Origin of the sequence: Lysinibacillus sp. CNPSo 3705, from assembly GCF_028674935.1 — a bacterium.
Taxonomy (GTDB): Bacteria; Bacillota; Bacilli; order Bacillales_A; family Planococcaceae; genus Lysinibacillus.
This window is the reverse complement of record NZ_JAQZSD010000016.1, coordinates 1-57,671: the sequence shown is the minus strand read 5'-3', so window position 1 is coordinate 57,671 and position 57,671 is coordinate 1. Positions and strand designations below refer to the sequence as shown.

The following is a 57,671-nucleotide window of genomic DNA, read 5'->3' as shown; positions in this document are numbered from 1 at the left end:
TCATCGCATCCATGCGATAACGGCTAACTGACCTGCATCACGCAGGCCTAAGCACAAAGCTGATTCCGGACGCAACTATGTCCGAGGCATATTTGATAACACGAAATTAACCATACTTGCACATGAAACAAAGGGGGATTAATACATGCGTGAAGCCGTTATTGTAGCAGGAGCACGAACTCCGATTGGAAAAGCGAAGAAGGGTTCTTTAGCAACAGTTAGACCAGATGATTTTGGAGCGGTTGTTGTCAAAGAAACATTAAAAAGAGCGGGCTATGAAGGTCCGATTGACGATTTAATTTTAGGGTGTGCAATGCCTGAAGCTGAGCAAGGCATGAACGTAGCACGTAATATAGGAGCGCTTGCAGGGTTACCAGATACAACACCAGCGCTGACGATTAATAGATTCTGTTCATCAGGTTTACAAGCAATCGCTTTTGCAGCAGAGCGTATTATGCTAGGACATTCTAAGGCGATTCTTGCTGGTGGAGTCGAGTCTATGAGTATGGTGCCAATGGTAGGTAATACACCTCGCTTAAATCCAACACTAGCAGAAACTGCTCCCCAATATTATATGGGGATGGGGCACACAGCGGAGGAAGTGGCACGTCAATACAATGTAAGTAGAGAAGATCAAGATGCATTTGCTGTTCGTTCACATGAGCTTGCAGAAAAAGCGATTAAAGAAGGTAAGTTCAATGATGAAATCGTACCAATCGAAGTAGAGCAGCATTATGTAGATGACAACAACAAGCCACAGGTGAAAAAATTCACGTTTAGCATGGATGAAGGTGTACGTCCAGGTACATCTGTAGAAGGTTTAGCGAAGCTTCGTCCAGCCTTCCATGTTAAGGGCAGTGTTACAGCTGGTAATGCCTCTCAAACTTCGGACGGTGCAGCAGCAGTACTTGTAATGGATCGTGAGGAAGCAGAAAAGCAAGGGCTGACACCAATGGCGAAGTTTTTAGGCTTTGCAGTTGGCGGTGTACCTCCTGAGGTGATGGGTATTGGACCAATCGTGGCAGTACCAAAAGCACTTGAAATTGCAGGGCTAGCAATTGATGACATTGATTTATGGGAAATTAACGAAGCATTTGCGTCACAATCCTTACAGGTCGTACGTCATTTAGGCATCGACCAAAATAAAGTAAATGTCAATGGTGGAGCAATTGCCGTAGGTCACCCACTTGGTGCAACTGGAGCCATTCTAACATTAAAGCTTATTCATGAATTGAAGCGTCAAGGTAAGAAGTATGGCGTCGTGACAATGTGTATTGGTGGCGGAATGGGTGCTGCTGGGGTATTTGAAATTTTATAATTCAACGTTCAAAGAAATAGAGATAGTTGCTAGATCAGCTTGGAGTGCAGCGTTTCCGGTTGCCTCCGAACACAGTGCTTCAAGCTTTTCTATATATTGGGGATTAAAGCTACTAATAATAGATAAATAGGGAGGAATTTAACATGACAGAAAAAACAACGGATTTCATTAAAGGCGGCGGGTTTATTATTGAAGATGTGGAATTAGATCGTGTATTTACACCAGAAGATTTCACAGATGAGCATAAAATGATTGCTAAAACAACTGAAGAGTATGTAGCAAATGAAGTGTTACCAGTCGTTGAAAATTTAGAACACCATGAATTTGAGCATTCAGTTCGTCTACTAAAAAGTGCAGGTGAACTCGGCTTATTAAGCGCAGATGTACCTGAAGAATATGAGGGTCTAGGATTAGACAAAGTTTCTTCTGCATTAATCGCAGAAAAAATGTCTGTTGCTGGCGGCTTTTCTATTACACATGGTGCACACGTAGGTATTGGTTCTTTACCAATCGTACTTTTCGGAAATGAAGAGCAAAAGCAAAAGTATTTACCGAAGCTTGCGTCAGGTGAATTAATTGCTGCTTACGCATTAACTGAGCCAGGTTCAGGTTCAGATGCACTAGGTGCAAAAACTACTGCGAAGTTAAATGAAGCAGGGACACATTATATTTTAAATGGTGAAAAGCAATGGATTACAAATGCAGGCTTTGCGGATGTATTTGTTGTCTATGCAAAAATCGACGGTGATAAATTCACGGCATTTATCGTAGAGCGTGCTTACAATGGCGTTTCAGTTGGACCAGAAGAGAAAAAAATGGGTATCAAATCTTCTTCAACTCGTACATTAGTGCTTGAAGATGCAGAAGTACCTGTGGAAAATCTACTAGGTGAAGTGGGCCGCGGACACGTAATTGCCTTCAATATTTTAAATATCGGGCGCTATAAATTAGGTGTTGGAACAATTGGTGGCTCGAAGCGTGCGTTAGAGCTTGCCATTCAATATACAAACCAACGTCAGCAATTTAAAACGAAGCTGTCTGATTTCAATTTAACAAAAGAAAAACTATCAACAATGGCATCGCAATTATATGCATCTGAGTCATTAAACTATCGTACAGTAGGTTTATTTGAGGATCGTTTAAGTCAGCTAAGCCCAGATGAGCAAAAGCAAGGGAAAGTGATTGCTGGCGCAATTGCTGAATATGCTATTGAATGTTCTATTGCTAAAGTATTTGGTTCTGAGACGTTAGATTACATTGCAGATGAAGCGGTTCAATTACACGGTGGTTACGGCTTTATGGCTGAATACGAAGTAGAGCGTATTTATCGTGATTCTCGTATTAATCGTATTTTTGAAGGTACAAATGAAATTAACCGTATGATTGTACCAGGTACATTTATGAAGAAAGCATTAAAAGGTGAATTGCCATTGCTACAAGTTGCTCAAAACTTACAACAAGAGCTTCTTATGCTAATGCCAGAAGATGTAGGCACAGAGCCACTAGCACAGGAAAAATATCTTGTGAAAAATGCGAAGAAAATTGCTGTATTAGCAGCAGGCTTAGCAGCACAACGCTACGGCGCGAAGCTTGATCAAGAACAAGAAATATTAGTGAATATCGCTAATATTGCAAACCAATTATTCGCGATGGAATCTACTGTATTACGTACAGAAAAAGCGATTGCTCGTGACGGTGCTGAAAAAGCGCATCAAAAATTACTGTACACGCAAATCTTCTGCCAAGAAGCATTTGCAGAAATTGAAAAAGAGGCAAAAGATACGATTCTTGCTTCAGCAGACGGCGACGCTGCACGCATGACATTGTCTGCACTCCGTAAATTAACTCGTAACAACCCATACAACTTAATCGCGAAGAAACGCGAAGCTTCTGTTAAATTAATTGAAGCAGAAAAATTTGTAGTTTAATATAGCATGCCTAACCTAGCTATCCGATAGATGAGATAGCTAGGTTTTTTTGAAAATAAAGTAAAGCAAAACGAGGGTTTTCCATTCCGGCTGTGCGCTTGGTGCGATTGTAGGCATTTTATCAGCGATTCTGAGTATCTTATCAGCGCTAGCATTTGGGGCGTCTAGCCACTCTTCGCTTTTGTTGCGACTCATCGGATGCTAGTGGCCGGGAACTCCGATTAACCCACGCTTAGCATGAGGAGTTTCATTTTGGTTCGTAACAGTTATGATGGTATACTACAGAAAATGAGGGATACACTGAAAATGTAGTTCCTAAAAATGATAGTAGAGGAGCCTTTAAATGACGATTCAATTTATTCAATATCCGAAATGTACTACTTGCAAAAAAGCTCAAAAATGGCTAAATGACAATGGGGTTTCATACGAAGAGGTACACATTGTCGAACAACCACCTACAAAGGACGAATTATCAAAATTATGGCAAGCTAGTGGACAACCTTTAAAGAAATTTTTTAATACTTCTGGTATGAAATATCGAGAGCTTGGCTTGAAAGATAAACTCGCTACAATGACTGAAGAAGAGCAGCTTGAACTGCTGGCATCAGATGGTATGTTGATTAAACGTCCGATAGTAACTAATGGAAAAAAAGTTACTTTAGGGTTTAAAGAATCAGATTTTGAGCAAGCTTGGAAATGACGTTTTTAACTTGTTTCAGTAAAGGTTGTATGTAGTGCAAGCGAAGCGTCAGGTTAGAAGTCTTCACCTCTATAGGTTTGAGATGAATGAGCATAATTGATTCTTGTTTTTATGGTAGAAGTATGGCACACTGAAAATGAATATATTACATATTTATGGAGGGGTTTTTGCATGAGCACACCTAAAGACTTACGTTACTCTGAAGAGCACGAATGGGTAAAAGTAGAAGATGGTAAAGTACGTATCGGTATTTCTCATTTCGCACAAGCTGAACTTGGAGATATCGTTTTCGTTGAACTTCCACAAGTTGGCGACGAAATCAAAACTGATGATCCATTCGGTAGCGTAGAATCTGTTAAAACAGTTTCTGAATTATACGCACCAATCTCAGGTACAGTAGTTGAAGTAAATGCAGATTTAGAAGATAGCCCAGAATTCGTTAATGAATCACCATATGAAAAAGCATGGATGATCGTTGTAGAGCCTGCTGATGCTTCAGAAATTGACAAGCTTATGACAGCTGAGCAATACGAAGAAATGATTGCAGAATAAGACAAGCCTTTAGCTTCTTACAGCAGGTACCTAAACATTAGCAACAAGAAGTTACAGCCTCCGGCGAATGTCACAGAATCGGAAAGGAGTGCTTAAAGGATGTTAGCCTAAGATCATCGCATCCATGCGATAATGGCTAACTGGCCTGCGTCGGTAAAAATACCACGACCTGTGGTATTACCGAAATGACCGACATCGTGTCGGCCATCGTGCAGGCCTAAGCCCAAAGCCGATTTTGGACGCAATTATGCCGAGGCATAGTTAATCAGAAAAACGTCGGAAACTACCGACGTTTTTTATTATCCTCATGCATTCTTCCACTATAGTTGGTGAAGTAAATGCAAGTATATTCCTTTATTAATAGGTATCTAACTGTATCAACGACAAGGTTTATTGATATAATGAATTATAAGGGCTATGTTTAAATGGGGGTGGCGTGATGTTCGAGGGAAAATGCTTAATTGTCGAAGGCCGATCGGATAAACTTCAAATCGAACCTATTTTAAATGAAGACGTAAAAATACTTTGTACAAATGGTACAATTGGTGTGCATCAATTAGAAGAGCTACTCGATCCATATGAGGGTTGTGAGCTTTATACATTTTTTGATGCAGATACATCAGGTAATAAGCTACGGGCATTAATGGACAGACATTATCCAGAGGCTGAGCATTTACGGACGATGCCAACATATAAGGAAGTTGAGACAACTCCGAGGAAAGTGTTAGCGGCGATATTGCTTCGTGCACATTTCTCAATCCATAATGAGTATATTTTGTAAGGTTGCGTGAAAAAGATGGAAGAATGGTCAACAGAGCAGTGGAACGCGGCTATCCAGTCCGGTGAAAAGGCTGCCTTTTATTTATATACGCCAATGTGTGGAACGTGCGCAGTTGCATCGAAAATGATGATGGTTGTTGAACAATTGTTGCCACAACTACAGATTGGTAAAGCGAATATAAATTTTATAGAGCAAATAGCTTATGATAATAAAATCGAAAGTGTACCATGTTTACTCGTATATGAAGGCGGAGAAATGACAGCAAAGGTTTATGCCTTTCAATCTGTACCGTATTTATACGAATTGTTAAAAAATTAATTGACGGAATATTAATCGCGTGGTAAAGTAACAAATATATTAAAAAAACAATAAATATATCGAACTCTTATAAAGAGCGGCGGAGGGAAGTGCCCTATGAAGCCCGGCAACCATCACAAACGTGAAAAGGTGCCAAATCACCCAAAGATTTATCTTTGAAAGATGAGAGAACGGTTTAGCGTATAAGTTACGTGACCCCTTCTACTTGTCTATAAGTGAAGGGGTTTTTTTAATAGAGGAACTCAGTTCTAAGAATGTCATGTCCTGTGGCGATCAAGCGAAGCGACAGCAACACGGTTTTATCTGTGCGAAAGCGAAGCGACAGCAACAACAACAACAACAACGACTGAGTGACCTTAACGAGGCATAATTGATATGAGAAAAGGAGAATTCGCTATGATTAATCTTCAAAATATTACGAAGAAATACAAAACTTCGAATGGCGAATTAACAGCAGTTAAAGACGTCAACCTTTCTATTAAAAAAGGTGAAATTTTCGGCATTATCGGCTATAGTGGCGCTGGTAAAAGTACAATGATTCGCTTGTTAAATGGGTTAGAAAAGCCTACATCTGGTACGGTGACGGTTAACAATCAAGAGTTTTCATCCATAAAGGGGCAAAAGCTTAGGGATGCTAGACAAAAGGTAAGTATGATTTTCCAGCATTTCAATTTACTTTGGTCTAGAACTGTTGCAGAAAACATCGCTTTCCCACTCGAAATCGCAGGTGTGCCAAAGGCAAAACGTGAAGCACGTGTGAAAGAATTGATTACACTAGTTGGCTTGGATGGGCGCGAAAAAGCATATCCATCACAACTATCGGGGGGACAAAAACAACGGGTAGGTATCGCTCGTGCACTTGCTAATAATCCAGAGGTATTGTTATGTGATGAGGCAACATCCGCACTCGATCCAGAGACGACAGATGCTATTCTTGATCTACTTGTCGATATTAACGAACGATTAGGTTTAACGATTGTGTTAATCACACATGAGATGCACGTTATTCGTAAGATTTGTCATCGTGTAGCGGTTATGGAAGCTGGAGAAATTGTAGAACGTGGTGAAGTATTACAAGTATTCCAAGCTCCACAAGCTGCCATTACGAAAAAATTCGTTTCTCAAATTACAGATACGAAGGAAACACAGGAAACTGTGGCACAAATTAAAGCAAATTATCCTAATGGACAACTTGTTAAGCTAATCTTTGTAGGAGAAAAAACAGAGCAGCCTGTCATTTCACATCTTGTGAAACAGTTTGATGTAGAAGTAAGTATTGTACATGGTAATATTTCGCAAACGAAAAATGGAGCGTACGGTACACTCATTGTGCAAATTGATGGCTTAGTGGACAATGTTGCTGCTGCACTTAGCTACTTAAATACAGTCGAAGTACAAACGGAGGTGATTGCAAATGCTAACTAGTCTTTTTCCGAATGTCGACTGGGAAAAAATGTGGGACGCTACGTATGAAACATTGTACATGACAACAATTTCTACGGTTATCACATTTATACTTGGATTAGTAATTGGAATCTTATTATTTTTATCAAGTCCCAACCAACTATGGGCCAATAAAATTGTGAATTTTTTAACAGGATCAATCGTTAATATTTTCCGTTCGATTCCATTTATCGTCTTGATTATTTTATTAATTCCATTTACGAAATTTTTACTTGGCACAATTCGTGGCGCAGATGCGGCTTTACCAGCATTAATTATTGGGGCTGCACCATTTTATGCTCGTATGGTATTAATTGCTTTACGCGAAATTGATAAAGGTGTTATTGAAGCGGCTCGTTCAATGGGTGCCAAAACGTCAACGATTATTTGGAAAGTATTAATTCCCGAATCGTTACCAGCGCTTATGTCTGGTCTTACTGTAACGGCTGTAGCGCTTGTTGGTTATACTGCGATGGCCGGTATTATTGGTGCAGGTGGTCTAGGAAACTTAGCATTCTTAGATGGCTTCCAACGTAATCGCTCCGATGTAACTTTAATGGCGACTATATTAATCTTAATAGTAGTATTTGTTATTCAATGGATTGGCGACTTCATTACAGCGAAAACAGATAAACGCTAAAAAGAGCATCACACTACTAACATTTGGTTATCTCGGTTTAATACCGCTAACATATTTAATATAAGTAAAAAGGGAGAGTAATAAAATGAAGAAGTTATTAACAGGATTATTTTTATCTGTATTAGTACTAGCTCTAGCCGCTTGTGGGGCTGGTAAAAAAGAAGAAACAGGCTCAAGCTCAGCATCTAGTGATAGTGACAGTAAAGAAAGTGTAACATTAACAGTAGGTGCTTCTAATACACCACATGCTATTATTTTGGAAAAAGCAAAACCAATTTTAGCTAAAGAAGGTATCGATCTTAAAATTGAAAAATATCAAGACTATGTATTACCAAACCAACATTTAGAATCTGGCGAACTTGATGCGAACTACTTCCAACATTTACCTTACTTAGAACTTAGCATGAAAGAAAATGGCTATGACTTTGTAAATGCTGGTGCTATTCATATTGAACCAATCGGAATTTACTCTAAAAAATATAAATCTCTTGAGGATCTTCCAAAGGGGGCAACAATTTTACTTTCTAGCTCAGTATCAGACCACGGTCGTATGCTGTCATTGTTAGAAGCTAAGGGCTTAATTAAATTAAAAGATGGTGTTGATAAAACAGCAGCAGAAATAAAAGATATTGCAGAAAACCCTAAAAACTTTAAATTCGATGCAAATACAGCGCCTGAAATGCTTGTACAAATGTACGAAAATAATGAAGGTGATGCGGTTCTAATCAACTCGAACTTTGCAATCGATAATGGCTTAAATCCATTGAAAGATGCAATTTCTCTTGAAGATAAAGAATCTCCATATGTAAATATAGTCGCTGTGCGTGCAGGTGATGAAACAAAACCTGAAATTAAAAAATTAATAGAAGTATTAAAATCTAAAGAAATCCAAGACTTCATTATTGAAGAATGGAAAGGCTCAGTTGTACCAGTTAAATAAATAGAATTTACCGAAAAGGGTATGTAAGTATGAAAAGCTTACTATCCTTTTTGCTTATCGGAAAAGAATAAATCCGTATAGATTAACAAAGTTTGATGTTCACTCCGGGTTCGTTTCCATGGCCATTTGCTGCAATATCCTCTATACAATGGGTGAAAAAACAAATTTAAATTGAAGTTCAGCTAAAGATAGGGCGCAATGGTCTTACCCATGTCATACTAATCAGACTTAATGATATTCCTTATTAACATCTTTGTAGAAGCAAATTAAATGCTGAAAAATCTTAACGTATTCGATTTTCTTCAAAAATCAAAGGGGACAAGCTCCCATAGAAAAACACCTTCTCATTGATTATTTCAGGTTTCAATACCCGTTATTCAATGAAAGGTGTTTTTCTTTATCTCATGGTTAGACAAGCAATTTCCTACTCTCAACGCTATTGTTTTAACCGAGGTATGTCCATGCATCTATAATACATCTAGTAGTTTTTATTTATCAAAAGAATGGATTTTGTTCTGACTGAACAACTGCATGCTTTAATATGTAACCGTCATATCCGTAATAAAAGCTGGTTTTTTATACTCATATACTTTTGTTATTTCTTTATTATCCAAGTCATACTTATATATATACTGTATTTTAGAAATTATTCCGTCAAAACTAACCTCTGCTGCATTTTTAGGTATACCCGAAAAATAAATAAATCGCTCATTTTTTGACAATACCGCTAGCCTTCTTTGACCAATCTCTGATAATAGGGGATTCTTACTTTTTTTAATCATTTGATCTGTTAATATGGTAGTTAATGTTTTGTCTGTAAGAGATAACTGATAAATGCCGCTTCCTTCATCTTCATTTATATTTTCCCCTCCAAGAATAACAGAATCCCCATTAGGTCCATATGCCATCGAATCAATATTGACGGCTTTTATATTCGTTACCAAATTCATGGCAGAGCCATTTAAATTCATTTCATATATTGAATAGACAATTTGCCCTAAAGGTTCACCAGCCTCATTTGCAGCCTTCCTTCTTGCTGTATTCTCTTCTTCAGAGACAAATGCACCAATAATTTTGTCTTTAGAAGTATCATACATTTCTACAGCACGGTCAGGTTGTTTTGTATCAAATACAATAGAATTCTTCTTTTTCACATCTATTTTTGAAATCTTAGATACAGGGAATGTTGCCCCTAATATTTCACTGTAGATGGTGTTGTTATCACCAAATCTAGGAATAAGTTGTCCTAAAGTATCATTTGTAACTTGATAAGTTTTTTTATCGTTTCTGTCTAATAAATAAATCTCCCAAGGTCCGTCACCTTTTGCACTTGTATAGGCAAGATATTGTTTATTGTCTGAAAGTGATGCATGTAACCAAACCTCTTCATTATTAACTAATTCGTTTTCTACATTTTTTTCAGCATTTATCTCCACTACACTACTTTTGCCTTCCTTATCAAATACAGAAACAATGAGTTCTTCACTATCATCAACATGCGGAGCACTAACTGGTGGATCACCAACAGGTTGGCTGGTATCTTCTTTCTTTTGACATCCAAACAAAACTAATACTAACGATAAAAAAATGATAACAGAAGTACTCATTGTTTTTTGCCTGTATTTACAAACAGATCTATACATTATGCACTTCATCCTTTGCGAATTTTTTTAGAAATTCATTATCACATACCAATAACCATCAAAATACTACATACAGTGTTTGTAACCGGAGACAGCAGAACAGGCAAAACGGTATTAGCAAATGAAACAGCTTCTTATGGCTTCTCTGATGTAACTTATTTAAAAAACTCGATAGAAGTTAAAGTTACCCAGTAAATGGAAGAGTGGTTTGCGAATGCTATCCTAAACCACAAATCCCTGTATCAATTACTGGTAATTGATGAATACCAACGTTTTAAAGGTACAAACCTTGAGGTTACAGGGGACTTCTTATCTCAATATACTGGTTCACAAATTGTAGTTAGACAAATCCTTAAACAATTTACCATCTTTTTAAATTTTTTTCAGAGTTTTATATGGTCAATTTAGTAGATAACTATAACAACTTCGATTATACAATCCAGTATTTCAAGAAGAATGTTCGTTTAGAAAAAAATCAGGTGACATAACCACTGAGGAAGTAGGGAGTAATGATAAAGGTCAAACCCTGTCATTACTCCTTTTTTGATTGAATGACTTTTAATATGCATACAAAATTTTATATATTGTTGATTTGACAGTGTTTTTCAATTCAACTTTTTATATTATTAGCTTTTATTTTTTGTCTTTCTAATTCGACTTTCTCCAGTTCCACTTCTAGTTCCCTATGCTTAATCAAATACTCTTTTTTTATTTGATAAATCTTAATGAAGCTTAAAATCACAATAATAAAAGCAAATATCAACATTAAAAATTGCATATTCGAGAAATACAAACAATACACCTCACTTTCTATATTATATAGTATACGTTATTTTGGGTATTGTGTATAAAATAGGGAATAATTCATTTTATTATCCGTAAATATATTATTTTACAGTCGGAACGGAAATCAACCACACGTTTTGGTGAAGATCTACTTTTCGTAATGTTTGTCAAAAAAATACTATATTATTACAAGTCTTAAAGGGGTCTTTTTTCTTGTTTGAAGAAAGGTCCCTTTTGTCAGAAAAATATAACTTTTTATCAAAAGAAGTCTTCTTTTGTATTTTATAACAAAAATATAATATATTTTAAAAGTGACTGATTTACCAATAATTTTGTATAGATATTGTTGAGTAATATTTATTACTATAGTTGATGTGTATATAGATCAAAAGAATGATAGAAAAATAATGGAGGAGAATAAATATTTCTTACATCACTGGAGTGGACATAAATGAATAAATTAATCATTGCAGAAGACATCATGCAGGAGCATGAGGTGAAGGGTTATTTTGAAATTTTGCGTGAGAGTGTTATTCGCTCGCGTTTAACAATGACGGTAGTCTTTTTTAAATTAGCTAGTTCCCCACAAGGAACTGATATAGAACGTAATCAAGTGAATCACCAAATTTCAGCTTTTCTAACATCCAAAATACGAAAAACAGATTTACTTTTCCAATTAGCGGATGGCGTACATTGGGGAATATTTTTTCTGCAAAGTAGTGAAGTCGAGGTAAAGGCGTTTTTAAAGCGGATTTTTGCAATTCTTAAGCAAGAAAGGGAATATCAGCAAATAGCTTTAAAAGCCTCGATTACTGAAATAAGAAATAATAGCGTTAACTTTGAAACGTTGTTAGACAAGAATAAGCAAAAACTAGCAAATGACGAACAGCCGATTTGGTCGATACAACAGGTTACAGATTATCGTGTACAACCGATGGAACAAGTAAAGGTTAGTATTATTGAACAAAATGCAATCTTTAGAAAAGTGCTAGAAACAACGTTCACTCACTTAGACATCCCTCATTTTACGCTAGACGTTGCTACTTATGAAGATGGCTATAGTTTTTTACAGTCTGAAACTTATAAAACAGGCCATATGCATTTAGTTATCATGAACGATATTTTACCACGTAAAAATGGCTTAGAAATTTTGCACATTTTACGAGAAATGCCGAATGAGAAAAAGTTCATCATTTATATGATGTCGGAACGAAACTCAGAAGGGGCGACACTTAATGCTTATGAAGGTGGAGTCGATGAATTTATCGTAAAACCATTTAATTTACGTTTGTTAGAAGCAAAAATCAGGAGAACATTTGCGAGGTTTTGGCTATGATCGAGCTATCGATTTCTTTTCTTTTAACGGTCATCGTTGTTTTATTAGTTATGTTATTTTTATTTACCATATATCTACTTTTGCAACATGAGCGGGAGATTTGCTTTGCAAAAACACGTGATACTTATTTACAAAACTATTCACAGCACTGGTACAACTATTTGTTCAATGATGGAAATCTCTCTATGGTGCTTGTACCCCGTGGAAGAGCTCAAGTAGCAGCTATCGAAATAATCTTTTCATCGTATTTGAAAAATATAACGAATGAAAAAGTTGAACATAAAATCAAAGAGTTTTCTAATCACTATTTAAAAAAGTTTTATGACAAGGATTTAGCAAGTAAACGTTGGAGCATTAGGATGAATGCTTTATATCGTATTGCTGATTTACAGATAGATGAATTATTAGATACTTGTCAACAATTCGAGAAAACCAAAATTTCGGAGGAAGAATATTTTCAGTTGTTAAAAATATACTCTCTTTTCCGACAAGAATTGTTTATCGAAAAAATTAAAGAATCGAGCATTCATTATTCTGAAAGCGAATATAGAAGATTATTTGTATTGTTAGAGGATTCCGTATTTATTCGATTATTTGAAGACTTTAATAGCTGGACGAAAAATATTCAATTCGCTGCAATTGATACTGCAGCTGTCAAAAGACATATGCAATATATTGAGAAATTAAAACAGCTATTAACATACGAGGAACCAGAAATAAAAATAAGAGCATTAAAAGGTCTTTACGAAATTGGTGTCATTGATGAAATCGATCCTTACGTGCCATTTGTGGCATCAGATATGTGGGAAGTAAGATTAATGATTGCAAAAATCTTTAAGCATGTGCCGCTAGAATATAGCTATGCTTATTTAGAACAGCTTCTTGAAGATGACAATTGGTGGGTACGATCACAGGCAGCCAAAACAATTGCGGAAAATAGAGAAGGAATTGCGAAATTACAGCAATTTATGGAGTCTTCAAACGACCAATATGCAATTGAAATGGCACAGGAAACAGTAGTCAGAAGGCAGGGGATCAAATGAAAGTAATGATAGATTATTGTATGTGGTTTTTTGGCGGCATTATTATGTTTTATATGTTATTTGTTATTGTTTCCTATTGCGCAATGTTTGTCATTGCCATGCTAGATTTACGCAAACGCTATAAATTAGATCCCTCAGAATATGATGATGCGCATATCGATGCCTTCTACTCAAAACCAGTATCCTTATTAGTCCCTGCTTACAACGAAGAGGTTGGCGTTGTAGATACAGTCTATTCATTGTTGAATTTACGATATCCGCAAACAGAAATTATCATTATTAACGATGGTTCTACCGACACAACACTGCAAACTGTCATCGAGCATTTCCGAATGAAACCCGTTGATAAAATTATTCGTACAAATATCCCTACAAAAGAAGTTAAACAAATTTATGAATCGGAAATCTATAAAAATTGTATTCTAGTAGATAAAGAAAATGGCGGTAAGGCAGATGCATTAAATGTAGGTATCAATGTTTCGCAATATCCTTATTTTTGCTCTATTGATGGGGATTCAATTTTAGATGAAAAATCTTTACTTCGTGTAATGAAGCCGATTATTTTATCTGATGGTGAAGTGATTGCGGCAGGAGGAAATATTCGAATTGCCAATGGAGCGACAATGCACCTTGGTTCTGTTACTGAAACCCACTTACCGAATAACTACTTAGTCATCATGCAAATAATAGAATATTTGCGAGCTTTTTTAATGGGGCGAATCGCTTTAAGTAAATTCAATCTTGTGCTTATTATTTCCGGAGCATTTAGTGTCTTTTCGAAGGAATGGGCTGTGAAAGCGGGCGGTTATTCAACGAATATTATTGGAGAAGACATGGAGCTTGTCGTGAATATTCACCGTTTGATAAGAAAGAAAAAAGAAAAGAAACGTATTGAATTTGTACCAGATCCTGTGTGCTGGACGGAAGCACCTCAGACATTAGGGGTTTTGCGAAATCAACGTAGACGTTGGCATCAAGGATTATTTGAAAGTCTTTGGAAACATAAAACGATGACATTCAACCCAAAATATGGCTTGTTAGGGTTTATTGCATTGCCTTATTTTTGGCTTGTAGAATGCCTAGGTCCAATTGTTGAGCTAGGTGGTTATATTTATATCGTAGTAGCATTTTTCTTAGGGAAAATCTATTATGAAGTAGCGGTAATACTGTTGCTGCTCTTCGTTATTTATGGAGTTATTTTTTCAATTGCATCTATACTATTCGAGGCATGGACAATGAACACGTACCCGAGAAAGAAAGAGCTATTACGAATGATACTTTTAGCATTTACTGAAATTTTTTGGTATCGACCACTCACTCTTTTATGGCGCTGTGAAGGATTAGTTCGGTTTATGCTAAGAAAAAGCGATTGGGGCAATATGAAGCGTGTCGGCATTGCTGAAAAGGAGAAAAGTGTATGAAGCGAATATATATAGGGGTCATAGCTACTCTAATCCTCATTGTTACACCTATAGCATGGTGGTATTTGAGCGATGAAAAACCGCTGAACGTCGCGATCCTAGATAAAACGGTTCCGAACGAAACCTATCGAGAGCATTTAGGTGTGAACTGGTTTTTAAACCATTATAAATACACAATTGATCATCAACCATATGATGCACAAAAAAATTACTATGGTACGATTCCGAATGATAAAACGAAAAGAGTATCAGAAAAAAAGTTTCCGACCGACTATAGCAATTATGATGTTATTTATTTGGCAGATACGTATGGTGTTTATAAGGATGATTTAAATGAAAAAAAACGTCTAGGTAAACGCTCAGAAAAAATTGTTGGTGGCTTAGAAATGGAAGAATGGCAATCAATAGTAGGTCGTTTAGCAAGCAACAAGAAAAGTATGCTTATAGCTGAATACAATACATTTGCGTCACCAACATCAGAGGCAGTTATAAAAGAGCTACAGGACTATTTAGGCATATCATGGTCTGGATGGATTGGGCGTTATTTTGATGAGCTTGATTATCATAAAAACTCAGAAATCCCACAATGGGTCATAGATGAACATGGTGATAATTGGCCATATAAGGGCGGTGGCTTTCTTCTATTTAATGAAATTACAGAAAAGCTCATTGTGCTGGAACTGGACAAGCATGTAAAAACAGAAGGTATTCAGGTGCAATTTACGGAAGAAGGGCAAAAATTCTTTAATACTTCCGCTAGTGCAGAATATGGCTATTGGTTTGATATTATCACGCCTAAATATGCGGAGGATGCTCTTGCTAATTATAAATGGGACTTAACAAAAGATGGAGAAAAACTATTAAAGGACAACGATATTCCGCAGCAATTTGCGGCTATCGTTTCACAGGATAAACGTTACACGACAAGCTATTACTTTGCTGGAGATTTCAACGATATGTCACGGGTACCGAACCTTTATAAAATAAAGGGATTACCGACTATTTATAAATATGCTGAGAAGTATGCAGATAGTTCATTTTACTGGTCGATTTATATACCAGTCATGCATAAAATTTTTGAAACGTTTGAGCAAAAAGAGGTTAAGGAAAACGTTAATCATGAAAAACAAAATTATAATGCACGTATTAAAGGTGAATCATTTGAAGTCTTACACGATGGAAAATGGGAGCCGCTAGTCTTTAAGGGCGTTAATATCGGTATGGGGAAACCAGGAGCATTCCCTGGCGAGGCGGCAATTACGGAAGAAGAGTACTATCGCTGGTTCCGTCAAATTGCTGAGATGAATGCCAATACGATTCGCGTCTATACATTACACCCACCAGGTTTTTATCGGGCACTTGCTAAATACAATGAGGAAAACCCAGATAAACCATTGTATGTATTGCATGGTGTGTGGATTAATGAGGAAGGCTTGTCAGATTCACTAGATGCCTATGATGAAACTACCTTAAAGGATTTCCAAGTAGAAATGAAGCGCATGGTAGATGTTATCCACGGTAATACTTATGTGAAGCCAGTAGCAGGACATGCTTCAGGCTTATACGATGTTGACGTTTCAAAATATGTTATTGGCTGGGTGCTAGGAATCGAATGGTATCCGCACATGGTAGTCGGTACGAACGAAAAACACGCTAATATAGGCGAATACAATGGGACGTATTTTGAAACGAAAAATGCTGCACCATTTGAGCATTGGTTAGCGGAGCAAATGGATCTTATTACTACTTATGAAAAGGATAAATACAATTGGATTCGCCCAATGAGCTTCACAAACTGGGTAACAACCGACTTGCTAGACCATCCTTCTGAACCTTCTGAGGATGAAGATTTGGTTGGAGTCAATCCAAATGTCATTTATACGAAGGGTGAAATGCAGGCGCCAGGACAATTTGCTTCTTATCATGTGTATCCATATTACCCTGACTTCTTTAACTTCGACCAAAAATATTTAAATTATAAAGATTTCCGGGGCAATAACAATAGTTATGCAGGATATTTAAAAGACTTACATCAAGCTCATCGTATGCCTGTCCTTATTGCGGAATTTGGAATCCCAGCAGCTCGCGGGATGACACATGAAAATGTTTATGGCTGGAATCAGGGGCATATGTCCGAACAGCAGCAGGGTGAAACACTTCAACATTTATATGAAGATATTATGCATGAAGGCTTGCTAGGAGGTCTTATCTTTACATGGCAGGACGAGTGGTTTAAGCGAACTTGGAATACGATGGATTATGATGACCCGAATCGTCGACCATTTTGGTCCAATGCACAAACGAATGAACAGCAATTTGGCGTACTAAGCTTTGATAGATTTAAAGTAAAAGTAGACGGCAATACAACAGAATGGAAAGGTACACAACTGTACAATACCTCACCTTCAGATACAACAGATTTTGCTGTCGATTATGATGAAAGATATTTGTATTTCAAATTAAAAAGTGATGTTTTAGAAAAAGCTTCACCTCGTATTTTACTTGATGTAGTACCAAATCAAGGGAATACTTCGGCGACATCAATAAAAGATATGACGTTTTCAAATGGTGTAGATTTTATGGTGGAATTAAATAAAAGTGAAGACTCTCGAGTTGTCATAGATCAGTACTATGATTTCTATGATTATTTTTACGGTCACAAATTAAAAATGATTCCGCCTCGTATGGCAGCTGTCACAAAAAATAGTGGTAAGTTTGCACCGATTAACTATGTGCTAAATAAACAGCTATACTTACCAGAGCAAAAAATTACAACCGATTTTAGTTATTATGAAACCGGGAAGCTGCTTCAAGGGAACGCCAATCCAAAATCGAAAGATTACAATTCGTTAGTGGACTATACGTGGACGGATGATCATGTGATTGAGCTACGAATTCCTTGGCTACTAATCCAGGCAAAAGATCCGAGCCAGCGTGAGTTTATCGGAGATCTATATAAGGATGGGAAGGAAGCTTCGACTAAAGTCGATAATATTTATATTGGTGTCGTTTTTGTAGATAAGGACGGTAAGGTTGTGAAATCATTACCAGAGACAAATGGTCAAGTCTTACCGAAACTTTCACCTTATACTTGGGAACCATGGCAAACACCTAAGTTTGAAGAGCGTTTAAAACAATCATATTATATTTTACAAAAATTATTTACAGCATATTAAATAGAGGCTTAGGATAGGTTAGTATTTGCCTATTCTAAGTTTTTTGTATTTTTATCAGAGAATAAAAAAATAGTTTTACAATTGCGTCTATTTCACAAACTGTATATTCTCTCAACTGTTTATGGTAAATTACTAATATTACATTCTAGAAAGACAGTTGTATTTTTAAGGAGGACAATATAATGAAGCTTAAATTTGGTCTATTGGCAAAAATTATTGTCGCTATTTTGTTAGCGGTAATACTCGGAAGCTTTATGCCAGAGCCAATTGTACGTATATTTGCAACATTCAATGGCTTATTCGGTAATTTTTTAAATTTTGTTGTACCACTTATTATTATTGCATTTATTGCTCCGGGCATTGCTCAGCTTGGGAAAGGCTCCGGGAAATTATTAGGTTTGGCAACATTCTTTGCTTATTTCTCAACAATCATTGCAGGAATATTTGCCTTTTTGGTAGCGCGAAATGTGTTACCCAATTTCATATCAAGTGGTGCTATGGAAAGCATGAAAAACCCAGAGGAATTTTTAGCACAGGCATTCTTTAAAGTTGAAATGCCGCCATTAATGGGTGTTATGTCAGCATTAATTTTTGCATTTATCGTAGGAATTGGAATGACAGCCATTCAAAGTGATGTGATGAAACGCGGTTTTGAAGAGTTTAATAAGATTATTGAAAAATTAATTTCATTTGTTATTATCCCACTTTTACCATTTCATATTTTTGGTATCTTCTTGAACATGACGTTTGGTGGGCAAGTCGCAAAAATTTTATCTGTCTTCGCAATTGTCTTCGTACTTATAATTGTGATGCATTGGGTAATATTGCTAGTGCAATACACTGCTGCGGGAGCTTTAAATAAGAAAAATCCATTTATGTTACTTCGAACAATGCTGCCTGCGTATTTTACAGCATTGGGTACACAATCTTCAGCTGCAGCTATTCCAGTTACATTGCGACAATCGCAAAAAACAGGGGCTTCAGAAAAAGTAACGAATTTTACAATCCCACTGTTTGCAACCATTCATTTATCAGGTAGTACGATTACAATCGTCACTTGTTCTTTAGGTGTTATGATGATGAATGGTATAGATATAGGTTTTGTACAATATATCGGCTTTATCTTTATGCTAGGTATTACGATGGTTGCTGCACCAGGTGTGCCGGGAGGAGGAGTCATGGCAGCAATTGGTTTACTGCAATCAATGCTCGGCTTCGATGAAACAATGGTTGCACTTATGATAGCATTGTACTTAGCGCAAGATAGCTTTGGTACGGCTACAAATGTAACTGGAGATGGCGCATTATCTATGATTGTTGATCGTTTCAACAAAAAAACAAATTAATACAGGATGAGTCATGGACAGCATCATCTAAGCAAAAAAATCGCCTGCTACGGCGATTTTTTTTTCTTAGGATTTAGCTGTTATACAGATGTTGGAGTTTTCTTAAAGATTAATGACAGAGTGCATGGATTTACTAATAATTAAATAGCCCTAAAAGAATAGTGAATTTTTTTGTTACAAATTATTACAGTTTGTGCTTGCTAAAATTCAATAAAATTTCACGATTATGTAGGGAGTTGTTGAAAAAAACGTAGTGCTAAAGAATTGAATTTGAAATTTTGTTAGAAAAAAATGCGATAAGATAGTTGTTTTTTCATTTTGTATGGAATTTGTTTAGAAAATGTTTAGTTTTATTTAGTACTATATGTGTGAAGAGATATAAATTTCAAATTTGTGGATTATATTACTGAGAATGGGTGTGGGAATGAGGGTGATTCATAATGCAAAAGAATGAAGCGTAAAAGAAATAGCAATTGAGAAGTAGTCTTTGAATTTAAAATAACTTAGACAGGAGTAATTGCTTATGGGAATAAAAATTGAGTCACCGATATTAGCTTTATCAAAAAAAATCAAAACAAGAAGCGCTGTAATTGGGGTTATTGGACTTGGCTATGTGGGGCTTCCATTAGCTTTGGAGATCGTCAATAAAGGTTTTGAAGTAATTGGTTTCGATAAAGACAATGAAAAAATTTCTAAGTTAAAAAGTGGTGTTAGCTATATTGCTGATATGTCTAATGCAATCATCGAAAAAGCAATTTATGAAGAGAACCTTGAGCCGACAAATGATTTTGCTAAACTTGCACATGTAGATGTCATTATTATTTGTGTACCGACACCTACGACTGCAGATGGAGCACCTAATATCTCGTATATTGTTGATGCAGCTAATGCAATCGAACAAAACATGTCCCCTAATACTTTAATCATTCTTGAAAGTACAACTTACCCCGGAACAACCGAAAAAGTAGTTCAACCAATCCTTGAAAAAGGTAACTTCGTTATTGGAAAAAATATTTTTTTAGCTTATTCTCCTGAGCGTGTGGACCCAGGGAATTTAAATTTTTCAGTTTCTAATACGCCTAAAGTAGTTGGCGGCATAACAGCAGCTTGTTTAGAAGTTTCCAAGCTTTTTTATGAAAAAGTAATCAATACAAATGTGTTTGCTGTAACAAGTCCAAACGTTGCTGAAATGGAAAAGTTACTAGAAAATACATTTCGACAAATTAATATTGCCCTAGTTAATGAATTAAGTCAGATTTGCCATAAGATGGATATAGATGTGTGGGAAGTGATTGAAGCCGCCTCAACAAAGCCTTATGGTTTTATGCCATTTACACCTGGCCCTGGAGTTGGCGGTCATTGTATACCAGTAGACCCTAAATATTTATTATGGGCCGGCCAGCAGCATGGTATTTCTGCAACATTAATTGAGGCAGCAGATAAAATTAATGATTCCATGCCGAACTTTGTAGTTGAAAGACTAGAAAATTATTTACATGCACAGGAAAAAGAAATAGGTGAGGCAGAGATTGTAGTTATTGGAATTACTTATAAGCCTAATATTAATGATTTCCGAGAATCACCGGCACTACATGTTATTAGGGAATTAAAGGAAAAGCAGTGTGATCTAAAGGTTATTGATCCATTTATCGGAACATTTTCAGTTGGTAACGACATTTTTAACACTGTTTCATTAACACAAGAATTAATTCAAAAAGCTGATGCTGTTGTCATTTTAACGAATCATGCAACTATTGATTATTCCTTAATTGATCAACATGCTACTTTAATTTTTGATACGAGGAACACCCAATATCTATTTAAGAATGAAAATTATTACAAATTATAAGGGGATTCTTTAGAAATGATACGACTAAAATTATGTAGTCTATTCATCATTTTATTTTTAGCTGGGTGTCAAGCGTCTACTCAAAATCAGATTAAACCAGTTGATTCGACAATTGAGGTAAAGGAACACGATGGGACGATGAGTGATACTTATAGTCACATAGGCATTATTAGTCCAAAGGTAGCATTAACCTTTAATGGGCTTGCGGACAATGAAACAATGCAGCGTCTATTAAAGGTATTGGATCAATTTAACATGAAGGCAACATTCTTTATAGAAGGTACACGAGTAGCGCAAGATCCAGAGTTAGTGAAGGACATTTTAGCAAAAGGTCACGAGGTAGAAAACGGAACATTAACATTTACTGAAATGACTGATTTAAATTATGAAGAAACGTATAAAGAAATTTATTTAGCGAATGAAGTTTTTGAAGAGCAATTAGGTTATACACCGAAATACGTTCGTAGTCGTTCCGGTGACTCAACTGACAATATGCGTTTAGCGGCTAAAACCCTCAATATGAAGGGAGTTGTAGAGTCGTCTATTAATCCGAAAGATCGCAATATGCAAAGTGCTGAGGAAATTGTGGATTATATTCATCGCTTTATCAACAGCGGATCTGTTATTCATTTAAACACATACATTAATCCTGCGATTATTGATGTTATACCACTACTGTCGAAAGTAGGGGAAGAAAAGGAATACGTTTTCTCTACATTAACGGATGTCATAGATGAACAATATTTAGCAAAATCGTTAGAGGAAATTGCAGGCTATGATGCTATTAAAATGAACCCAGATTACAAAAATGTTAAACCCAATATGTTCTACCGTAAAAATACTTCAAAAAAGGAAGTTGCTTTAACCTTCGATGATTGGGCAAGTGAGGACCGAATTAAAGAAATTTTAGATGTTCTTGATAAGTATCATGTTCAATCTACATTCTTTTTAATTGGCAAAGGTGTAGAAAAGGACCCGCAATTAGCACGATTAATTGTTGAGAGAGGACATGAGGTCGCAAGCCATTCTTACAATCACCTTGATGTTACGACAATGACACCAGAAGAGTTACAACAGGATGTCGTGATGGCACATAGGGCGTTAACATATGCCTTACAGGAAGAACCTTTGTTGTATTTCAGGCCAAATAAAGGTGCTATTAATGAGGAGTCAGCGAAAATTATTGCCGCTACAGGTATCAAATCTATTGCTATGTACGATATAGCATCATTCGATTGGAATTTAAAATATACCGTTCGAGATATTTATAATCGTGTGATGACTAGAATTGCTCCAGGAAAGGTGATTGTTATGCACATTTTAGACGGTACAAAAACAGTTGAGGCATTGCCATTAATCATTGAAAAGCTGCAAAAAGATGGGTATAGTTTTGTGAAAATGTCGACTTGGATTGAAGAAGATTCAAATAAGAAAGTGAATTGATAATCATGAATAAGAAAAAAGAGATATTAACGATACCACGCTCTGATCGACGCATTTTATCGAATATTCCTGACCCAGAACATGTCCGAAGTCTCGTTAATCGTCGAGGTGCTTCGTATCAAAAGGAAGAAATCGATCCTACTGATGTCAATGAAATATATCGCTTACAACTGTTAAGTTTACGCTATGAAACGAATTTTGAAGTACAAATTAAAAGAGCAAAGCAAAAGGGTAGTGACAAATATTATGCGGAGGATATCTCGGTTACAGGTATCCTTGTATTTTCCAATAGTCCTACTAATTTTTTAATAGATGAAATTATTACGATGAAATTTACTATACCTGGTGGTGCGATGCCGGAGGGCTATGAATCTAAGGTAAAGGTAAAAGCGAAAGTTGTTCGTCACTTTACAAAAGAAGTAGATGGTGAAACTAGATGCTATTATGCATGTGAATTTTTACAGCCTTTAAATGACTATATGGTAAAAAAACGATGGGGACTATCAATCTTTATGGCAAGTATTTTTTTATTGATAGTTTCTCTAATCGTTATGTTAATGCGGGCTGAAAGTGTCATTTATTTTAGATTCAATAAATTCTTATATCTATATAGTATTATTGCTGCAACTTTTCTTTTAAGTAGATATTTATTTGGTATTTTCTATAGGAATGTTCCGATAAACCCTAAGTTTGAACCAGGCGTTTCTATTATCATTCCAGTATTTAACGAAGAACAATGGATTCATAGAACAATCTTAAGTTGTATTAATCAGTATTATCCTGTAGACAAATTAGAGGTTATTGTTGTAGATGATTGTTCGACAGATAGAACTGAGGAAAAAGCAAAAGAAATGATTGACCTTATTCATAGCGAGGGTGAGCGTTTTAAAACGGAGGATCGTTTAAGCTTCTATAAACTACCTCAAAATGGGGGGAAACGTGAGGCTTTAGTGGCAGGAGTGCATCTTGCTAAACATGATTTAGTTGTTTTCGTAGATTCTGATAGTTTTTTAGAACCTCATGCCATTCGAAATTTAGTACAGCCTTTCCAAGATCCAAAAATGGGTGGTGTGGCTGGAAGAACAGAAGTGGAAAATAAATTTACAAATGCTCTGACAAAATTGCAAACAGTTCGCTATTATATAGCCTTTCGGATCATGAAAGCTGCTGAATCTTGGTTCGATACAGTCACTTGTTTATCTGGTCCTTTAGCATGTTATCGAAAAGAGCTTATTTTGAAGAACGAGACAGCATGGTTAAACCAAAAATTTCTTGGACAGCCTGCGACCTTCGGGGATGACCGTAGTATGACAAACTATATTTTGAAAACACATCGAACAGGATATCAGGACAATGCTGTATGTTCTACAATTGTTCCATCCGATACAAAAGTCTTTTTATCTCAACAAATGAGATGGAAACGATCATGGCTACGCGAATCATTACGAGCATTTTTATTTATGTGGAAGAAGGAACCTTTTATGTTTCTTTTCTTTATCATCGGTTTAATCGTTCCAATAGCAGCGCCTATTGTTGTTGTTTACAATTTAGTTTATGTGCCAATTATGCATGGCATTTTTCCAACTACATTTTTAATGGGCTTATTATTGATGGCAATGTTAATGAGCTTGGCCCATCTTTTCTTTAGAAAAAGTAAATTGTGGACGTTTGGTTTTATCTTTGTACTTTTCTACGAATTTATTTTGCTGTGGCAAATGCCTGTTGCATGGGTAACATTTTGGAAATCAACTTGGGGAACGAGAGAAACACCTCAAGATGTCATCGCTAAAGAAAAGAAATTAGAAAAACAAAAATTACGAAAATCTCGATTTTCGATTCTAAAAATTAGCAAAATGGGTGAGAAGGAATGAGTGAAAAAAATGTTGCATTAAATCCAGCTAAAAAGAATCGAAGGAAAATAATACGATCAATTGTTCAAACGATGATCGTTGTATTTTTAGCTGTTATTTTAATACGTGTGGTATTTTTAACGGATAAAAGGGTAGAGGAAACAGTTCCTTTAGTGAATGAAGATGGTTTCATTGCAATATCATATTTTGGAGTGAGCAGGGGTGAATCTCCTAAATATGTATCTAAAGAGAATTTGAGAAAACAACTAGCACTGCTTGAAAGTCAAGGCTATAAAACCGTTACTCAGCAGGATATTTTAGATTTTTATCAGAAAAACAAACCATTGCCAGAAAAGGCGTTGTATTTATCATTTGAAGATGGACGTACAGATTCTAGTATATTTGCTCAAAACATCATGGAGGATCTCAATTATAAAGCTACCATGTTTACGTACGCCAATAAAATGGATACACGGGACAACAAATTTTTAAAGCCGAAAGACTTATTACTCATGAAGAAAAGTGGCTATTGGGAGTTGGGCTCTAATGGGTACCGTCTGACATATATTAATATGTATAACGATAAAGGACAGTCGTTAGGTGTAAAAGATGAAAATAATGTGCCGAATAAAACGACGATCGAATATTATAATCATTATTTAATGGACTTCATTCGCAATCAATATATGATTCCAAGTGAAACGCGACAAGAAATGGAAAAGCGTATCCGAAAAGATTACAAGCTAATGCATGATATTTATGAGGAGGAATTAGGAGAAGTTCCGAAAGCCTATGCTATTATGCATGCCAACTCACTTTATAATAATATGGATTCGTTAGTTGAAAGTGCGAATAATAAAGAAATTAAGGATATATTTAAAATGCATTTCAATTTGGAGCTAGGGGCATATAATGATGCGGATGCTGATCTCTACAATTTAAGTAGATTACAAGTATCCCCCTATTGGTCTACCAATCATGTGATGATGAAAATCCGCCAAGCGAGTAAGCAAAATGTAGCATTTGAAGTCGGAGATTCTGAACGCGCCAAAGAATGGTCAGTATTGAAGGGGGCAGCAGAATTTGAAAATAATGAGATTACAATAACATCGGAACCTTCTAGTGAAGGACGGATAATATTAAAGGAAACTCTGCCAGAGAAATATAACGTAAACTTTGCCTTTAAAGGGAATGTCGTAGGACAACAATCTATTTATTTAAACTATGATGAAAAATATAATAGCTATATTCGGGTGGCATTAATCGATAATGAAATTGTTGTTTCTGAAAAATCACCACAAGCAAGCGTTATTGAAAAAGAACGTTTCCCGTTAAACGAAATAAAGTGGAATGAAGAAGAGTATGCATTTAATAAGGCTACTGTATACGATTATCTGGATACGCAAAAAGGCTCTAGAATTGACGAGGAAGAGTATCCGCGAAACCTAACGAAAAAGAGAGTATTTAACATTAATGTAGAAAATGGTAAAATCGACATAAGTGTAGATAATGTATTATCCAAGACAATTCAAGTAAATCCTGACATTCAAGGATCTAAAATTGGATTTGGTGCGTTGTTCAGTAAAAAAGAAACATCGCATGAACAGTATGCAGATGATATTTATGATACATTCATCGAAGATATTTTGATTACAGATGTTAACGATCAGACGCTTTTTACTAACCAATATACGAATTTCGATAAAGTAAAGCACAAAACATTGACTTTATTTAATAATGTTGTTGATTTCTTTATTGAAACCTTCTAAAACGGGGGGAACTAAATTCAAGTGAAAAAAATTTTTCTGTTTATCTGTATAGCACTACTAATTATCACAGCTTGTAGTAATAGTAAAGAAGCACCTGTTCAGGCAAGGGAAGGTTTGAAGTACAAAGACAACCTTCAATTATCTATTTGGTTACCTGAATGGCAAAATAAATCTGCCATCGAGGATGTGAAAAATTCACAACAGGGCTTACAAGACATTCACGTTTTTGGAGCTTATTTTAATAAGAATGACCAATTATTATTAACTGAAGATGCAATAGAAACATTGAAACAAACACAACAACAATTTAATGAATCACATCATGTAATACTCACGTTAATTAACGATTATGTTACAGATAACGCTCCAATTGTTCAGAAGGATAGTGCGTTATTACATCGGTTGTTTAAAGATGCATCATCGAGGCAACAACATATTGATAATATTATGCAGGTTGTTGAACAATACAATGTGAATGGTATCGAAATTGATTATGAAAAGGTTGCTAAAGAGGATCTCTCTAGGTACGTCCAATTCATAGATGAACTTTATGAACAGCTATTAAAAAAGGATGTTTCATTACATGTCGTACTAGAGCCGGAGTTTCCATTTAATATTAAATTACCGAGTGGGCCTAAATATACAGTGATGGCTTATAATGTGCATGGATATCATAGTGGCCCAGGTGCAAAGGCAACCTATTCATTTTTAAATGAATTAGTAAAAAAAATTAAAAAGTCTAATCAAAAATTAGCGATTGCCTTCTCAACTGGCGGATTCCAATGGATAAATCAAGGCAAGACGGTTGCTTTAACGGAGGTTGAGGCAGAGGACTTACTAAACAAAACGAAAGCAGTTAAACAACGCGATCAAGCAAGTGGTGCGGCTTACTTCACTTTTTTAGATGAACACAATGTTAAGCATGAAGTTTGGTACGCCGATCAAGAAACACTTAAAAAATGGACAGCGCACGTGCAAAAAAGAAGCTACAATGAGGTTGTTTTATGGCGTGCCGGAGGTCTAAGCTCAAAAACATTACAATGGATTAACGAACAATCAAAGGAATGATTGAAAGAATTGCCGGAGTGACGGATGGAAGAGCCGATGCGACGGAAAGAAGAGCCAAATCGACGGAAAGAATCGTCAGAGCGACGGAAAGAAGAGCCGAAGTGACGGATAGAAATCAGAGCGACGGAAAGAAGAGCCAAGGTGACGGAAAGAATCGTCAGAGCGACGGAAAGAAGAGCCGAAGTGACGGATAGAAATCAGAGCGACGGAAAGAATCGTCAGAGCGCCGGAAAGAAGAGCCGAAGTGACGGATAGATATCAGAGCGACGGAAAGAAGAGCCGAGGCGACGGAAAGAATCGTCAGAGCGACGGAAAGAAGAGCCGAAGTGACGGAAAGAATCGTCAGAGCGAAGGAAAGAAGAGCCAAAGCGCCGGAAAGAATCGTCAGAGCGACGGAAAGAAGAACCAAGGTGACGGATGGAAACCAAAGTGCCGGAAAGAACAGCCATAACCGTGGATAAAACCGCTCTGAGAATAGAACACCTTAAACCAAAAAAATCGCCAACTTCGGCGATTTTTTTTATTGGAATTGAGAAAGGCGTGAAAAGAAATTTGTTACGAAGTCTAAAAATATTTTTTCTGATGGTGCAATTTCACGGTTTACAGGTGAAATAATACCGACTGTTCTTGGAATCGCGGGTGCTTTAATTGGTACTTTTACTGTGAAGCGAGCAGCTGAATCATAGAGTGAGCTTTCTGGTAATAAGCTGACCCCGATGCCTGCAGCGACAAGACCCTTTAGTGCATCTAAGTCTTCGCCCTCGGAGATGACGTTTGGTGAGAAGCCGGCAGCTCGGCAGGCATCCATAGCTACTTTATGTAATATGTATCCATCTGGGAATAATACAAATAAATCGTTACGTAAATCGGCAAGCTGAATACTTTCTTTTTTGGCTAATGGATGTTTAGCCGGCAGTAATGCGGCAATATTTTCAGTAAATAATATTGTTGAATGGATCGATTCGTCCTTTGGTGGAAGAGGGCCTAAAAAAGCTAAATTTAACTCACGATTTTTGACCGCATCAATTAGAAAGCGATAGGAGCCTTGGCGGAGCTGGAATTGCAAATCTGGATATTCACGCTTAAAGGCTGAAATAACAGTTGGCAATACATAGCTAGCCAAGCTCGTTGGAAAACCAATTTTTATCGTACCTTTAGCAGGATCTAAATATTCTTCAACTTGCTTTGCGGCAAAATCGATGGCTTTTAAAGCAGTAATAGTATGCTTAAGGAATATTTTTCCGATCGGTGTTAATTTAACATTTCGTCCGACACGTTCAAAAAGTGGTGTGCCTAATTCATCTTCTAAATTAGCAATTTGTCGGCTTATTGCAGATTGAGCAACATGAAGATGTTCGGCAGCTTCTGAAATATGTTCACGCTCAGCAACTTCAACAAAATAACGTAATTGACGTAACTCCACTAGATATTCACCTCTATTAATCGAAAAATACGATTGATTATACCTTAATTATATACTATTTAAGATGAAAAATGATTGTCAATAAACAAATGATGGCTAGCAAGCTTTAATTGGAGCCCAAGGAAGTAAGGTGAAGGTTATTTTCTCAAAGAGTGTAGCTAAACGAAAGAGTCGGATATTGCTATATTTTGGATTTCGGTAATAGGCGAATGAAATAGTATAATTAAGCATGATTTATCTTTCGTAAGAGGTGTAGCATTTGTTTAAAAAGAAAATATTGATTGGACATTCAGAAGATACTGTCCTGGCAATTATCGAACACTTAGAGAAAAGTAACATTCCGTTTGAAATAGGAATCAAAGGTGTTTTAAAGCGGTCGTCTGAAGAATACGAAGGTTTTTATATGGTTAAAGTTCAAAAGAAATGTGCGAAACAAGTAGAAGCCATTGTTGCGCAGTACGTGTCACAAGAAGATTTGAAACATTGGTATAAAGTAGAGAAAAAGAAAAGTAGAAAATTAGAGAGGAAGGAAAAAGCTTTTTATTTGTTTGCAGCCTTTATATATTTTATAGCGGTAATGGCGATCGAAATGGGTAAAGCAGTAGAAGTAGACATTGTTTCGTATTTCGGTTGCGGTGTGTTATTGCTGGGCGGCGTGTTTATGACGACATATTTTTACAAAGAGATGAAAAAAGAATCGGGTGATTTGAGAGAGATCAATAAACAGTCGATGATTTTCCCTATAGGTATAATATTTTACGCCGTTTCTTCTTTTATATCTGTATTTTTATATTAATTACTTTCTTCTTTTAGATAGAGACTTTGTGCTTCTTTAATTTAATACTGCTTCATACATATACAAATCTCCACATTTTGAAAGCCTCCTGAAACTGCATTATATCCAAACATAATCGTATACGAAAACAGCAAAAGAGAAAAATACAGTAAAAAATGCATTATCTACATTTATAATTTTGCCCACCTGAAATTTAGAACAACATTGGTTAAAACTAATACCATGTTTAATAAGTTGATTTCCGGTCCCCATAAAAGCGCCAAGCCAAAAAGGAAATCAACCCACGTTATACTAGCAAGTACTCTCAAGATTCTTTCCTTTATTTGATTCCATTCTAATAAAAAAGGTTATAGTATTGGTATTGATATTTATACATTTTTGTCACAAAACAGCTACAATTCGCACTTTCTGCGGGGTTTTCACTATGTAGCTAGATGAAACTGATTCTCAATTAGATTTATTTCATTGAAAATGAGGAAAGTTGATTCTCATTGTCAATGACGATTAGCAATAATCTGAAAATGCTTGCAAACTCTTTATTATTAAGGATTGTTTCAGATGAAAATGAAAGTGATTGAAATGGTTTGCATAGAGAACGATTTTCAGTTAAGATTAGAATGATGATAATTAAGGAATGGTTCACCATTCACTGAACACACTATGGAGGTATTTTCATGTCAACTTTAGTTATTAAAGATCTTCACGTTGAAATCGACGGGAAAGAGATTTTAAAAGGCGTAAACCTTACAATTAATACAAATGAAATTCATGCAATCATGGGACCAAACGGAACTGGTAAATCAACACTAGCTTCTGCGATTATGGGTCACCCAAAATATGAAGTAACTTCTGGTACAGTAGAACTTGATGGCGAAAATGTACTAGAAATGGAAGTAGACGAGCGTGCTCAAGCTGGTTTATTCCTAGCAATGCAATATCCTTCTGAAATCGCTGGTGTAACAAATGCTGACTTCTTACGCTCAGCTATTAATGCACGCCGTGAAGAGGGCGATGAAATTTCTTTAATGAAATTTATCCGTGAATTAGATAAAAACATGGAATTCCTTGAAATGCACGAAGATATGGCACAACGTTATTTAAATGAAGGTTTCTCTGGCGGTGAGAAAAAACGTAACGAAATTCTTCAATTAATGATGATTAAACCAACTTTCGCCATTTTAGATGAAATTGACTCTGGTCTTGATATTGACGCACTTAAAGTTGTTTCTAAAGGAATTAATGCAATGCGTGGAGAAGGATTCGGCTGCTTAATGATCACTCACTACCAACGTCTACTTAACTACATTACACCGGACCATGTACACGTAATGATGCAAGGTCGCGTTGTTAAATCAGGTGGAGAAGAATTAGCACAACGTTTAGAAGCTGAAGGCTATGACTGGATTAAAAAAGAATTAGGTATCGAAGAAGAAACTGAAGAACAAGAAGCATAAGAGGGAGGACGAACTAGCATGACAGTGGAACTTAACTTGCCTGTAACAGTACAGGACGTGCGCTCGTTCTCAGAAGCAAATGGAGAACCGGCTTGGTTTACAGAACTTCGCGCGGCAGCACTAGACAAAGTAACTGGTTTAGATTTGCCAAAACCAGACAGAACAAATATTACAAAATGGGATTTCGTAAATTTCCCAACTCACACAGTTGACAGTGAAGGATTTGCTTCACTTGATGCATTACCAGAAGAAGCAAAAGGTTTAATTGATTTTGAGGCACAAGAAAATCTTTATGTTCAACGCAATAACACACCAGCTTTCATTAAAACATCACAAGAATTAGCTGATAAAGGTGTTATTTTTACAGATATTTTAACAGCGGTTCGTGAACATGGCGACCTTGTTAAAAAGTACTTTATGACAGAAGCTGTAAAAGTTGATGAGCATAAATTAACGGCACTTCATGCGGCACTTGTTAACGGTGGTGTGTTCGTATACGTACCTAAAAATGTCATTATCGAACAGCCGCTTCAAGTAGTATTCTTAAATGATAACGCAGAAGCCTCATTATATAACCACGTATTAGTTGTTGCTGAAGCAAATTCAGCTGTAACTTATGTTGAAACATATATTTCAACAGTTGAAGAAGCAAAAGGTCAAGCAAACATTATTGCAGAAGTAGTAGTTCAAGACAATGCACAAGTAACTTACGGTGCGGTTGATGTACTTGCGAAAGGTTATACTACTTATGTAAATCGTCGTGCACGACTAGCTCGTGATGCGAAAGTAGATTGGGCTCTTGGCTTAATGAATGACTCAGATACTATTTCTGAAAACATTACACATCTAATCGGTGACGGTTCCCATGCTGATACAAAAACAGTAGTTGTTGGTCGCGGTGAACAAAAACTTAACTTTACTACTGAAGTTCGTCACTGGGGTAAGAACTCAAATGGTCATATCTTAAAGCATGGTGTAATGAAAGATGCAGCACAATCGATCTTTAATGGTATTGGTTACATCGAACACGGTGCGACAAAAGCGGATGCGCAGCAAGAATCACGTGTGTTAATGCTTTCTGAAAAAGCTCGTGGGGATGCAAACCCAATTCTATTGATCGATGAAGACGATGTAACAGCAGGACACGCAGCATCTGTTGGTCGAGTAGATCCACTACAACTTTACTACTTAATGAGCCGTGGTATCTCGAAAGCAGAAGCAGAGCGCCTTGTTATCCATGGATTCCTTGCGCCAGTTGTTACGCAATTACCTATTGAAGGCGTTCAAAAGCAACTGACGGAGGTTATTGAAAGGAAAGTTCGCTAATGATGAATAAAGACATTAAAAGCTATTTCCCAATTTTAGATCAGGAAGTAAACGGTCATAAGCTTGTTTACCTTGATAGCGCAGCAACTTCTCAAAAGCCTATTCAAGTAATTGAAGCAATGAAGCATTATTATGAATTCGATAATTCTAATGTTCACCGTGGTGTGCATACATTAGGAAACCGTGCCACTGACAAGTATGAGGGTGCGCGTGAAAAGGTTCGTAATTTTATTAATGCGACATCAACACAAGAAATTATTTTTACTCGCGGTACTACAACTGCTTTAAATACAGTTGCATCAAGTTATGGTCGTGCTAATGTTGCTGAAGGTGATGAAATTGTTATTACGCACATGGAGCACCACTCTAATATTATTCCTTGGCAACAACTAGCAAAGGAAAAAAATGCAACGCTGAAATATATTGAGCTTGAAGCGGATGGCACACTTAACCTAGAAAAGGTACGTGCGACAATTACACCTAAAACAAAAATTGTGTCGGTGTCAATGGCATCAAACGTCCTTGGAACGATTAACCCGATTAAAGAAATCGCTCAAATTGCACATGCTAATGGTGCTGTAATGGTAGCGGATGGTGCACAAGCAGCACCACATATGAAAATCGATGTACAGGATTTAGATGTAGATTTCTTAGGGTTCTCAGGTCATAAAATGTGCGGACCAACTGGAATAGGTGTACTATATGGTAAAAAGGAACACCTTGAAAAGATGGAGCCAATTGAATTTGGTGGCGAAATGATTGACTTTGTTGGACTTTACGATTCAACGTGGAAGGAATTACCGTGGAAGTTTGAAGGTGGAACTCCTATTATTGCAGGTGCAGTAGGTTTAGGAGCCGCAATTGATTTCTTAACTGAAATTGGGTTAGATAACATTGCGGAGCATGAGCATAAGCTTGCAGGCTACGCGATGAATCAGCTTGAAACAATTGACGGACTTAAAATTTTCGGCCCACGTGATCCAATGAAGCGTTGTGGACTTGTAACGTTTAACCTAGACGATGTACATCCACATGATGTGGCAACAGTTCTTGATATGAATGGTATTGCTGTTCGTGCAGGACATCATTGCGCTCAGCCACTAATGAAATGTCTTCAACAAGTAGCGACAGCGCGTGCAAGCTTTTATCTGTATAACACGGAGGAAGATATTGACCGCCTAGTTGCAGGGTTACGTTCCGCGAAGGAGTATTTTGGCGATGTCTTTTAATAATTTAGATCAACTATATCGTTCAGTCATTATGGATCACTATAAAAATCCTCGTAATAAAGGATCTATTGAAGAAGATGCTGTTACGATCGATATGAATAATCCGACTTGTGGAGACCGTATTCACTTAACGCTAAAAGTGACTGACGGTATTGTAGAAGATGCGAAGTTTGACGGTGAGGGCTGTTCCATTTCGATGTCTTCAGCTTCCATGATGACGCAGCTTATTAAAGGGAAAAAAGTAGAGGAAGCATTAGAGATTGCTGAAATTTTTTCTAAAATGATGATGGGCGAAGACTATAGCGAAAAATATGACCTTGAGGATGTTGAGGCACTGCAAGGTGTTTCTCAATTTCCAGCACGTATTAAATGTGCGACATTAGCTTGGAAAGCGATGGAAAAAGGTGTGAAACAATAATATCTAAATTTGAGTGAAAGTTACTATAAGTGCTTTCACTCAAAGCGAGATAACTGAGCTTGAAACAAGATAACAATGCATGAACGGAGGAGAAACGATGGCTAAAAAAATGCCTGATATTGGCGATTACAAATACGGATTCCATGACAAGGACGTATCAATTTTCCGTTCAAAACGTGGTTTAACTGAAGAAATCGTCCGTGAAATTTCAACTATGAAACAAGAGCCAGAGTGGATGCTTGAATACCGCTTAAAAGCACTTGAAACGTTTTATACAAAACCAATGCCGCAATGGGGTGGCGACCTAGGAGATTTAGATTTTGATGAAATTACGTATTACGTAAAACCATCAGAAGCTACACAAAAATCTTGGGATGAAGTACCTGATGAAATTAAAGCTACTTTTGATAAATTAGGTATACCGGAAGCAGAGCAAAAATACCTAGCAGGTGTATCTGCTCAGTACGAATCTGAAGTTGTTTATCACAACATGAAACAAGATCTTGAAGACCTTGGTATTGTGTTCAAAGATACTGACTCAGCATTACGTGAAAATGAAGATATTTTCAAACAATACTGGGGCAAAGTGATTCCTTACACTGATAACAAATTTGCTGCATTAAACTCAGCTGTTTGGTCAGGTGGATCATTCATCTATGTACCACCAGGTGTAAAAGTGGAAACGCCATTACAAGCTTACTTCCGTATTAACTCTGAAAACATGGGTCAATTCGAACGTACGTTAATTATTGTAGATGAAGGTGCTCACGTACACTATGTTGAAGGTTGTACAGCTCCTGTTTACACGACAAACTCTTTACACTCAGCTGTAGTAGAAATTGTTGTACGTAAAGATGCGTACTGCCGTTATACAACGATTCAAAACTGGGCAAATAACGTTTACAACCTTGTAACAAAACGTACAGTTGTTGAAGAAAACGGTACAATGGAATGGATCGATGGTAACATCGGTTCTAAGTTAACAATGAAGTATCCCGCTTGTATCCTTAAAGGTGAAGGCGCTCGTGGCATGACATTATCAATCGCTCTAGCAGGTAAAGGTCAACACCAACATGCAGGTGCAAAAATGATTCATATGGCACCAAATACATCTTCAACAATCGTTTCTAAATCGATTGCTAAACAAGGTGGTAAGGTAACATATATGGGTCAAGTTCGTTTCGGCCCTAAAGCAAGTGGTGCACGTGCTAACATCGAATGTGATACGTTAATCATGGACAACCAATCTACTTCAGATACAATTCCATACAACGAAATCTTAAATGATAATGTTTCTTTAGAGCATGAAGCGAAAGTTTCAAAAGTATCAGAGGAACAATTATTCTACTTAATGTCTCGTGGTATTTCTGAAGAAGAAGCGACAGAAATGATCGTAATGGGCTTCATCGAGCCATTCACAAAAGAGTTACCAATGGAATACGCAGTAGAAATGAACCGTCTTATCAAGTTTGAGATGGAAGGTTCTATCGGATAATACGCCGATAAACGAGGGAAATAAGGGTTTTACGCTAAAGCAAAACCCCTTATTGTCTACAAATTTCTTTTATAGAAATCGAGTGCAGTGCACTCGATTTTTTTTATGCGAATGTTGTTCACATAGCTTACCAACCCTTTTTTACGTGAATAAAAACTTGTGGAAAACATCATAAATTGACAAATTTTAATTTGAATATTTTATGAACACTCTTGTAAAATCTATAGCTTTTTTTAATGAAAAGGCACATTATTATAAGAAAATTACTATATTTAGAGCTATTAATATACATCTTTTGCAAAAAAACATAACAGTATAATGCGACTTTTATCACATTTATACATAGTTTGCTTAATTTTAAATCCATAGCTATCATACGAGTAGAAATACATTTTCAAAGAAAAGGAGACTACTTTTATGAATACTAAATTCGCAAAATTAAGTAAAAGTAAAAAGGGTATAAGTGCTGCCATATTAGCGGCTGGAATTATGGGGATGGCAATGGCGCCAAATGCATATGCACATGGGTTTGTTGAAAAGCCAGCTAGCCGTGCCGCTTTATGTAACCAAAATTATGGTGGTCTTAACTTAAGCTGTGGAAACGTTATGTATGAGCCACAGAGCTTAGAGGCACCAAAAGGATTTCCACAAGGTGGACCAATTGATGGTAAAATTGCATCTGCAGGAGGTCTGTTTGGTGGCATCCTCGATCAACAATCCGTAAATCGCTGGTTTAAGAACACGATTACAGGTGGACCAAATACCTTTACATGGAAGTACACTGCACCGCATTTAACAAGCAAATGGCACTATTATATTACGAAAAAGGGATGGGATCCTAATAAACCTTTAACCCGTGCTGATCTTGAACCAATTGGAACTGTTGAACATAATGGTACTGCTGCATCAAATAATTTAACTCATACAATTAACGTGCCAACTGACCGTAGTGGCTACCACGTGATTCTAGCTGTTTGGGATGTAGCTGATACTACAAATGCTTTCTATAATGTAATCGATGTTAATTTGATGAATAATGTGGATGTGGATAAAGAAGCTCCAACTCAACCGAATGGCTTGCAAGCGATGAAAGTGACTTCTAACAGTGTTGAGCTAAAATGGAATCCTTCTACAGACAATGTGGGGGTAAAAGAATATCAAGTATTCCGTGATGGTAAAGCAATTGGAACTTTACCGGGCACAACATTCACAGATAAAAATTTAACAGCGAATACAAAATATACATATACAATAAAGGCGGTGGATGCTGCTGGAAATATTTCGAAAGAAAGTGAGTCTATAGCTGTAGAGACAATGAATGCAGTTCCGGACACAGAAGCACCAACGCAACCAACTTCACTTCATGCGATGGGAGTAACATCCTCAAGTGTAGACTTAATGTGGGGGGCATCAGAGGATAATGTAGCAGTTGACCACTATGTTATATATCGAGGTACACAAGTAGGGCAACTGACTGTAGTTGGAACATCGAAAACTACTTCCTTTATGGATATGAATCTACAATCCAATACAGCATATACGTATGCGGTTACTGCCGTTGATGCAGCAGGAAATGAATCTAATAAAAGTTCCATTTTCACTGTAACTACAAAAGAGCAAGGGTCGTCTTATGAGCAATGGAGTCCATATAAGGCGTACACAAAAGGTGATAAAGTAGAGCATCAAGGTAAAATCTATGAAGCTGTGCAAAGTTATCAAGGATATGGAGATCCGAATTGGATATTCGCATTGTCTTTATGGAAAGAAAGTAAATAAAGTTCTTAAAGAAATTATGTAATAATATTTTTTGGCTACAAAGGTAAAAAGCCTGCATAGCGTTTAGATTGAAGGAGACGAACTTTGAAAATCGTCTCCTTCTTTTGATCTTCAAGGTAAGAACCTAATGTTATTTTGATGGTTTAAAGAGTCGTTATAAAGTTGTGGGAAAACAGTTGGAAAACCTGTATTAGGAATATTATAGGCAATAAAGGTTTCGTACATAGATACATTGTCTTTTTCCTTCTGACTCCTAGCGACATAGGCTATTTTATTGTTTTCTAAGTTTGTTACGAATACCTGCGATTCGTCATTAGAAAACGGTAGCCAATTACGTTCGAAAAATGGCAATAAAGTATTTATATGCCCAAATGTATTATTAAAAAAGTTAAAGTTTCCTAGAAAATGATTAAAAATAGATTGAGCTAAGTTTTCACCTAACAGTTGATGAGACGTCAATGTAGAAGGCAGTAATGTATCTTGATCACTGACATTTTGAGGTTCCCTATTTATCTCGGGGCTTTTTGAAAAAAAAAACAAAAACCATACAGCGTGATTTTGCTCGTCCGCTGCTGCACGACGAAATCTTTCTTTAATCATCGGATCATTTGCTTTATCTGCTATATCTAAATAAGAATCAACAGCTTCTTGTTCATCTTTAAAAGCAAATTCGATTCCAGCCCTATAGTTGTCCGGACATTCCTCAATTATTTGATAAGAAGGCTTTCTTCCTGTTAAATTCGTGTAAAGTTTGCTAAATTCTTCGAGATGGCGTAGTTCATCCTTTCTAATCTCAAGTATTCTATTCTTTTCATCCTCAGTAGGAGCCATCTTAGCTAATTTCTCATAACAAGCAATGGCACTATATTCAGCATTAATTGCCTTCTGAATATCATTTACAAGTTGAGCATCGTTTAGCATAGGATAAGTACCATTATGCTGTGGAGCATAATGATAATAGTATTGATTTGGATACATCGTTGTCCTCCTTTTGTTTAACTCTTCTTTCAGCGGGTGTCCAAACACCTGTACCTGTCTTAGTTTTCGGTACAAAAGACATCCGTTAAAAAGAAGCTAAAGCCTTCGGTGGATGTCACGGAATCGGAATGGAGTTAATAAAGGATACTAGTCTAAAATCATCGCATCTATGCGATTACAGTAAATGAACTGCATCGGTATCGTTGTAGCTACGCCTTCGCCCAAAAAATAATTGCAAGCCTAAGCATAAAGCCGATTCCGGACGTAAGGTTATGCCGGGGCATAATTGATCCATCAACTTATCTTATGCTTTGTGTATAGGTAATTGTGCAAAGCTATTTCATTTTTGGCTAGCCAGGTTGTTATACATAGTTGCCTGGCATTTTATATAGGTTTGAAAAATACAGTAAAATATAGTTTATCAACATGTCTGATTTCTTTATAAAAATAGTTGACTTATTTTCTTGTTGTAACTATAATGGTTACAGCTGGAGGTGATGAAGATTAAAATTAGCAGTCGTTTTACAATTGCTGTTCATATTTTATCAATCATCAAACAAAATCCATCGACTATTTGTACATCAGAATTTATGGCGGAAAGCGTAAATACAAATCCTGTAGTGATTAGGAAAATAGTATCCTATCTTAAAAAGGCAGGTATAGTGCAAGTACGTAGGGGAACAGGTGGAGCTTCTTTAGTTAAAGATCTGGATGCTATCACTTTATTGGATATTTTTCGATCAGTAGAAGTTGTAGAAGAAGATCAGTTATTTCATCTACATGAAAATCCAAATCCTGATTGTCCTATTGGTGCAAATATACAGTCTGTGTTAGAGCTAATTTTAGTGCAAGCACAAGAAGCAATGGAACGAGTATTGGCTAATATTACTATGGAACAAGTGATTACATCTTTAGTCCATGAAATTCAACAATCAAAATAATGCATTCCTTAGATAACGGCTAACTGAACTGCAGCGGTGTTGGTTAGCACTGCGCTTTTGTACAAAAGACATCTGCAGGGCACAAAGCCGATTTCGGACGCAATTATGCCGAAGTATAATGGATCTGAATGCATTATTTATTTGACTTAGTTGTAACTATTGTGGTTACAACAAAAAGAGAAAGGGAGGTTATTAATTGGATGCCCCTTAAAATAAAAGCATTTTCGGATTTTATTTGTCCTTTCTGCTTTTTAGGGAAAGGGCCATTAGATGAAATTGCAAAAGAAAAGGGTATTGAAATAGAATGGATGCCGTTTGAATTAAGACCTAAACCGTATCCTAAAATTGATCCTTGGAAAGAGCCTGCTAAATTAGGTTCGTGGGACTCCTATATTCTCCCTACAGCTAAAAAGCTAGGGATTGATATGCGATTACCGCGTGTATCTCCACATCCTTATACAAATTTAGCTTTTGAAGGCTATCAATTCGTTAAGGTATATCAAAAGGGAAATGAATTTCATCATAGAGTTTTCACAGCGTTTTTCCAAGAGGAACAAAATATTGAGGATGTAGACGTGTTAACTCAATTAGCTAATGAGGTAGGTTTGCCAAAAGAAGAATTCAAAGAATCTTTGCTTTCAGGTAAATATCGTGAAGTACATCAAGAGGCTCTAAGGCATGCATATGGAGAAGCAAGTATTACGGCTGTTCCTACACTAATTATTGGTGATGAAATAATCCAAGGGTTAGCTAGTAAAGAAAGAATAGCGCAAGTCATCGAACAGCAATTAAAAAAATAGGAAATTTAGATTTAAACAGTAGCAAATGAAGGCTGCATGGAAAAATCTATATATAAATTTGATTAAAATTTGGAGGAACTACAAATGTCAGTAACAACAACTAATTTAAAAGAAGCAATTATTAATCGTCGTTCAATCCGTAAAGTGAAAAAAAACGCAGCGATTACAAAAGAAAAAATAGAAGAGCTATTAAAAATTAGTGTACATGCACCATCTTCATTTAATATGCAAAGCGGACGATTAGTAGTTTTAATGGATAATGAGCATGAAAAGTTTTGGGATATTGTTAAGGAAACATTACGTGCGCGTGTTCCAGCAGAAAATTTTGCTGCAACAGAAGAGCGTTTACATGGCTTTAAAGATGGAGTAGGAACAATTTTATTCTTTGAAAATCAAGCAACAATCGAACAAATGCAAGAAAATGCTCCTTCTTATAAAGAGCAATTCCCTTTCTGGTCTCATCAAGGAAATGCAATGCTACAATACGCAACATGGATGTCTTTAACTAGTGAAGGAATTGGCGCGTCTATTCAGCACTACAACCCAATTATTGACGAGGAAGTTAAAGAAACTTGGAATATTCCTGCAGAATGGAGCCTTGTAGCTCAAATGCCATTCGGTGAGCCAAATGAGCAACCCGGAGAAAAAACTTCTTTACCTTTTGAAGATGTAGTGAAATTTTATTAATTCAATCAATAAAAAACCCGGTTAAGTGGACGTGATGCACTTAACCGGGTTTTTAATTTTTCGGGAAATTGTATCCTACATAGTTAAAACATTTATTTTCAGCTACAGCTATTAGGCAATCCTAATATGGAATCGAATCTTGTGCCAAAATGTATACCATATGCTTAGGTTGTTGGGAGCGAAGGATGGGCGACTCCTTGGGGATCAGGCTTCACTTTCGCGCCCCTAGAAGCGGTTCATCGGACACCCTCAGAACAACCCACGTTTGGCGAACCCTATATTTTATATGAAAATATCCATATGCATTTCATTAGAAAGTATATGCTATGATAAATATACATAGAGGAGGGGTCACATGATTATAGTTGGATTAACTGGTTGGGGTGATCATCCTTCGCTTTATAGTGAAGTGACTGCCTCAAAGGACAAATTATTCGATTATACAGGTCACTTTTTAACGGTAGAAGTAGATACTTCTTTTTATGCAATACCTTCTAAAGAGAATGTTCGAAAGTGGTGTGAGGATACACCCGAAAATTTTCGTTTTGTTGTGAAGGCCTATCAAGGAATGACTGGTCATTTACGTGGCGACATACCGTTTGAATCAAAGAATGACATGTTTAATGCCTTTATAGAATGTGCCAATGAGTTTAAACGTCATGGGAAGCTAGCGATTGTACTAGCACAATTCCCGCCGTGGTTTGATTGTCAGACAAAGAATGTACAATATTTATTGTATATTAGGCAGCAGCTCAAAGACTTTGACGTAGCTATTGAGTTTCGCAATCGAACATGGTATGCGGACAATGTAGTGCAGCAAACAATGGATTTTTTACGAGAGCATCAATTCATTCATACAATTTGTGATGAACCACAGGCCGGCGTGGGCTCTGTACCATTTTATCCTGCGGTTACTGCAACGAAGGCACTTGTACGTATTCATGGACGTAACATTCATGGCTGGCGTAATACTGGTAATGCCGAGAACTGGCGGAAGGTTCGCTTTTTATATGATTACAATAGTGAAGAATTGCAGCAGCTTGGACAGCATTTGAAACATCTCCAATCAGAAGTACAGGATCTATATGTATTATTTAATAATAATTCAGGGCTTCATGCAGCGAAAAATGCAAAGGAATTACAAGGTATTCTAGCGATTAAAGACATAGGGTTAGCGCCTAAACAATTAAACATGTTTGAAGGGGAACTATAATGGAATTTTTTGTTTTAGTTATTATAGCATTATTATCTGGGATAATTGGCTCGTTGGTTGGGCTTGGTGGAGGGATTATCTTAGTTCCAGCAACTTTATACATTGGGTTAAATTTAGGGATGATACCAGATATCACTCCTCAAAAAGTAGTTGGTTTATCTGTTGTCATGATGATTTTTACTGGACTTGCCTCTACATTAAGCTATATGAAATCTAAAACAGTGGATTATAAGAGTGGTTGGATATTCTTTATAGGAAGTATACCTGGAACAATGCTGGGTGCATGGGTAAATAAGGGGCTAGATGTACCATCATTTAATTTGTATTTTGGTATTTTACTAATCATTTTAGCGACGATATTACTTGTACGTGATCGTTTGAAACCTGTAGAATGGTTTGTAAAAAACGGCATGCAACAGGAGTTCAAAGATAAAGAAGGAAATACCTTTATCTATGGGTATCCCATTTGGTTTGCCATTGCATTAACATTTGGCATAGGCTTTGCCTCTGGATTATTCGGCATCGGTGGAGGCTCGATGATCGTACCTGCCATGATTATTTTATTTTTATTCCCACCGCACGTTGCAGTGGCAACATCGATGTTCATGGTGTTTTTAACGTCGATCGTTAATTCAGCGAGTCATATTTATTTAGGACACGTTCCATGGCTCTATACGATTCCTGTTATTCCAGGAGCTTATATTGGAGCAAAGCTAGGGGCCACATTCAATAAAAGAATTAAATCAGATACGCTTGTAGTAGCACTTCGAGTTATTTTATTATTATTAGGAATTCGTTCTATTATCGAAGGGTTATTGTAATATTAGGTTCGGAAAGTGAAGATGATTTTGCTAGAAAGTCTTCTACAGACATAGAAGCTAATTTAAAGAAGAGGTGGCTTAATTGCTGGAAAAAATTCATATATTTCATACGAATGATTTGCACAGTCATTTTAAGTATTGGCCACGAATGAAAACCTATGTGGAAGAAATGCGTACGAAGCTAACAACCATGGGAGAAACAAGTTATTTATTTGATGTTGGCGATCATTTAGATCGTTCAAATATTTATACGGAAGCAACAGTCGGTAAGGGCAATGTGAGATTATTGAATGAAGCGGGCTACGACGTAGTGACAATTGGTAATAACGAAGGTATAACATTGTCCCATGATGAGCTATACCATTTGTATGATGAAGCAACTTTTGACGTAGTAGTTGCTAATGTGAATGCCTCTCAAGTACCAAATCCTGCGTGGATGAAGCCGTATGTTGTATTAACAACTGCTTATGGCACAAAGATTGCAGTCATTGCAGCAACGGCTATGTTTGAAATTTATTATAACGAATTAGAATGGGAGATAGATGAGGCACGAAGTTCACTCATTCGCTTAGCACTTCAGCTTCGCGAAGAAGTAGATATAATTGTTTGTTTGTCACATTTAGGGATAACAGAGGATGAGCTTTTAGCTGAGGAATGCCCAGAAATAGATGTTATATTCGGCTCACATACACATCATGTTCTCCCTAATGGCAAGCTAATTAATGGCGTTTTATTAACAGGTGGAGGGAAATTTGGACAATATACCGGCCATCTTATGTTAGAATATGATACAAAATCTAGGAAGATTGTTGAAAAAAAGGATACATTAATTCATAATAATGATTTGCCTGCGATTAAAAATGAACATGAAATCGTTCAATATTTTGAAAAGGAAGGCAAACGATTACTTGATATTCCCGTATTCACTACGGGAAAATCGTACAACAAGGAATGGTTCCATTATTCGCAATTATCCGATTTGTTTGCGCGTGCAATTTTAGAGAAAAGTGGAGCAGATTGTGCGTTATTTAACGCGGGGATTTTTTTAGATGGTTTACCTAAGGGAACAGTGACAGCACTAGATTTGCATAGAATTTTCCCACATCCTATAAATTTATGTACGATTGAATTATCAGTTGCTGAAATGAAAGAAATTTTTCAGCAATCTAAAAATGAAGAATGGCCATATATTGAGCTAAAAGGATTAGGGTTTAGAGGCGTTATTTTTGGAAAGATGTTAACTTATGGCTTTTCGATGAATGAAGATCGCCAATTACTGATCAATGGGAAGCTTGCGGATAATGATCGAATTTATAAATTAGTAACACTTGATTTGTTTACGTTCGGTTATTTTTATCCAAGCTTTAAATATGCTAAGAAAAAATATATTCTACCAGAATTTTTACGAAACATTATGATAGATTATGGTCAAAGATTCTTTCGGTAATAGTAGATAAAACGCTTTAAGAATGGATTGGGGAAAAGGTCATGCGATTAATTTCAATCGATGTATTAAAAGAAGGAATGGTATTAGCAAGAACCATTTGGAATGAGGCAGGGCATCCTCTTTTAAAGAAAGATGTTGTCATTAATGAACGTATCATACAAAGGCTTCAACAATTAAATACGCATTATTTATATATTGACGATAAAATTTCAAAGGGTATTGAGGTACAGGAAACAGTGCCAACTGTTATTCGAAATAAAGCAATTTCAACCATTAAAGATTCTTTCCAATCAATCAATGGTTTAAACCCAGTAAATGCCTCTTATGTGCTTGACCAACAATCAAAAGCAATTGTCTCAATTGTAGACGAGTTACTGTTGGCAATAAAGGGGAATGATGAAATTTTAACAATACTAACAGATGCGTATTTGTTTGATGAATATTTATATCAACATTCCTTTCAAGTCACACTATATTCGATAGCGATTGCAAAAGAGCTTGGATACTCAGTAGAGGATTTACGTTTAATTGGGATAGGCGCTTTGCTACATGACATTGGGAAGCTTATGGTACCAAAGGAGATCCTCACAAAGCCTGAGCGCCTAACGTGTGAAGAGTTTGAAATGATGAAGCAGCATACTCGATATGGTTTTGACTTGTTACGTAATTTACATTCCATATCATTGATTGTTGCACATTGTGCTTTCCAACATCATGAACGGATTGATGGGAGTGGTTATCCAAGGGGCTTGGTGGATTTTGAAATCCATCCATTTGCCAAAATTATTGGTGTGGCAGACGTCTTTGATGCGGTGACTACAAGTCGTGTATATCGAGAAAAAATGCTACCTTCTCAGGGTCTAGCCATTTTAGAAGCAGGCGCTGGAACAATATACGATGCACGTATTGTCAAAGCATTGAAAAGGTCTGTTGTCCATTATCCAAATGGTGTTATTTTAAAATTATCGGATGGGCGCCGAGGTATTGTATCGAGACAAAATGCATTGAATGCCGCATTACCTTGGATGCGTATTTTTGAGGAACAAAATCAATTGTTAGCAGCTACATATGAAATTAATTTAATGGACTATCCAACCGTAATAATAGAAAGCGTTGAAGTAGATTATGTTGTACCAGTGAAAATCGAATAAAAATCTCCTCCTGTTCATACGTTAAGGAACAGGAGGAGATTTTTTGTTTTTCCCTCGAAAAAGAATGAAATTACGATCATATAGTAATCATGGCACTTATAGAAAAAAGGGAAGTCGATTGAATCGATTAACCCTAGTAGTCGTATTTATGATTATCGGTGTTTTTTTATTTATTTATTATTTAAATGAGAAGCTTATGCCAACCTACTTAGATTATGCTGAAATACAAACGGCTAAAATTGCATCTTCCGTTGTGAGTAAAGCGATTGATTCTCGTACATCAAGTGTTATGGATGTTAATGATATTCTTGTAGAAGTATCCCCTGGGAACCATGCTGATTTGAAAGTTAATACGGAAACGATTAATCGAGTTCGAACAGAAACGGTCAATCAAGTAAAATTGTATTTAGAGCAGGCAGAGCAAGGTGAGTTGTCGCATTTGCCAAATCTTGATAATGTTGAATATGATTATAACAAGATTAATGAAGGGAATGGGGTAGTTTTTTATATGCCGTTGAGTCAGGCGGCTAATATCCCTTTAATCGGGAATTTAGGACCTAAAATTCCAATACGCTTTCATGTAATTGGCAATGTGCATAGTGAAGTTACTTCTTCAATAGAGGAATTTGGTATAAATAGTGCCTATATGTCGGTAGGGATTCATATAGAAGTAAATGTGCAAATTATTGTCCCTTTTGCTAGTAAAACTACTACAGTTACTCAGGATATTCCAGTGGCAATGGGCTTAGTAAGAGGGGATGTTCCAAGTGTTTATACAAATGGTGGTAAAGAGGTACCGTCAATTCAAGTACCTATCTCTCCTAAAAAGTAAAAATGTTTAACTTCTTTCAGCGATGTTCTGAAAGCTTATCCACTGACCTGCATCACGCAATCCTAAGCACAAATCCCAATTCTGGACGCAATTTTGCCGAGGTATAATTGAATTGTTATAGTTGTTGGAGTTCATTTAATATGTTACATTGACAGTGAAGATAGTAATATAAAAACTGCATATATTTGATAGGGGCGATATCCGTATGACATCTTGTAAACCTACAAGCAAAGAAAAAGAAGAATATTTAAGAAAACCAGATTGGTTAAAAATTAAATTAAACACAAATGATGAATATAAAGGGCTAAAGAAGCTCATGCGTGAAAAAAATCTGCATACAGTATGTGAGGAGGCACGCTGTCCTAATATTCATGAATGCTGGGGTGAACGACGTACAGCAACAATGATGATCCTTGGATCGGTTTGTACGCGTGCTTGCCGTTTCTGTGCTGTTAAAACAGGCTTACCAAATGAATTAGACCTAGCTGAGCCAGAACGAGTAGCAGATTCAGTAGCTATTATGAACTTGAAGCACGTTGTTATTACAATGGTAGCGCGTGATGACTTAAAGGATGGCGGTGCGCAAGTATTAGCTGAAACAGTCCGTGCAATTCGTCGTAAAAGTCCGTTTACATCGATTGAAGTTTTACCATCCGATTTAGGTGGTTTACAAGAGAACCTTCAAATGTTAATGGATGCGAAGCCGGATATTTTAAATCATAATATTGAAACAGTACGCCGCTTAACGCCAAGAGTACGTGCACGTGCAAAGTATGAGCGTTCATTAGAGTTTCTTCGCTTGGCAAAAGAAATGCAGCCAGACATCCCTACGAAGTCATCATTAATGATAGGCTTAGGTGAAACACATGAAGAAATTTTAGAAGTTATGGACGATTTACGAGCAAACGATGTAGATATTATGACAATAGGTCAATACTTACAGCCAACGAAAAAGCATTTGCCTGTTAAAAAGTATTATTCTCCAATAGAGTTTGGTAAACTGCGTAAAATCGCAATGGAAAAAGGGTTTAAGCATTGTGAGGCAGGCCCACTTGTACGTAGTAGCTATCATGCTGATGAACAAGTTAACGAAGCGACAAAAGAACGTCAGCTACAAGCAGAACAGTAAGAACAAATGCTGAAATAGAAGGCGGTGCCACTTTGATCAATATTGAAGGATATGAATACGAAATTATTGAAGATTACAAAGAAGCTTTTCAAGAGGAAGTATTCAAGGAACGATACTCAGATATTTTAGCCAGATATGATTATATTGTGGGCGACTGGGGCTATAGTCAATTACGCTTAAAAGGCTTTTTTGATGATAAAAATCAAAAAGCCACTTTCGATACAAAGATTAGTACATTACAAGATTACTTATTTGAGTATTGTAATTTTGGCTGTGCATATTTCGTCTTGCGCAAAACCGGTAAATCCACTCAGCAGCCGGTAGTTGTAGTAAGTGAAGATAGTCAAGTGTCAAAGCTTGCTGAGAATGAACAAATAGCAGAATAAACATTTAAAACCTGATGCTAATTGCATCAGGTTTTTACTTTGCAGTGATAGGTTTTAAAAAAATGGTAATAATAAAAGTGAATTTAATGTTTTTCATCCAAGTTGGGATAACACTTGATAAAACATATGCAGATTGATGGAGTGGAGGCTGGGCGATTCTTTGGGGATTGGCGGCGCTCATCGGACGCCCCCAGGAAGCTGCGCGAAAACGAAGTGGTAGCACAAAGCGCCCAGCCGGAACGGAAATCAATCTCACGCTATGGAAATGAGCCTGTATTTTGGCTTTTATAGTAACCTACTTATTTTTAGTAAAGGTGTGTTGTTTAGATGAAAAAAGCTGTATTTTTGGATCGTGATGGGGTCATCAATGAAGTTTTAACGGATCGTGTTAAATTTGTCAATAAACCTAAGGATCTCTATTTCCTGCCGCATGTTTCGAAAGCTATAAAAAAATTGAATAATTACTTCGACTATATATTTGTAGTAACCAATCAAGGTGGCGTTGGATTGGGTTTTATGAAAGAAACGCAGCTACAAAAAATACACGAGCATATGGTAAAGGAATTGAAGAAGGAAGGGGCCATGATTCACGAAGTTGTCTATTGCCCCCATAAACCAAAGTCGGGCTGTGCCTGCCGTAAACCCAGTAGTAAATTAATCGTAGATCTTGGTGAAAAATATAATATTGACTTAGCAAAATCCTACATGGTGGGAGATACAGATACAGATATTATAGCAGGCAAACGAGCAGGAACTAAGGGAGTTTTTTTAGGGGCGAAAGATCCACTGGCAGATGCGGTTTTTCCAGATTTAATTAGTGCTGCTGATTGGATTATTAAGGATGCAACAGCATAACGCTAGTATTGTTGAAGTGGCAAGACAAAGCGTATAAATGATGGAAATAAGGATAATTTATTTATTGGAGGTGATTAAGTTGACTAAAGAAAATAAAAAATCGTTAGATCGTGAAGAATACGGATTTGGCTTTGATATTAGTGTTGATGATTTAGGCGTAATTGGGCAAAATCAACAAGCAAAAAAACAAAATGACAATGAGAACAAAGACAAGCCTCGCAATAAGGATAATCCTGCTAAATTAAATAATGAAAAGTAGGAGCACGATCCGACGAGGATAATTGATACTTAAGATATTTACAAAAAAATTCCGCCAACCTTCTGTTGCATAGTGGGCAAATTAGAACTCTATTTTCCCAGAAAAGCGGAGTTTTTTTGTATTAAATTCTTAATTTCTATTTTGCAGGCACAAAAAAAACACCCACTTTGGAGGGTGTTAATTTAATAATTCACGTAAGTATTCTCGTAGCTCGACTGTATCTTCCTCTGTGCGATTGTATACGTGTTCAAGATAGCCAGGCTCTTCTACATCATCTGGACCAATTATAGCAAAGCGTCCAAATTGAATATCCATGACAAGCACTTTTCCAAAGAAACGCCCCGATTGCAAAATGGCTAAATCATAACGTAACTTATCCCCGGCAAAACTAACAAAGCGTGTTTTTGTATCTTCTACATCATCATATAAAAAAAAACGTTCCATCTTTTAATCTCCTTCCAGTCCTATAGATATGGTACTATAGAAGAGAAATGACTATCAACTTTTAAAGATTCGAATGGGGGCTTTCCTTGTGTATTTTGTAGATCGTAATAAAATCACAAAAAACTTACAGTACTTAGATGGACTATTAGCAATTTTAGAGTCAGAAGATAGCTGGCTAGAAAATGATATGAAGAAATTAGCAATCGAGCGAATTGGTCACAATGTGATGGAGTCAATGATGGATGTAGGAAATTTAATGATTGACGGTTTCATTATGCGTGATCCAGGAAGCTATGAGGATATAATTGATATTTTAATCGATGAAAAAGTCGTATCTACTGACATGGAAGCGCCGTTAAAAGCAGTAGTTGGCTTACGTAAAATGCTTGTTCGTGAATTCACAAATGTAGATGTTCAGGAAGTTGTTAATGTGTTAACAACGACTTTACCAGCATTAAAGCAATTCTCACCAGCTGTGAATAGTTATTTAACAAATGAACTCGGCCCTGTTTCCGCATTTTTACCAGAGGATCATCAATGAAAACCTACAAGGCATATTGTTTCGATTTAGATGGTACAGTGTACCGTGGAAAGGACGGCATCCCTTCTGCGATTACTTTTATTCATCGGTTACAACAAACAGGAATCGAGCCATTTTACGTAACAAACAATTCTTCTAAGACAAGAGAGCAACTGCAGGAAGCTTTAAGCGCTATAGGTGTGCATGCACCGTTAGAACATATTTACTCTAGTGCATTAGTTACTGCAAAATATGTAGCCTTGAATTTCCCTGGCAAAAAAGTAGCCATGCTAGGTTCTGATGGTATTCGTAAAGCATTATTTAATGAAGGCATTGAACCAACTAAGGATGAGCCAGAGGTATTTGTTATGGGAATTGATCGAAATCTAGATTATATGGCACTTGCGAAGGCTACAATTGCTGTACAAAATGGTGCGACGTTTATAGCAACGAATCAAGATATTAAATTCCCGACAGAACATGGATTTTTGCCAGGTAATGGGTCGTTTGCCCGATTAGTAGGCGAGGTTGCAGACGTTGAGCCAATCTATATCGGTAAACCATCACCGGCAATGCTTGAAGTCATTGCAACAGAGCATGACTTTAAGAAAGATGAAATGGTGATGATTGGCGATAATTACGACACAGATATTATGTGTGGAATTCGCTTTGGCTGTGACACAATCCATGTCAATACGGGTGTTACACCAACAAAGGTTGTACTTGTAAAGGAACTGCAACCTACCTATGTGGTAGAAGCTTTAATTGCCGAGGCATAATTGAATGAATAGTTCAAACATAAAAAAAGGATGCTTATGTCGATTTTTTTGGCATAACATCCTTTTTATATGTTCAAATTTAGAGTAAGTGTTTCATCATTAGATGAATGAGGGATTACGCCTTCATTACCATAATGGATTTTCTTCGATAAATTGATAAATGGCCTTCGTCAACCCTTCAGGAGAATCAGCCTCAACTAGTTCACCATTGACGATTGCATAAAATGATTCTGAACATTTTGTACAGTAACTAAGGCAGCCATATTCCAAAACGTCGATGTTCGGATCACGCTCTAATATTTCATAAGTTTTTTGAGAGCCATTTGCCAAATTACTTATACAAAATTCAACCATTGGATTCATACATGTCACCTCACCAAAGTAATGCTACTCGCTTTTAAAACATTCGTCAATGATTTGAGTGGATCTTGATAGAAAAGCAGATACTAAATGATAAAGTTGTGCGCACGCCAAATGATGTAAATTCCCTTTACAAAAGTGAAGAGAAGAAAACGATATTCAAGGAAAATTCAAACAATAGCGACAATTTATCAGATCCCAAATGATCCAAAAACTGTTCGAAAAAAGCAAGTTAGCATGTGTTTTGTGAAATCTTTCACAAAATTGCATTCTGATATTGTGAAACTTCTCACAATCAGTTATACTCTTTTGTGGATACTTTGTGAACAATTAATACAAGAGATATAAAAGGAGACTATTATGGGAAAATTAGTACTTTTAGGTGGCGGCTACGGCAATATGCGTGTTATGCTTCGACTTTTACCAAACCTTCCATTAGATAAAGAAGTTGTAATAGTAGACAGAGCCCCTTTCCATAGTTTAAAAACAGAATTTTACGCATTAGCAGCAGGGACTGCAACAGATAAAGAAATTCGTGTATGCTTCCCGGAGCATGAACGTTTAACGGCTGTATACGGAGAAGTTGTTGAAATTAATCGTGCGGAAAAAGTAGTCATTTTAGAAGATGGACAACGTATTGAATATGATGATTTAGTCATTGGTCTTGGCTGTGAGGATAAATATCATGGTGTACCAGGTGCAGAGGAGTACACATATAGCATTCAGACAATGGCGAAATCACGTTCAACATTCCAAGCACTTTGTGGTTTACCAGCAGGCTCTTCAGTCGGAATTGTAGGAGCGGGCTTAAGTGGTATTGAGCTTGCAAGTGAGCTACGTGAAAGCCGTTCAGATTTAAAAATAAAGCTATTCGACCGTGGTCCACGTATTCTAAAGGACTTCCCAGAAAAGCTAAGTAAATATGTGAAAGACTGGTTCGTAAAGCATGATGTTGAAGTTATTGCCAATTCAAATATTACAAAAATCGAACAAGGTAAAATTTACAATCACGATGAAGAAATTGAACTCGATACTGTAGTATGGACTGCTGGTGTACAGCCGGTCAAAATTGTTCGTGATTTAGAAGTTGAGAAAGATAAACAAGGACGTCCGGTTGTCACACAATATTTCAATCTTCTTGATGATGAGCATGTATATGTTGTAGGTGACTGTGCTGCTTCAGAATTACCTCCAACTGCGCAGTTAGCGGAGGAGCAAGCAGAACAAATCGTCAAAGTACTTCGCATGCGTTGGAAAGGCGAAAACCTACCTGAGAAAATGCCTGACATTAAATTAAAAGGATTCATGGGAGCTCTTGGTAAAAAACAAGGCTTTGTGTACTTAGCAGATACAACAGTAACAGGACGTATCGCACGCTTAATGAAATCAGGATTATTATGGTACTACAAACGTCAAAATGATTAATTAGGTTATTAATCCTTATAAAAAGGAATTGTTTCAAATTTATATTTGAAACAATTCCTTTTATTTCTTTTAAACGGTTTCGCCAGGAACGAAACCTAAGTTTTCAAGTGCAGTAAATACAGGCTTTAATTGCACATAGCCTTCGCCCACTACTTCATTATTTATCAGGACAAGTGGATAAAAAAATTCATCTTCTTGAATACGTGTAGCATAATCTTGATCGCGCTCATTCTCAATTGGTCCTTCGATATCGATATAGCGAATATCATATCCTTGGTTTGGATATTTTCGATCTATGGCTGCTTGTAGCCACTCATATGTATCCTTTGAAGACGGGGCATTGACACAACTTGCGCAGATTACCGCTGTTCCGTAAATTTCAATCATTGGTTTCGTTTGACTCATTTCATTTCCACTCCTCGTGATTCAATATTGGATTTTTTCTGTTGCTAACATTATAATCATTATAAGGAAAGGAGTCGAGACAAATGGCTGAAGCAACAATTAACGATCAAGTTCAAGAGGTATTAGATAAATTACGCCCATTCTTACTACGTGACGGTGGAGACTGTGAATTAGTAGATGTAGAAGAAGGCATTGTAAAATTACGTTTATTAGGTGCATGTGGTAGTTGCCCAAGTTCAACAATTACACTTAAAGCTGGTATCGAGCGCGCATTATTAGAAGAAGTACCAGGTATTATTGAAGTAGAGCAAGTATTCTAAAACGACTAAAAAAAGTTCTAGCTGATGTATTCAGGCTAGAACTTTTTTTCTTAAAGTTGGCGAGCATGTTCTTTTTCTTCTCGAATAATTGCCCATTGTTCCTTAGCCATATCCACGATCTTCGCTTCTCCGCCAATACTTTGCTTTTCAATGACCTTTGAAAAGAAGCGTGTAGCATTTTCTAAATCACCTATACGTCGTGATAGTTCGGCAATCATATACATAATGCGTATATCTGACATTTGCGTTGAGCTGTAATCCTCAGTTGAATACGAATCCATATAGTAATCTCGGGCCATTGTCATAAAACGCTGCTCTTGGCCTTCGTTTTTTAGTGAACGATAAAGCCATGCAAGACGTAATGTAAGCCCAGCTATAGCAACAAATTTTTCTTTTTTAATCGTACCGCAAAGGAATGCTAATTTATATGCTTGTATTGCTTGGAATACAGTGCGTTCGCCCTTAAAATCATGGTGTACCCATTTTTCAGTAATTTGCGCGCGAATTTCATCTTGCGTGCCAGGAGAAAAATATTTTGAAAAGTCTTCTGTAAATGAAAATCCACAATGCTCACAAACAAATACATTATAATAAAGGGCATTTACACCGTCTGCATAAATAGGATGAAAATCTGTTTCTGTATGATCTACTTTAATGAATTTAGAGCGTACTTTTAATGTTGGAAATTCTTTGTTGCAATTAAGACATTGAATTTTTTTTTCGTAATAAGGTGAAATCTCCATATTTTATACCTCTTTCATCGACTTATTATAACTATTATACCAATGAAGATTTTATAGAAATGGATAAAAAATACTAAAAATGTGAAAAATATTAGAATTTTTACTAAAAACCCTTTTGAAGCTGAATGTTTGTCATACAATAGTCAAAATTGATATGATAATAAGAAGAAGGAAGGTGATTGGGATGACAAGTAAGCAAGTAATTGAAGTTACTGAAGCGGCTGTCTTTCATATTAATGAAATGATGGAGCACAATGAAGAGCAAGGTTCGTTTTTACGTGTAGTTGTTAATGGTGGCGGATGCAGTGGCCTATCATACGGTATGCATTTCGATAAAGAGAAAAAAGAAGATGATTTTGAAGATATACAACATGGTTTAACAATTCTTGTTTCCCGTGAAGATGCGCCGATTTTAATGGGGACAAAAATTGACTATAAGCAATCGCTAATGGGCGGAGGCTTCACAATAGACAATCCAAATGCGATTGCATCATGTGGCTGTGGCACGTCTTTTAAAACGGCGAAACGTGAAGGTACGCCTGAGATTTGTGATTGATCGAATTGATCGGACAGTAGAACGTCATGCTTACGTATTTATACCGACTAGTTGTTAGTTGGTTTCTATCGGATATATGAATATTAACGCTAAATTGCGCTTTCTTACGTATTGAAAAACGATACGGAAGGGAGCGCTTTTTTTATGTCTGAAAACCGTTCAATTAAACGACGCAGAGCAAGAGTAGAGACGCGTGAAAATGAATCGATTACGACCTTACATAAAATCGGTCTGTCTGACGCATGGAATTATTTCATTACAGCTAAGATTGGCGAAGGTATCCGAAGAAGGACGCAAGAGGATTATTCGAACACCTGGCATTATTTTACCGAATGATTATTCGAGGCTAATTATAAAGTTCGGTATGTAAACGATATTACATCGACAATGTGCCGTGATTACATTCGCTATATAACAGAAGAAGCGCCGCGTTTTAAGAATCATAAATACATGAGCGGTGACTACGGCAAAGGTTTATCGGCTGCAACTATTAATATGCGGATTAGAGCGTTAAAGGTTGCCTTTAATTTTTGGAAGGCGGAGAACATGGTACGCGTAAGTCCGATGGATAATATCAGATGCCAAAAAGACGATATAGACAAAATAGAATCGTTTACAGATGAACAAATTGAAGCGCTAATAAACGCTTGCGATCAACGTACTTACGTAGGATTCCGCGATTATGTCTTTCAAATCTGTCTATTGGATACGGGAATGCGAATGAATGAATTGCTTTCGATTACACCTGAATCAATCGACGTTAAGACTCGTTGCATTCATTTAGGTGCGGAGTTTAATAAAAATCGTCGATATAGAGTTGTGCCAATATCGCAGGATACATTAAAACTTCTATTTGAGTTGGTAGACGAGAATAAGCAGCATTTCCCGGAATCTAAACGTATTTTCTTGTCTTGTTACGGTGAAGAAGTGAGAGATACGCAGATGAATAAACGTTTGAAGTATTACGGAGATGTTACCGGAGTAGGTAAAGAAATTCGGAGTACCGCACATACCTGGAGACATACGTTTGCCTGCAATTTCATTTTAAATGGCGGTGATCCGTATACGCTAATGCGAATTTTAGGTCATTCAAGTATTACGATGACTCGCAGATATGTGCAGATGACTGACGGTGATATACAGGTTTAGCACTTAGAGTATTCACCTTTGCGGAAATTGAGAACAAAAATACGCAAATAAAAAGAAAAAGCCTAGCGCTCCAACGCTAGACCTTTCTTATTCCGATTTAACACAAATATGCCCGCCAGCATAAGTGTTTCACCCATAATTGAATATGAGCGATGATATGCCTTCATTTTACTCGAAAAAAGCGTAAAATGCAAAGGTCTAGTTTCCTATTGCCTTTTTTAGGAACGCTCACTGACGAGAAGCCGTTTAAGCGTCATTAAAAACACGTCAGGTTACGCCGAGCCAACGCAGTAAATTCGGCTATATCACAGGTCAAGCCGTTTCCTTGTTTACGGTTGTGATGAAGGCGCGCATCTGCCAATTGAAAAGGTGAGGAGGATTATCGGCTGTTACGGCAGGGTAATCGCACTCATGCGGACAAGCTTCACGACAACCGCATACGCAGGACGATAATTGCGTAAGGGTGTGACAGACGTAGCGTTGTCCACTCGGTTTTATTTTACAAGTCTAGAACAAACTCAGGAATTTCATTTTTCACAATAACTTTTATAAAATCTTTATACGGTTCCGAAACCAACTTGCCGTTTATTTCCGTTTTTAGAATTTTAAAGTTTTCCCTATCGGAAAGTTTGTCAGATAAAGTCATTTGTGCGATAAATTTCTTTGTATATTTAATTGCATTATCGTATTTTTTATTATCCTTTTCAATTAAATATATGAAATTTTTTTGTTCATTTGTTTCGATATCAATGTAAATCACAACGTATCCTATTACTTCTATAATTCTTCCATCCCAATATTCATCAAAATTATCCGAATTATTTACTCCTTGAATAAAAAAGAATTCAAGATTGCGATTTAAAAATAACCGACTAAATGAATAACTTTCGTGTTCCCACATAGTAACTCCTCCTGTTATTTCGTATGTTCTTGAAAAAGAAGAAATCTCCTAACAAAATGGAGTTGGCAATTTCGTCTTACTCCATAATAGTTCCCATAGATATAGACCAAATTATTAGAACGAATGAAAGTGTAAGCCAAAATGTATTCTTCGCTGTCTTTTCATCCTTCTTAATTTTAGTTAAAATGCTGACAAGATTTAAACAAAAAATAATCCCGAGTATAGGCATGAAGTAAACGATAATAAACGAAAAAATAATCAAATTATTACCTCCCACTATATGTAGAAAACATGCAACAGATGATTGACCGTACCACAGGGGGAAAAAAGATAAGAATTAACTTACAAAAATAAATTAGAAGCAATCAGTATGCTGGAGAAGAGAACAAAAGAAATTGGCAGGTATGAATATCGATCCTAGATGCAAATCCTAACTTTTATGGCTATATTAAAATTGTGATCAGTCATAAACAAACTTTGAACAAAGACCCCAATAAAAGTTATCATAGTATTCCGGATATTCAATGAGAAGTTGAGAACGTTCAATCCACAATTTAAGTTCTTTTGATTTGGTTGTATGTTCAATCATATCTAGTAATTGAGTTAGCTTTTGAATATCTCTACCTACCCGAACCATATCGCCAATGAAAACATATAAAGTATTAAGGAAATAAGAAGTATGTTCGCATTGCTCATCCTCAACAAATGTACAAATCATTGGTATATTTTCGAATTTATAGATAGCGAGTTCCCAATCTTGCACAGGTTCCATTTCATCACTATATGCCCATTTTTTTATCTCTTTTTGCGTAGGATTCCAAGGGTCTTTAAAATCCTTTTATACTAATCATAATTTCCTTCAAAATTATAACATGGAATATTATCCATTGGTATTGAATGGTAATGTGCAGCAAGTCATACAGCTATGTGTGGGCATAAGAAAAGGACTCGTAAATCAGAGAATCACTCATCTATAAGCCCCGCAATTTTAAAGATCCTAATATTTTTTATTTTTCGATAAGAACGGTAAATCCGAAAAAATTAAAACGAGTGATATAACTAATGGTGAAAGTACAATATTGTAAAAAGTTATTTTGGATGGTTCTCTTAAATAGTACAAAATAAAGTTACAACAACTAATTAGAATGGTAATAACAATAAGTTTTAAGAACCGTGTTCTTTTATCTATCTTATCTAATTTTCTTAAATTTATTATAGATACGGTTACTATATAAATAAGGAATAAAACAAGAAAAATTAAATAACCAATTACAAATTTAGCTAAAAATAAATTATCAATATC

56 protein-coding genes and 1 riboswitch are annotated in these 57,671 nt (G+C 36.5%); of the genes, 46 read left to right on the top strand and 10 right to left on the bottom strand.

The genetic code is table 11. The features are described from left to right. Positions 1–145 precede the first annotated feature (145 nt). The 10 genes from PVA17_RS09250 (at position 146) to PVA17_RS09205 (ending at position 8,620) form a co-directional block, all read left to right on the top strand. Complete coding sequence (locus tag PVA17_RS09250; protein WP_132361843.1) at positions 146–1,318, top strand: acetyl-CoA C-acetyltransferase; 1,173 nt, start codon at positions 146–148, stop codon at positions 1,316–1,318. 143 nt (positions 1,319–1,461) lie between these two features. Continuing rightward, on the top strand, positions 1,462–3,246 hold the full coding sequence (locus PVA17_RS09245) for an acyl-CoA dehydrogenase family protein (protein ID WP_274067520.1): 1,785 nt from the start codon (positions 1,462–1,464) through the stop codon (positions 3,244–3,246). 343 nt (positions 3,247–3,589) lie between these two features. Further along, a complete protein-coding gene (locus PVA17_RS09240) occupies positions 3,590–3,946 on the top strand; it encodes an arsenate reductase family protein (protein ID WP_132361839.1) in 357 nt (118 codons plus the stop codon). Positions 3,947–4,117: 171 nt separating this feature from the next. Then, positions 4,118–4,498 carry a glycine cleavage system protein GcvH gene (gcvH, locus tag PVA17_RS09235; RefSeq protein WP_132361837.1) on the top strand — a complete coding sequence of 127 codons (381 nt, stop codon included), beginning with the start codon at positions 4,118–4,120 and terminating at the stop codon, positions 4,496–4,498. 439 nt (positions 4,499–4,937) lie between these two features. After that, positions 4,938–5,279, top strand: coding sequence for a toprim domain-containing protein (locus PVA17_RS09230; RefSeq protein ID WP_132361835.1), 342 nt, complete (start codon positions 4,938–4,940; stop codon positions 5,277–5,279). A gap of 15 nt (positions 5,280–5,294) precedes the next feature. Then, positions 5,295–5,597, top strand: coding sequence for a thioredoxin family protein (locus PVA17_RS09225; protein ID WP_132361833.1), 303 nt, complete (start codon positions 5,295–5,297; stop codon positions 5,595–5,597). 64 nt (positions 5,598–5,661) lie between these two features. Next, positions 5,662–5,766: riboswitch (SAM riboswitch) on the top strand. A gap of 36 nt (positions 5,767–5,802) precedes the next feature. Then, positions 5,803–5,967, top strand: coding sequence for a hypothetical protein (locus PVA17_RS09220; RefSeq protein WP_274067519.1), 165 nt, complete (start codon positions 5,803–5,805; stop codon positions 5,965–5,967). Positions 5,968–5,993: 26 nt separating this feature from the next. Then, positions 5,994–7,022 carry a methionine ABC transporter ATP-binding protein gene (locus PVA17_RS09215; RefSeq protein ID WP_274067518.1) on the top strand — a complete coding sequence of 343 codons (1,029 nt, stop codon included), beginning with the start codon at positions 5,994–5,996 and terminating at the stop codon, positions 7,020–7,022. Continuing rightward, positions 7,012–7,680 carry a methionine ABC transporter permease gene (locus PVA17_RS09210; protein ID WP_132361827.1) on the top strand — a complete coding sequence of 223 codons (669 nt, stop codon included), beginning with the start codon at positions 7,012–7,014 and terminating at the stop codon, positions 7,678–7,680. Before PVA17_RS09215 ends, PVA17_RS09210 begins: the two co-directional genes overlap by 11 nt. A gap of 85 nt (positions 7,681–7,765) precedes the next feature. Further along, positions 7,766–8,620, top strand: coding sequence for a MetQ/NlpA family ABC transporter substrate-binding protein (locus PVA17_RS09205; RefSeq protein WP_274067517.1), 855 nt, complete (start codon positions 7,766–7,768; stop codon positions 8,618–8,620). A 536-nt stretch (positions 8,621–9,156) separates the two neighbouring features. Here PVA17_RS09205 and PVA17_RS09200 read toward each other — a convergent pair. Beyond that, positions 9,157–10,263: a TolB-like translocation protein gene (locus PVA17_RS09200; RefSeq protein WP_274067516.1), complete on the bottom strand. Its 1,107-nt coding sequence runs from the start codon at positions 10,261–10,263 to the stop codon at positions 9,157–9,159. Between the two features lie 1,237 nt (positions 10,264–11,500). On the opposite strand from PVA17_RS09200, the gene PVA17_RS09195 reads away from it, so the two are divergent. The 10 genes from PVA17_RS09195 to PVA17_RS09150 all read left to right on the top strand — a co-directional run bounded on the left by PVA17_RS09195 (position 11,501) and on the right by PVA17_RS09150 (position 27,350). Then, positions 11,501–12,385: a response regulator gene (locus PVA17_RS09195; RefSeq protein WP_132361817.1), complete on the top strand. Its 885-nt coding sequence runs from the start codon at positions 11,501–11,503 to the stop codon at positions 12,383–12,385. Next, positions 12,382–13,428 carry a HEAT repeat domain-containing protein gene (locus tag PVA17_RS09190; RefSeq protein WP_274067515.1) on the top strand — a complete coding sequence of 349 codons (1,047 nt, stop codon included), beginning with the start codon at positions 12,382–12,384 and terminating at the stop codon, positions 13,426–13,428. Before PVA17_RS09195 ends, PVA17_RS09190 begins: the two co-directional genes overlap by 4 nt. Next, positions 13,425–14,849, top strand: coding sequence for a glycosyltransferase family 2 protein (locus tag PVA17_RS09185; protein WP_132361813.1), 1,425 nt, complete (start codon positions 13,425–13,427; stop codon positions 14,847–14,849). Before PVA17_RS09190 ends, PVA17_RS09185 begins: the two co-directional genes overlap by 4 nt. Beyond that, positions 14,846–18,025: a hypothetical protein gene (locus tag PVA17_RS09180; protein ID WP_274067514.1), complete on the top strand. Its 3,180-nt coding sequence runs from the start codon at positions 14,846–14,848 to the stop codon at positions 18,023–18,025. Before PVA17_RS09185 ends, PVA17_RS09180 begins: the two co-directional genes overlap by 4 nt. A 182-nt stretch (positions 18,026–18,207) precedes the next feature. Beyond that, positions 18,208–19,371 carry a dicarboxylate/amino acid:cation symporter gene (locus PVA17_RS09175; RefSeq protein ID WP_132361809.1) on the top strand — a complete coding sequence of 388 codons (1,164 nt, stop codon included), beginning with the start codon at positions 18,208–18,210 and terminating at the stop codon, positions 19,369–19,371. 523 nt (positions 19,372–19,894) lie between these two features. Beyond that, positions 19,895–21,220 carry a nucleotide sugar dehydrogenase gene (locus PVA17_RS09170; RefSeq protein WP_274067513.1) on the top strand — a complete coding sequence of 442 codons (1,326 nt, stop codon included), beginning with the start codon at positions 19,895–19,897 and terminating at the stop codon, positions 21,218–21,220. A gap of 15 nt (positions 21,221–21,235) precedes the next feature. Further along, positions 21,236–22,663, top strand: coding sequence for a polysaccharide deacetylase family protein (locus PVA17_RS09165; protein WP_274067512.1), 1,428 nt, complete (start codon positions 21,236–21,238; stop codon positions 22,661–22,663). 5 nt (positions 22,664–22,668) lie between these two features. Continuing rightward, on the top strand, positions 22,669–24,534 hold the full coding sequence (locus PVA17_RS09160) for a glycosyltransferase family 2 protein (protein ID WP_132361803.1): 1,866 nt from the start codon (positions 22,669–22,671) through the stop codon (positions 24,532–24,534). Continuing rightward, complete coding sequence (locus PVA17_RS09155) at positions 24,531–26,282, top strand: polysaccharide deacetylase family protein (RefSeq protein WP_274067511.1); 1,752 nt, start codon at positions 24,531–24,533, stop codon at positions 26,280–26,282. Before PVA17_RS09160 ends, PVA17_RS09155 begins: the two co-directional genes overlap by 4 nt. A 21-nt stretch (positions 26,283–26,303) precedes the next feature. Beyond that, positions 26,304–27,350, top strand: coding sequence for a glycosyl hydrolase family 18 protein (locus PVA17_RS09150; RefSeq protein WP_274067510.1), 1,047 nt, complete (start codon positions 26,304–26,306; stop codon positions 27,348–27,350). A 520-nt stretch (positions 27,351–27,870) separates the two neighbouring features. Here the strand turns inward: PVA17_RS09150 and gltC are convergent. After that, on the bottom strand, positions 27,871–28,773 hold the full coding sequence (gene gltC, locus PVA17_RS09145; RefSeq protein ID WP_132361797.1) for a glutamate biosynthesis transcriptional regulator GltC: 903 nt from the start codon (positions 28,771–28,773) through the stop codon (positions 27,871–27,873). Positions 28,774–29,032: 259 nt separating this feature from the next. On the opposite strand from gltC, the gene PVA17_RS09140 reads away from it, so the two are divergent. From PVA17_RS09140 to PVA17_RS09110, 7 genes are all read left to right on the top strand, one after another. Next, entirely contained in the window at positions 29,033–29,569 is a 537-nt protein-coding gene (locus tag PVA17_RS09140) for a hypothetical protein (RefSeq protein ID WP_274067509.1), read from the top strand. 674 nt (positions 29,570–30,243) lie between these two features. Next, a complete protein-coding gene (gene sufC / locus PVA17_RS09135; RefSeq protein ID WP_024362714.1) occupies positions 30,244–31,023 on the top strand; it encodes a Fe-S cluster assembly ATPase SufC in 780 nt (259 codons plus the stop codon). Between the two features lie 18 nt (positions 31,024–31,041). Continuing rightward, positions 31,042–32,349 carry a Fe-S cluster assembly protein SufD gene (gene sufD / locus PVA17_RS09130; RefSeq protein ID WP_132361793.1) on the top strand — a complete coding sequence of 436 codons (1,308 nt, stop codon included), beginning with the start codon at positions 31,042–31,044 and terminating at the stop codon, positions 32,347–32,349. Next, on the top strand, positions 32,349–33,578 hold the full coding sequence (locus PVA17_RS09125) for a cysteine desulfurase (RefSeq protein ID WP_132361791.1): 1,230 nt from the start codon (positions 32,349–32,351) through the stop codon (positions 33,576–33,578). Before sufD ends, PVA17_RS09125 begins: the two co-directional genes overlap by 1 nt. Next, on the top strand, positions 33,568–33,996 hold the full coding sequence (gene sufU, locus PVA17_RS09120; protein WP_274067508.1) for a Fe-S cluster assembly sulfur transfer protein SufU: 429 nt from the start codon (positions 33,568–33,570) through the stop codon (positions 33,994–33,996). Before PVA17_RS09125 ends, sufU begins: the two co-directional genes overlap by 11 nt. Before the next feature lie 97 nt (positions 33,997–34,093). Then, positions 34,094–35,491, top strand: a complete 1,398-nt coding sequence (gene sufB, locus PVA17_RS09115) for a Fe-S cluster assembly protein SufB (protein WP_068985344.1) — start codon at positions 34,094–34,096, stop codon at positions 35,489–35,491. Between the two features lie 417 nt (positions 35,492–35,908). Beyond that, on the top strand, positions 35,909–37,267 hold the full coding sequence (locus PVA17_RS09110) for a lytic polysaccharide monooxygenase (RefSeq protein WP_248717016.1): 1,359 nt from the start codon (positions 35,909–35,911) through the stop codon (positions 37,265–37,267). A 111-nt stretch (positions 37,268–37,378) separates the two neighbouring features. On the opposite strand, the gene PVA17_RS09105 is transcribed toward PVA17_RS09110, so the two are convergent. Continuing rightward, positions 37,379–38,245 (bottom strand): ferritin-like domain-containing protein, encoded by an 867-nt coding sequence (locus PVA17_RS09105; RefSeq protein ID WP_274067507.1) that lies wholly within the window; start codon positions 38,243–38,245, stop codon positions 37,379–37,381. 503 nt (positions 38,246–38,748) lie between these two features. Here PVA17_RS09105 and PVA17_RS09100 point away from each other — a divergent pair. From PVA17_RS09100 to PVA17_RS09045, 12 genes are all read left to right on the top strand, one after another. Beyond that, entirely contained in the window at positions 38,749–39,186 is a 438-nt protein-coding gene (locus tag PVA17_RS09100; protein ID WP_132362088.1) for an Rrf2 family transcriptional regulator, read from the top strand. 200 nt (positions 39,187–39,386) lie between these two features. After that, positions 39,387–39,986 carry a DsbA family oxidoreductase gene (locus tag PVA17_RS09095; protein ID WP_274067506.1) on the top strand — a complete coding sequence of 200 codons (600 nt, stop codon included), beginning with the start codon at positions 39,387–39,389 and terminating at the stop codon, positions 39,984–39,986. An 84-nt stretch (positions 39,987–40,070) separates the two neighbouring features. Next, a complete protein-coding gene (locus PVA17_RS09090; RefSeq protein WP_274067505.1) occupies positions 40,071–40,673 on the top strand; it encodes a nitroreductase family protein in 603 nt (200 codons plus the stop codon). 355 nt (positions 40,674–41,028) lie between these two features. Continuing rightward, on the top strand, positions 41,029–41,886 hold the full coding sequence (locus PVA17_RS09085; protein ID WP_132361780.1) for a DUF72 domain-containing protein: 858 nt from the start codon (positions 41,029–41,031) through the stop codon (positions 41,884–41,886). Further along, the gene (locus PVA17_RS09080; RefSeq protein WP_274067504.1) at positions 41,886–42,707 is read left to right on the top strand and encodes a sulfite exporter TauE/SafE family protein; all 822 of its coding nucleotides are present in this window, start codon (positions 41,886–41,888) and stop codon (positions 42,705–42,707) included. The genes PVA17_RS09085 and PVA17_RS09080 overlap by 1 nt, the downstream gene beginning before the upstream one ends. 82 nt (positions 42,708–42,789) lie before the next feature. Further along, a complete protein-coding gene (locus PVA17_RS09075; protein ID WP_274067503.1) occupies positions 42,790–44,154 on the top strand; it encodes a bifunctional metallophosphatase/5'-nucleotidase in 1,365 nt (454 codons plus the stop codon). Positions 44,155–44,195: 41 nt separating this feature from the next. Next, a complete protein-coding gene (locus PVA17_RS09070; RefSeq protein WP_274067502.1) occupies positions 44,196–45,305 on the top strand; it encodes an HD-GYP domain-containing protein in 1,110 nt (369 codons plus the stop codon). A 43-nt stretch (positions 45,306–45,348) separates the two neighbouring features. After that, the gene (gene yunB / locus PVA17_RS09065; protein ID WP_274067501.1) at positions 45,349–46,137 is read left to right on the top strand and encodes a sporulation protein YunB; all 789 of its coding nucleotides are present in this window, start codon (positions 45,349–45,351) and stop codon (positions 46,135–46,137) included. A 205-nt stretch (positions 46,138–46,342) separates the two neighbouring features. Then, the gene (gene lipA, locus PVA17_RS09060; protein WP_132361772.1) at positions 46,343–47,266 is read left to right on the top strand and encodes a lipoyl synthase; all 924 of its coding nucleotides are present in this window, start codon (positions 46,343–46,345) and stop codon (positions 47,264–47,266) included. Positions 47,267–47,298: 32 nt separating this feature from the next. Further along, a complete protein-coding gene (locus PVA17_RS09055; RefSeq protein ID WP_132361770.1) occupies positions 47,299–47,652 on the top strand; it encodes a YutD family protein in 354 nt (117 codons plus the stop codon). Between the two features lie 327 nt (positions 47,653–47,979). Further along, positions 47,980–48,507 (top strand): D-glycero-alpha-D-manno-heptose-1,7-bisphosphate 7-phosphatase, encoded by a 528-nt coding sequence (locus PVA17_RS09050; protein ID WP_132361768.1) that lies wholly within the window; start codon positions 47,980–47,982, stop codon positions 48,505–48,507. 40 nt (positions 48,508–48,547) lie between these two features. Then, positions 48,548–48,766, top strand: a complete 219-nt coding sequence (locus PVA17_RS09045) for a hypothetical protein (RefSeq protein ID WP_132362084.1) — start codon at positions 48,548–48,550, stop codon at positions 48,764–48,766. Positions 48,767–48,943: 177 nt separating this feature from the next. Here the strand turns inward: PVA17_RS09045 and PVA17_RS09040 are convergent, their stop codons facing one another. Next, a complete protein-coding gene (locus PVA17_RS09040) occupies positions 48,944–49,210 on the bottom strand; it encodes a DUF3055 domain-containing protein (protein WP_049669114.1) in 267 nt (88 codons plus the stop codon). An 88-nt stretch (positions 49,211–49,298) separates the two neighbouring features. On the opposite strand from PVA17_RS09040, the gene PVA17_RS09035 reads away from it, so the two are divergent. Continuing rightward, a complete protein-coding gene (locus tag PVA17_RS09035) occupies positions 49,299–49,751 on the top strand; it encodes a DUF86 domain-containing protein (protein WP_132361766.1) in 453 nt (150 codons plus the stop codon). Next, positions 49,748–50,509, top strand: coding sequence for a TIGR01457 family HAD-type hydrolase (locus PVA17_RS09030; protein ID WP_274067500.1), 762 nt, complete (start codon positions 49,748–49,750; stop codon positions 50,507–50,509). The genes PVA17_RS09035 and PVA17_RS09030 overlap by 4 nt, the downstream gene beginning before the upstream one ends. A 126-nt stretch (positions 50,510–50,635) precedes the next feature. On the opposite strand, the gene PVA17_RS09025 is transcribed toward PVA17_RS09030, so the two are convergent. Beyond that, positions 50,636–50,872, bottom strand: coding sequence for a YuzB family protein (locus tag PVA17_RS09025; RefSeq protein WP_274067499.1), 237 nt, complete (start codon positions 50,870–50,872; stop codon positions 50,636–50,638). A gap of 357 nt (positions 50,873–51,229) precedes the next feature. On the opposite strand from PVA17_RS09025, the gene PVA17_RS09020 reads away from it, so the two are divergent. After that, positions 51,230–52,294, top strand: a complete 1,065-nt coding sequence (locus PVA17_RS09020; RefSeq protein ID WP_132361760.1) for an NAD(P)/FAD-dependent oxidoreductase — start codon at positions 51,230–51,232, stop codon at positions 52,292–52,294. Between the two features lie 69 nt (positions 52,295–52,363). Here PVA17_RS09020 and PVA17_RS09015 read toward each other — a convergent pair whose 3' ends face one another. Beyond that, on the bottom strand, positions 52,364–52,699 hold the full coding sequence (locus tag PVA17_RS09015; protein WP_132361758.1) for a YuzD family protein: 336 nt from the start codon (positions 52,697–52,699) through the stop codon (positions 52,364–52,366). Positions 52,700–52,782: 83 nt separating this feature from the next. Here PVA17_RS09015 and PVA17_RS09010 point away from each other — a divergent pair, with 83 nt between their 5' ends. Then, entirely contained in the window at positions 52,783–53,019 is a 237-nt protein-coding gene (locus tag PVA17_RS09010; RefSeq protein WP_274067498.1) for a NifU family protein, read from the top strand. A gap of 50 nt (positions 53,020–53,069) precedes the next feature. Here PVA17_RS09010 and PVA17_RS09005 read toward each other — a convergent pair whose 3' ends face one another. Continuing rightward, on the bottom strand, positions 53,070–53,762 hold the full coding sequence (locus PVA17_RS09005) for a DUF2225 domain-containing protein (protein WP_132361756.1): 693 nt from the start codon (positions 53,760–53,762) through the stop codon (positions 53,070–53,072). A 184-nt stretch (positions 53,763–53,946) separates the two neighbouring features. On the opposite strand from PVA17_RS09005, the gene PVA17_RS09000 reads away from it, so the two are divergent. The 3 genes from PVA17_RS09000 to PVA17_RS08990 all read left to right on the top strand — a co-directional run bounded on the left by PVA17_RS09000 (position 53,947) and on the right by PVA17_RS08990 (position 55,467). Continuing rightward, positions 53,947–54,318 carry a HesB/IscA family protein gene (locus PVA17_RS09000; RefSeq protein WP_248717003.1) on the top strand — a complete coding sequence of 124 codons (372 nt, stop codon included), beginning with the start codon at positions 53,947–53,949 and terminating at the stop codon, positions 54,316–54,318. A 193-nt stretch (positions 54,319–54,511) separates the two neighbouring features. Further along, entirely contained in the window at positions 54,512–54,688 is a 177-nt protein-coding gene (locus tag PVA17_RS08995) for a hypothetical protein (protein WP_274067497.1), read from the top strand. Between the two features lie 176 nt (positions 54,689–54,864). Next, positions 54,865–55,467: a tyrosine-type recombinase/integrase gene (locus PVA17_RS08990; RefSeq protein WP_274067496.1), complete on the top strand. Its 603-nt coding sequence runs from the start codon at positions 54,865–54,867 to the stop codon at positions 55,465–55,467. Between the two features lie 499 nt (positions 55,468–55,966). Here PVA17_RS08990 and PVA17_RS08985 read toward each other — a convergent pair whose 3' ends face one another. From PVA17_RS08985 to PVA17_RS08975, 3 genes are all read right to left on the bottom strand, one after another. Continuing rightward, a complete protein-coding gene (locus tag PVA17_RS08985; RefSeq protein WP_274067495.1) occupies positions 55,967–56,368 on the bottom strand; it encodes a hypothetical protein in 402 nt (133 codons plus the stop codon). 460 nt (positions 56,369–56,828) lie between these two features. After that, on the bottom strand, positions 56,829–57,140 hold the full coding sequence (locus PVA17_RS08980) for a hypothetical protein (RefSeq protein WP_274067494.1): 312 nt from the start codon (positions 57,138–57,140) through the stop codon (positions 56,829–56,831). Positions 57,141–57,365: 225 nt separating this feature from the next. Beyond that, positions 57,366–57,671, bottom strand: a 306-nt coding sequence (locus tag PVA17_RS08975) for a hypothetical protein (protein ID WP_274067493.1), incomplete at its 5' end; no start/stop codon positions are given.

What these genes read in the sequence shown, in the direction of transcription:
- PVA17_RS09250 (WP_132361843.1), top strand. Translation starts at nt 146, where the DNA reads ATGCGTGAAGCCGTTATTGTAGCAGGAGCACGAACTCCGATTGGAAAA.
- PVA17_RS09245 (WP_274067520.1), top strand. Translation starts at nt 1,462, where the DNA reads ATGACAGAAAAAACAACGGATTTCATTAAAGGCGGCGGGTTTATTATT.
- PVA17_RS09240 (WP_132361839.1), top strand. Translation starts at nt 3,590, where the DNA reads ATGACGATTCAATTTATTCAATATCCGAAATGTACTACTTGCAAAAAA.
- gcvH (WP_132361837.1), top strand. Translation starts at nt 4,118, where the DNA reads ATGAGCACACCTAAAGACTTACGTTACTCTGAAGAGCACGAATGGGTA.
- PVA17_RS09230 (WP_132361835.1), top strand. Translation starts at nt 4,938, where the DNA reads ATGTTCGAGGGAAAATGCTTAATTGTCGAAGGCCGATCGGATAAACTT.
- PVA17_RS09225 (WP_132361833.1), top strand. Translation starts at nt 5,295, where the DNA reads ATGGAAGAATGGTCAACAGAGCAGTGGAACGCGGCTATCCAGTCCGGT.
- PVA17_RS09215 (WP_274067518.1), top strand. Translation starts at nt 5,994, where the DNA reads ATGATTAATCTTCAAAATATTACGAAGAAATACAAAACTTCGAATGGC.
- PVA17_RS09210 (WP_132361827.1), top strand. Translation starts at nt 7,012, where the DNA reads ATGCTAACTAGTCTTTTTCCGAATGTCGACTGGGAAAAAATGTGGGAC.
- PVA17_RS09205 (WP_274067517.1), top strand. Translation starts at nt 7,766, where the DNA reads ATGAAGAAGTTATTAACAGGATTATTTTTATCTGTATTAGTACTAGCT.
- PVA17_RS09200 (WP_274067516.1), bottom strand. Translation starts at nt 10,263, where the DNA reads ATGTATAGATCTGTTTGTAAATACAGGCAAAAAACAATGAGTACTTCT.
- PVA17_RS09195 (WP_132361817.1), top strand. Translation starts at nt 11,501, where the DNA reads ATGAATAAATTAATCATTGCAGAAGACATCATGCAGGAGCATGAGGTG.
- PVA17_RS09190 (WP_274067515.1), top strand. Translation starts at nt 12,382, where the DNA reads ATGATCGAGCTATCGATTTCTTTTCTTTTAACGGTCATCGTTGTTTTA.
- PVA17_RS09185 (WP_132361813.1), top strand. Translation starts at nt 13,425, where the DNA reads ATGAAAGTAATGATAGATTATTGTATGTGGTTTTTTGGCGGCATTATT.
- PVA17_RS09180 (WP_274067514.1), top strand. Translation starts at nt 14,846, where the DNA reads ATGAAGCGAATATATATAGGGGTCATAGCTACTCTAATCCTCATTGTT.
- PVA17_RS09175 (WP_132361809.1), top strand. Translation starts at nt 18,208, where the DNA reads ATGAAGCTTAAATTTGGTCTATTGGCAAAAATTATTGTCGCTATTTTG.
- PVA17_RS09170 (WP_274067513.1), top strand. Translation starts at nt 19,895, where the DNA reads ATGGGAATAAAAATTGAGTCACCGATATTAGCTTTATCAAAAAAAATC.
- PVA17_RS09165 (WP_274067512.1), top strand. Translation starts at nt 21,236, where the DNA reads ATGATACGACTAAAATTATGTAGTCTATTCATCATTTTATTTTTAGCT.
- PVA17_RS09160 (WP_132361803.1), top strand. Translation starts at nt 22,669, where the DNA reads ATGAATAAGAAAAAAGAGATATTAACGATACCACGCTCTGATCGACGC.
- PVA17_RS09155 (WP_274067511.1), top strand. Translation starts at nt 24,531, where the DNA reads ATGAGTGAAAAAAATGTTGCATTAAATCCAGCTAAAAAGAATCGAAGG.
- sufC (WP_024362714.1), top strand. Translation starts at nt 30,244, where the DNA reads ATGTCAACTTTAGTTATTAAAGATCTTCACGTTGAAATCGACGGGAAA.
- sufD (WP_132361793.1), top strand. Translation starts at nt 31,042, where the DNA reads ATGACAGTGGAACTTAACTTGCCTGTAACAGTACAGGACGTGCGCTCG.
- PVA17_RS09125 (WP_132361791.1), top strand. Translation starts at nt 32,349, where the DNA reads ATGATGAATAAAGACATTAAAAGCTATTTCCCAATTTTAGATCAGGAA.
- sufU (WP_274067508.1), top strand. Translation starts at nt 33,568, where the DNA reads ATGTCTTTTAATAATTTAGATCAACTATATCGTTCAGTCATTATGGAT.
- sufB (WP_068985344.1), top strand. Translation starts at nt 34,094, where the DNA reads ATGGCTAAAAAAATGCCTGATATTGGCGATTACAAATACGGATTCCAT.
- PVA17_RS09110 (WP_248717016.1), top strand. Translation starts at nt 35,909, where the DNA reads ATGAATACTAAATTCGCAAAATTAAGTAAAAGTAAAAAGGGTATAAGT.
- PVA17_RS09105 (WP_274067507.1), bottom strand. Translation starts at nt 38,245, where the DNA reads ATGTATCCAAATCAATACTATTATCATTATGCTCCACAGCATAATGGT.
- PVA17_RS09095 (WP_274067506.1), top strand. Translation starts at nt 39,387, where the DNA reads ATGCCCCTTAAAATAAAAGCATTTTCGGATTTTATTTGTCCTTTCTGC.
- PVA17_RS09090 (WP_274067505.1), top strand. Translation starts at nt 40,071, where the DNA reads ATGTCAGTAACAACAACTAATTTAAAAGAAGCAATTATTAATCGTCGT.
- PVA17_RS09085 (WP_132361780.1), top strand. Translation starts at nt 41,029, where the DNA reads ATGATTATAGTTGGATTAACTGGTTGGGGTGATCATCCTTCGCTTTAT.
- PVA17_RS09080 (WP_274067504.1), top strand. Translation starts at nt 41,886, where the DNA reads ATGGAATTTTTTGTTTTAGTTATTATAGCATTATTATCTGGGATAATT.
- PVA17_RS09070 (WP_274067502.1), top strand. Translation starts at nt 44,196, where the DNA reads ATGCGATTAATTTCAATCGATGTATTAAAAGAAGGAATGGTATTAGCA.
- lipA (WP_132361772.1), top strand. Translation starts at nt 46,343, where the DNA reads ATGACATCTTGTAAACCTACAAGCAAAGAAAAAGAAGAATATTTAAGA.
- PVA17_RS09050 (WP_132361768.1), top strand. Translation starts at nt 47,980, where the DNA reads ATGAAAAAAGCTGTATTTTTGGATCGTGATGGGGTCATCAATGAAGTT.
- PVA17_RS09045 (WP_132362084.1), top strand. Translation starts at nt 48,548, where the DNA reads ATGGAAATAAGGATAATTTATTTATTGGAGGTGATTAAGTTGACTAAA.
- PVA17_RS09040 (WP_049669114.1), bottom strand. Translation starts at nt 49,210, where the DNA reads ATGGAACGTTTTTTTTTATATGATGATGTAGAAGATACAAAAACACGC.
- PVA17_RS09030 (WP_274067500.1), top strand. Translation starts at nt 49,748, where the DNA reads ATGAAAACCTACAAGGCATATTGTTTCGATTTAGATGGTACAGTGTAC.
- PVA17_RS09025 (WP_274067499.1), bottom strand. Translation starts at nt 50,872, where the DNA reads ATGAATCCAATGGTTGAATTTTGTATAAGTAATTTGGCAAATGGCTCT.
- PVA17_RS09020 (WP_132361760.1), top strand. Translation starts at nt 51,230, where the DNA reads ATGGGAAAATTAGTACTTTTAGGTGGCGGCTACGGCAATATGCGTGTT.
- PVA17_RS09015 (WP_132361758.1), bottom strand. Translation starts at nt 52,699, where the DNA reads ATGAGTCAAACGAAACCAATGATTGAAATTTACGGAACAGCGGTAATC.
- PVA17_RS09010 (WP_274067498.1), top strand. Translation starts at nt 52,783, where the DNA reads ATGGCTGAAGCAACAATTAACGATCAAGTTCAAGAGGTATTAGATAAA.
- PVA17_RS09005 (WP_132361756.1), bottom strand. Translation starts at nt 53,762, where the DNA reads ATGGAGATTTCACCTTATTACGAAAAAAAAATTCAATGTCTTAATTGC.
- PVA17_RS09000 (WP_248717003.1), top strand. Translation starts at nt 53,947, where the DNA reads ATGACAAGTAAGCAAGTAATTGAAGTTACTGAAGCGGCTGTCTTTCAT.
- PVA17_RS08990 (WP_274067496.1), top strand. Translation starts at nt 54,865, where the DNA reads ATGGTACGCGTAAGTCCGATGGATAATATCAGATGCCAAAAAGACGAT.
- PVA17_RS08985 (WP_274067495.1), bottom strand. Translation starts at nt 56,368, where the DNA reads ATGTGGGAACACGAAAGTTATTCATTTAGTCGGTTATTTTTAAATCGC.
- PVA17_RS08980 (WP_274067494.1), bottom strand. Translation starts at nt 57,140, where the DNA reads ATGGAACCTGTGCAAGATTGGGAACTCGCTATCTATAAATTCGAAAAT.